This window comes from Aliiglaciecola aliphaticivorans (genome assembly GCF_054782055.1).
Genome location: NZ_BAAGTF010000032.1, coordinates 1 through 57,671 on the forward strand (window position 1 = coordinate 1; position 57,671 = coordinate 57,671).

Consider the following 57,671-nt stretch of genomic DNA (forward strand, 5'->3'; position numbering starts at 1 on the left):
GCCAGCGTTCAATCTGAGCCATGATCAAACTCTTCAATTAAACTTCTTTCGAAATATGAACTTTTTTTGGTAAGCACTCTTATAATGAGTGCCCACACAGATTGTCTTGTTGCAAATTGTTAAAGAACGTTTAGTGTTGTACCCGAAGGTTTTTACACTAGGTCACAGCCCTTTGGCGTTACCTGTAAATCTTGTTTGCTTAGTGAGTCCGTTAGGTCTCTCTCAAGCGGGAGGCGTATTCTACACTTCCGTTATTTGATGTCAACATTTTTATTTAGTTTTTTTGAATTTATTTCAAATCGCTAAATTGTCTCCATCCCGCTCCACACTTGCCTTACGGCGTGCTCTTAACTTCCTTATAAAGGTGATTAAGAAGAGACATTCTTTAAAGTTTGTCCCGAAGCGAGGCGCGCATTCTACAGACCATAATCGGAAGATCAAGCGCTATTTTAAAATAAATTGAAAAATCCGTTTGATTGCTGGTTTTTACGCCAAATATGGCACTTTTGCGGGATAAATAAACAATAAATAAGATGTAAGAAAGAGCCACTTATATTAGTAGCTAGAAAGTATTCGTATGTTGTCCATTACTTTCTACTAGTATGCCTTACTGAATAACCTTATTTAAATGACTTAAAACCAAGGGCTTTCAAATCATGCTTTGTTTTTTAGTTCCTACACTACTTATTATCTAGACAACGCCAAACATTAATATCAAAGATTCAATAAGAATCTAATTTGGAAAGCTCTGTAACTTTCACCTGTGTTTACATTATTTATTGAGCTTTAAGGAAATAAAGCCTTTCGAACAAAGTTATGTAAAAACACCTAAAAGTCGATTTTGAAAAACAATGGTAGTATTGTTTATTAAAGAAGAGCAGTTCATAAAGGTAGCAAAACATGCAAAAACCCATTTCGTCCTTTAAAGGCACAACTCCACAATTCGGAAATAAATGTTATGTAGATAATTCCAGTATCATAGTGGGTGATGTAATTTGTGGAGATGAGGTCAGTATATGGCCATTAGTTGCTGCTAGAGGAGATGTAAATAGTATCCGAATAGGTAACAGAACAAATGTTCAAGATGGTACCGTACTACATGTCACTCGCTCTAGTGTTAATAATCCACAGGGATATCCGTTGATTATTGGTGACGATGTAACTATTGGTCACAAATGCATGCTCCATGGTTGTACATTGGGAAACCGTATATTAGTTGGTATGGGTGCAATTATAATGGATGGCGTAGTAGTTGAAGACGATGTATTTGTAGGAGCCGGTTGTTTAGTCCCACCGAATAAAACCCTTGAAAGCGGTTATTTATATGTTGGCAGTCCAGCAAAGCAAGCACGAAAACTTAATGATTCAGAGTTAGCATTCTTAAAAATATCGGCTGACAACTACTTAGTCACTAAAGACGAATATTTAGCAGAAGTATAAAGGTCTACCTTTAAGTTACTGTTGATTGTAATAGTGTCTATCCAAGCAGCTCAGATTTAGAAAGCACAATATCGCCATTATGATTAAAACGTTCTTGCTCAATTAAAGAACTCAAATGCTCTTCAGCATCAAATTGATGAAGAGCATAAAACCCTTCCGCTTCATCTTGATTCACTTCAGTAATATAACAATTAATTAGCGCCCCGCTATTGATAGCGAGAATTTTGAGCCCTTCATATTGCAGGTCATATTCAAAACCATCAATTATTTGAATAGCCTGATTCATAACATACGTCTTATCTGTTGCATTACAGGTTCGATGTCTGGCATGTAGCCGCGCCACAATTTGAAACTATGGGCAGCCTGACCAATCAGCATACCTAACCCGTCACTGGTATTGGCAACACCTAAGGTTTTAGCTAGTTGTACAAAAACTGTTGGTTCAGAAAGGTAAACCATATCGTAGACCATATTTGCTCTAGATAAGACATACTCAGATATATCGGGGACTTGGCCGCTTAAACTCGCCGAAGTGCAGTTCACGATTAAGTCAAAAGGTTGTGACAAGCTGGCATTTACTTCAGCAAAATCTGCAGCGCAAACCTGATCATTGGCGAACCAATTAGCGAGTTCAGTGGCTTTCTGTTTAGTACGATTTACAATCGTAATATCTTTAACGCCTTGTTCTAATATGGGAAGAATCACTCCCCTTGCCGCGCCACCAGCACCAATCAGTAAAATTCTCGCATTCTCAAAATTGAAATTCTGATGTTTTAAATCTAACACCAAACCTGGTCCGTCAGTAGTTTCGCCTCTAAAGCGGTTTTCATCCAAACGAATAATAGTATTGATAGCACCCGCTTTCACCGCCGCGGGAGAAAGTTCGGTAACCCATTTAACGCCATCCTGTTTAAACGGACTAGTTATATTACAACCCTTGGCATTGGGATCGGCGAAAAATTCATCTAGGTTGGCTGAAAAATTACCTTTTTGACCTAAAATCTTTTGGTAATCAATGGTTTCCTGTCGTTGTTTTGCAAATGTTTGATGAATAAGTGGCGAACGACTTTGCTCTATAGGATTACCAAACACAGCATATTTATCGATATTCAAAATCTATAATTTCCCTTTGTCCTACTCATTTAGCCAATCTCTTGGTTTCAAAAATTCTTCAGTCAGTCGAGCTTCTGGTGTATTTGATTTTGTTTGAAAGTTATATTCCCAGCGCGCTAAAGGAGGCATGGACATCAAAATCGATTCTGTTCTTCCACCAGTTTGCAGACCAAACAACGTCCCTCGGTCATATACCAAATTAAATTCAACATAGCGGCCGCGACGATATAATTGAAATTCTCTTTCACGTTCCGAATAGGAGGTCTCTTTGCGTCGCTCAACGATTGGGATATAGGCATCTAGAAAACCATTACCAATGGATTTCATAAATTCAAACGATTGCTCAAATCCTAACTCGTTAAGATCATCGAAAAACAGACCACCAACCCCTCTAGTTTCATCACGGTGTTTAATATAAAAATATTTGTCACACCAGTCTTTATACTTTTCATACATACCTTCGCCGAATGGCAGGCATGCTTGCTTGGCAACACTATGCCAATGTTGTACATCTTCCATATAAGGATAAAAAGGGGTTAAGTCAAAACCACCACCAAACCACCAAACCGGATCTTCCCCTTCTTTCTCGGCTAAAAAGAATCGAACGTTAGCGTGAGAGGTGGGAACGTACGGATTTTTGGGGTGAATTACTAGGGACACACCCATTGCTTGGAAACTACGACCAACTAATTCAGGTCTGGCTGCAGTAGCGGAATCGGGTAATTGAGTGCCGAACACGTGGGAAAAGTTAACCCCCCCCTGCTCAATGACATGGCCATTGGTTAACACTCGAGTGCGACCACCACCACCCTCTTCACGCTGCCAATTATCCTGTTTAAACTGCTTTTTGCCATCCACCAACTCCAGTGTATGACAAATATCGTCTTGTAATTTTAGTAAAAATTGCTTTACCAAATCTATGTCGGGAGTACTAACTGAGTTCATATTTAACTTGCTCTTACGGTTTCACCGGTTATGCCATTGCGAATTTGACTCGGATTCTTTTGATTACCTAAAGCTCCATCTAAACACAAAAATGTTTTGCCAAATTGCCCGTAAACTTGTTCACTTGTTTTAGCCGGCTGCTCACCATTTAAATTAGCACTTGTTGAGACGATTGCACTGTCGACTAGTTCACACATTTTATTCACCAAAGGATGGTCACTTACCCGAACCGCGACTAAATCTGAACCACCCGTAATAAAATCAGGTGTTCCTGGCTTTTTAGGCAGCAACCAAGTGTTTGGTCCTGGCCAAGAATCATCGACTTCAGAAAGTATCATAGGATCAATTGCAGAAAAGTTTACAAATTTAGCCAGTTGCTGTTTATTACTAGCAATTAAAATCAGACCTTTTTCCATAGGCCTATTTTTTAGCGCCAACAACTTCATTACCGCAGCTTCATTAGTTGGGTCACAACCTAAGCCAAAAACGGCTTCAGTGGGATACGCAAAAATAGCGCCGCCCAAAAATTGTTGATTAAAATAGTGTGGGTTTTGACTTATGTCCATTTGATTAGGAATACTTAAAATTGAGACGTGGAGTGTAATGCAAATGGGGTAATGAAGAAAGTCGTCAGATAGAAATGAAGTTAATTGCTTTCAGCTGCAACCTTAGTACCACATTCTTTTTGCGGACATTGGTAATAAACCTTACCATCCCCTTTCTTTTCTATTAATACCGACCAATGACATTTAGGACAGGCTTTATCTACAGGCTGCGAATTTAAAATATATTTACACTTTGGGTAGCCATCACAGGCATAAAAACTTTTACCATATTTATTCGTACGTTTGATTAGTTTGCCTGTTTTACACGATGGACAGGCGATGTGGATGTCCTTTTGCTGTTTGACAGCTTCGATATGGTGGCAATCGGGATATCCGGTACAACCAATAAATAAACCAAATCGGCCTTTTTTAATCGCTAACGTTAAGCCACATTCAGGACATTCAGATCCATCAATTTGTTTGAGTTCGACGGTACTGTTGTCATGTAAGGGTTTGGCAAAATCACAGGATGGGTACTGACTACACCCTAGAAAAGCGCCGTTTTTACCTCGTTTAATTTGAAGTTTTGCGCCGCAGTCTGGACACACACCAAAGTCTCCATCGAGTGCGTGTTCATGAGCGGCAAAAAGAGTGTGATCGATTTTAGACATAATTGATCATGCCATTTGCTTCTCTTCGCAGTGGCCTATCGCCACAAATTTGACTACCTGAAATTTAATGCAAGGGGCCTTCTGGCTCTTCAAATAAAAGATCTTCCATTTGTGCATAGGCATTTTCTTTACCAGGCACATTAAACAGCACCATGAGCACAACCCACTTCAGATCTTCGAGACAAAATTCTTTAGAATCTATCTCCATCACTCTATCAACAACCATTTCTCTTGTTACTGAGTCTAAAACATTAATTTGCTCTAGAAACATCAAGAAACCACGGCATTGCACATCCAAACGCATTTCTTCTTCTTGCGTATAAATGCGGTTGACTAAAGCTCCACCAGACTTCACAAAATACGGATTAATATCCGTTTCTTGCAAAGCAGCTAACTTTTCTAACCACGACAACGCTTTATAGATTTCATCATGATGAAATCCAGCGCGCACAAGTTCGTCTGTCAATTCATCTTGATCAACACGAATTTCAGTTTCGCTATGAATGAAATTTTCAAACAGATACATGAGGATATCGAACATATTATTTACCCCTCAATTTGATGTAGCCCCCAGATACAGAGGCTACTAAACCACGCAACTCATATTCTAATAATTGCGCCAATACGACTTTAATCGGCATATCGCTACGTTGTACAACGACGTCTAACGCAGTAACGTCATAGTCTACACTATCTAACAATTTGTCGGTTGCCAAGCTTTCAATTGGACTTTTTTTGCTGTTTTTCGAATAATCCTTTAGAACACAAGAATTAAGGTTCTGAAACTCCTCTATAATGTCTTCTATGCTTGATACGAGTTTAGCGCCTTCTTTGATCAATAAATGAGCACCCTCACTGAGCGGGTTATTTATATTACCGGGTATAGCAAAAACGTCACGGTTTTGTTCAATAGCATATTTTGCAGTAATGAGAGAGCCGCTGCGAATAGCAGCTTCGATAACCAATACACCCAGAGATAGCCCACTGACGATACGATTTCTGCGGGGAAAGTTATGGGGCGTAGGTTTAGTATTCGCCCTAAACTCCGACAAAATCAACCCTCGATTCTCAACGATTTCTTCTGCTAGGCGAACATTTCGTTTAGGGTAAAGGTTATCTATCCCACTTCCTAACACTGCCAAAGTATTGCCGCCAACACTCAATGCCCCTTGATGCGCGCAGGTATCAATCCCCATCGCCAAGCCACTGGTTACAGTAAACCCTTGTTGCGCGAGCCCTTGGGCAAAATCAAATCCACAACCTTTGCCATAGTGACTCGGATTGCGGCTTCCCACCATAGCAACCTGATTAGAATCGAGTAGCTTTTTGTTTCCCCAACCAAAAAGTACGAAAGGGGGACGAGGAGTTTCAGCCAACAATTTTGGATAATCAGGGTGATTAGGATGAACAGCAAATCGCCAGGGATCTGCTGCAAGCCAATTGAGCTCTCTATCAATTGCTCGCCAGTCGGGAGAGCTAATAGCCTTTGCTTGTGCAGCATTAAAACCCAATTCAGTGAGTTGAGAGGATGAATACGCCAGCAAAGAATGAGCTGGTAATTTGTAGACGCTCTGAAACTTTTTTAACTTCCCCATACCAAAATGAGGAATCTGGTCCAAAGCCAACCAACAACGTAGTGCTTCTTCGGGATTGTGTGGCCCTGTTAATTGAGTATGCTTTTTTTGTTCACTTTGACGCACTTCCTGTGCCATGAGCTGTCCTTTGAATTATTTTATGGTTTCGCGACTATTGCTCCTTCACGAATAATTTTAGTGGAACGGGTAACCAATGCATAACTTGCTTTTTGGAATACTTTGAACACCACAACCTCCCCGACTTTTATTGCAGGTTGTTGCAACTCATCACTTCCATCAAAAAGGTTATCAACAAAATTACTTTCACCATCGTACTTGGGATTACTGCTTACTTGAATATTAGGCCCTTGAACATACACCCCTAACACCGTCCCTGGTTTTACCTTACGGCGCCCTAAATCAAGAATCACCACATCATATTTACCCAGCAACTTATGCTGTTCTAAACTACTTATTATTTGCCCTTTTTGCCTGGTTGCAGCCTTTAACTTCATACTACCAACTTGCATTCGTGCGCGAGGAAGTAACTTGTCTCCTCGTCGAGCTTCGAAATTTGCATCTTCTACAGTAACTAGATGTTGGCCAGCCACTTCACTTTCTAATGGGGTTGCATCTGCAACATGACGAATTTGAAACCCCAGTAGGTTGCCATATTGGTCACGGAGTTCATTTTGTTTTCTCACCACATTGTATTGTTCAGGGGTATCGGAGTCGGCTTTACTTAACACTAAGTCTCCAGACGCAAATGCCGTATTGCCATCTTGGTTACCTAACAAATATGGAAGCTGTTCGTACTCGTCTTCTTCCATAATAGTACTACTTTCGATATAGGGTTGAATAATCGTCCAAGGCAAAACATTAATTGGATGGACTGATTTTAATTCTTTGAGTCCCTCAGGCGAGAGCTTGATTTGCGGCTTAGGATCATCGCGAACGAGATCCAAAATAGGTTCACCTTGATCGTTATATCTTAGCCTTAGTTCGTCACCAGGATAAATTAAATGCGGATTGTTAATATGTACATTATTGCGCCATAACTCTGGCCACAACCAAGGCTTACTCAAGTACATATTGGAGATGTCCCAAAGAGTATCCCCTTTTTTAACCACATAAACTTGTGGCGCAGTTTGTTTAATATTAATTACGTCTGCAATTGTCGCCAATGGTAAAAACAATAGAATTACCAGAAGTTTACTCAATCTTTTGCCCATACCAACCTCATAATGCAGCGAACCTTGTTGTTAAGTATCGACCTAAACACTGATTTGCTTGATCGAACTTTCATTCTTTTTAGGCTAGAATAGCGCCTTAAATGATTCAATAGTGTATTTTATTGAACCGTATAGTAATTAATACTGACCCTGGGTACAGTTTTACAAAAAATGTACCTTAATTCACCAAAGTATAGTGTAGCTGAAGATCAAGATGGCCATTTTAAATGTATTAAAATTTCCCGACGAAAGGCTCAGAACAGTCGCTAAGCCTGTAGAGAAAGTCGACGGAGAAATTACAAAGTTAGTTGAAGACATGTTCGAAACCATGCGCGAAGAAAATGGTATTGGACTTGCTGCAACCCAGGTAAATGTGCATAAACGTGTTGTTGTTATGGACATTTCTGAAGACCAAAATACGCCTCGCGTATTTATTAATCCAGAAATTATAGAAATGGATGGTGAAGCTATCAGTGAAGAAGGCTGTCTATCTGTTCCTAACAATTACGCAAAAGTAGAACGTGCAGAACATGTTATTGTTAAAGCGCTCGATGCTGAAGGAAAAGAATTCACATTGGAAGCAGACGGCTTATTAGCTATCTGTATACAACATGAACTCGATCACCTAAAAGGCAAGTTATTTGTGGATTACCTGTCTCCCCTCAAGCGCAAACGTATCCGCAGTAAACTAGAGAAAGAAGCGCGCCTCGCCGCCCGAGCATCTTAATGTCTGGAGTGATACATTGAGCAAAAAATTGAATATCGTGTTTGCCGGTACACCGGACTTTGCGGCACAACATCTACAAGCACTGATTGAATCTGAACATAATATTATCGCAGTATACAGTCAACCAGATCGCCCTGCGGGACGGGGTAAAAAGCTACAAGCCAGTGCGGTTAAGCAATTAGCGCTGGAACACGACATTCATGTTGAACAACCGTTATCATTAAAAACCCCTGAAGCGCAGCAGCAATTAGCTGAACTTAATCCTGATATTATGATCGTTGTAGCCTATGGTTTGATACTGCCACAAGTCGTTTTAGATACCCCTCGATTAGGCTGCCTAAATGTTCACGGTTCTTTATTACCCCGTTGGCGCGGTGCAGCCCCTATCCAACGCGCCATTTGGGCGGGTGACGAGCAAACAGGCGTCACTATCATGCAAATGGATAAAGGGTTAGACACAGGGGCAATGTTGCTTAAAAAAGCGATTCCCATAGAAATGACCGATACCAGTGCCAGTTTATACAGTAAATTAGCAGAAATCGGCCCGGATGCATTACTAGAATGCTTAGATAGCATTGAGTCTATTAAACCGGAAATTCAAGACGACACACTTGCAAATTACGCGCAGAAACTAAGTAAACAAGAAGCCCTTATTGATTGGACAATGTCTGCAGAGCAAATCGAACGTAACGTTCGAGCTTTCAATCCTTGGCCGGTAGCTTACTTCGAGCTAACCCCAGAGGGGAACGAACAAACTATTGCAATCAAACTTTGGGAGGCTAGTATTGTTGATACTGGAACCACAAACTCCGAATCGCCAGGGAAAATTATTTCAGTTAGCAAAAAAGGTATTGAAGTAGCCACTGGAGAAAACAATTTATTGCTCACCAAATTACAAATACCCGGTAAAAAACCGATGCTGGTAACAGACTTAATCAATGCAAGAAAAAATTGGTTCGTTACGGGTCAATCCCTTCCGTGAATTCTTCTTCTGATAAACAACGAATGAAAAAAACTAGTAAAACCTTGCGCGCTGATACCGCTAAGGTACTTTATCAAATATTAGAAAATGGTCAGTCTTCACGCGAGTCCCTGCCAAAAATTCAAGAATTATATTCAGATAAAGATAAAGCTTGGTTGCAAGAGATGGTATTTGGCGTATTGCGCCAACTTCCTGTATTACAGAGCTGGTTAAGACAACTATTAGATAAACCCCTTAAAAACAAATACAAAGTAGCTGAACACCTGATTATGTTGGGCTTTTACCAACTGGCGTTCACCCGTGTGTCGACTCACGCGGCAGTTTCTGAAACCGTGGCCGCCGCTCGACAACTTAAAGTAGAGCCACTTAAAGGTTTGATCAACGCATTACTACGTAACTTTATACGACAAGAATTAGCCCAGCAAACTATTAATGATCCACAAGTAAGTTCTGGCTTGCCCAAATGGCTATTCAAACGACTTCAAGTGGCTTATCCCGATCAACTTGAGGAACTCTGTGTATCAATGCAGCAAAAGCCGCCAATTTGGTTGCGGATAAATACCCGACAAACCAATGTCGAATCGTTTAAAAAGCGGTTAGATGAACAAGGGGTTGAATATAGTCAAAGCGAAGAACACCTCGATGGCCTGATTCTCAGCAAAGGGCAAGACATCACTCAGTTGCCCGGTTATCAACAAGGTTTATTTGCAGTTCAAGATGGAGCAGCCCAATTGGCTGCTGGTTATTTAGACACTCAGGAGAATGATTTAGTATTAGATTGTTGTGCAGCGCCTGGTGGTAAAACCTGCCACATTCTGGAACGTCAGCCAAACTTACAGAAGTGTATAGCTCTCGATATTGATGATTCGCGATTGGATAGAGTGCGAGAAAATTTAACTCGATTAAATTTAGATGCAGAATTGGTAGCTGCAGACGCCCTGGATACAAGCAGTTGGTGGGATGGACAATTGTTCGACCGTATTTTACTTGATGCCCCCTGTTCCGCAACCGGAGTAATAAGGCGTCACCCAGATATTAAATGGCTTCGTAAAAACGCGGATATAGAAGCGCTAGTTGATTTACAAAAGCAAATACTCGTAACCATGTGGCAATTATTAAAGCCAGGCGGAACATTAATTTATGCAACCTGCTCGATTTTACCTGAAGAGAATCATCTACAAATTACTGAGTTTTTAAACAACAATGGGGATGCGACTCTTAGCAAATTAAGTGAACATGACAAAATCTCGCCACCGGGCAGGCAAATTCTTCCCGGCGAAAAACAAATGGATGGTTTCTATTATGCGAGGCTGCTAAAGTCCTCTAATGCAACATAAATTGTTTCGAATTTAACACATCATGAAAATTATAATACTAGGCGCGGGTCAAGTAGGAGGCACATTAGCCGAGAACTTGGTTGGTGAGAAGAACGAAATTACCATTATCGATTCAGATTTAGATACTTTGCGGTCGTTACAAGACCGGCTAGATCTGAGAGTGGTACACGGGGTGGGTTCTCATCCAGATATTTTAGAAAAAGCCGGTGCCGAAGACGCTGATATGCTGATTGCTGTGACTAATAGTGATGAAAGTAACATGATGGCCTGTCAGGTTGCCCACTCCTTGTTTAATACACCGACTAAAATCGCTCGAGTACGCTCGGAACAATATATTATTCATCAAGACAAACTGTTTCATCATCAAGATATTCCTGTCGATCACTTAATCGCACCAGAACAGTTAGTTACCAAAGCCATTAAACGCTTAATTGATTATCCAGGCGCATTGCAGGTTGTAGAATTTGCAGATGGAAAAGCCAGCCTAGTGGCAGTAAAAGCCTATTATGGTGGTCTGTTAGTTGGTCATGCGTTGTCAACTTTGCGCGATCATATGCCCAATGTTGAGACACGAGTAGCAGCTATTTATCGACGCGGCAGGCCCATAAGACCCTTAGCTTCAACGGTAATAGAAGCCGATGACGAAGTGTTTTTTATTGCTGCAACTAAACATATTAGAGCGGTGATGAGCGAACTTCAGAAACTCGAATCTAGCTACAAACGAATTATGATTGCAGGTGGTGGCCTGATAGGAGCAGGACTGGCAAAGCGCTTAGAGCACAATCATAACGTCAAGTTAATTGAATATTCTCAAGAACGAGCCAAATACCTATCAGCACATTTAGATAAAACCATCGTTTTTTGTGGCGATGCATCCGACCATGAATTATTAACCGAAGAAAATGTGCGGCAAGTTGACGCTTTCATTGCTGTCACCAATGACGATGAAGCAAACATTATGTCGGCCATGTTAGCCAAACGACTGGGCGCACAAAAAGCAATGGTTCTAATCCAGAGAAGCGCCTATGTTGATTTGGTACAAGGCGGCGAAATTGATATTGCCTTTTCTCCTCAGCAAGCAACGATTTCTGCCCTACTCACTCATATTCGACGTGGCGATATCGTCAATGTTTATTCATTGCGCAGAGGCGCGGCGGAAGCCATAGAAGCCATCGCCCATGGTGACCAGAGTACCTCAAAAGTTATTGGCAAAAATATTAGGGACATAAAGTTACCACCGGGAACAACCATAGGTGCAATAGTGCGTCAGGATGAAGTAATCATTGCCCATAGCACCACATCAATTGAAGCAAATGATCACGTTATTTTATTTTTAGTTGATAAAAAATTCATTTCAGACGTTGAAAAACTATTCCAACCAAGTGCTTTCTTTTTAGGCTAGTTAAACAAAAGTTGTATATTCGCAATAGCGTAAAATATGCTAAATTACGGCACTATTGCAGTTAAACCCGTTGATTAATCTTCAACTTTTTACAGAGACAAAAAATGAAACATATCGCTATTCTACTTACTGTTGCTACATTGACTTTTTCAGCCCAATCCCATGCCGAAGGCTGGTTTGATTCATTAAAAAGCATGTTTGGATTCAGTGAAGAAGCTGAAGAAAATACCCCTACATCAAGTGCGATGGTGGGCAGTTTAATTGAAAACTTAAACGTTGATCCGTCACAAGCTGAAGGTGGCCTGGGCTCGCTGTTCAATTACGTTAAAGGCAATTTAAGCGCAGACAAATTTAACCAACTATCAGAAACCTTGCCAGGCATTAATGAACTCATTAATGCTGCACCTGATGTCAGTGAACTCAAAAGCACTGATGGTTTAGGTTCACTCTTAGACAAAGCATCTGAATACAGTGACTCAGTTAAAGCCATTAACGAAGTGAAAAAACAATTTGAAGCATTGGGCCTTAACCCCGAAATGATTATGCAATATGTAGAACAAGCCAAAAGCTATTTAGACACAGAAGAAGGCAAACAAGCGAAAGATCTGCTTATGCAAGGTTTTCAAGGTTTACTAAACTAAGTATTTTATAAAGACAAACCTCTATAGCACAGGCGCAGCTATCTTAGCTGCGCCAAAATGTTGGAGAAAATAGCACTAACAAAGAAAAGACTTCAAGACGCCCAAACAGCATCGCCACAATTAACAACCATTTCCCAGAATCTGAGACATCGGCGAAAGTACCTGCTACCGTGCCCAAACCAGGACCTAAATTATTAAGTGTTGCCGCCGTCGCTGAAAACGCGGTTAAATTGTCCATACCTGTCGCTATCAAGCCAATCATAATCACCACAAATATCATGGCATATGCCGAAAAGAAGCCCCATACCGCTTCTACAACTCGCTCAGGCATGAGACGATCGCCTAACTTAACTGAGTATACCGCTTTAGGGTGGATAAGCCGCTCTACTTCTCGCTTACCTTGCAAGTAAAGAAGAAATACCCGAATTACCTTTAACCCGCCACCCGTAGAACCCGCGCAGCCACCAATAAAGCTGGCGAAGATTAATAGTATTGGCAGGAAGACTGGCCAACTGGAAAAGTCCGTAGTAACAAACCCAGCCGTGGTGCTAATAGACACGGCTTGAAATATTGCCTGATTAAAAGCAGTTTCTGCGCTGCCAAAAATCTGATGATTTACCAACACTAAAAAGCAAATCAAAATCAATACAAATTGAATAAAAAAGAACGCTTTAAATTCTGGATCGTAAATATAACCTCGTAAGGTTCGTCCACTCGCCGCAGCATAATGCAGCGCAAAATTTAATGCCGCTATCCACAAAAACACGACGCAAATAAGGTTAATTACTGGGCTATTAAAGTGCCCTATGCTAGCGTCATAAGTGGAAAATCCACCAATAGCGATGGTCGAGAATGAATGGCAGACCGCGTCAAACCAATCCATGCCAGCAGCCCAATAAGCAATTGAGCAGGTAACCGTAAGCGTAAGGTAGATATACCATAGGTGTTTTGCTGTATCTGCGATCCGCGGAGTCATTTTAGAATCTTTGACCGGACCCGGGGTTTCGGCACGGTACAACTGCATACCACCTACGCCTAAAATAGGCAGGATAGCAACGGCTAAAACAATAATCCCCATGCCCCCCAACCATTGTAGTTGTTGGCGGTAAAACTGTACCGATTTGGGAAGGTACTCGATACCTTCGATTACAGTTGCCCCCGTAGTGGTGAGAGCCGAGAAGGATTCAAAAAAAGCATCAGTTACCGTCATTCTGGGTTGATCAAGTAACAAAAATGGAAATGCACCAAAGCTTGCTAACACCACCCAAAATAAAACAACTATTAGAAACCCTTCTTTAGCGCGCAAATCATTTCGGTGACGTCTGTTTGGATACCAAATGGCTAAACCGGTAAACAAGATCAAAAAGAAAGCCAGAATGAAGGGTAAACCACTGCCGTCTTCAAATATCAATGAGATTATTGCAGGAAACAACATTGTTGAGCTAAATAATGCAACCAACAACCCCAAAATACGAATGATAGTGCGGTATTGCATCATTGGGAGTTCAGCCTATTTAGTCGTTGCTGTTTCCATGGGGAGTTTAGGTTCATATTAGTTGCATCTCTAACAAGACGGAATCTTGTATCTTTTAAGGTTTTTATTTTATGCAATTATTATCTGCAAAGGCTCAAGGCTCAAATCTAAAGTACTAATTGCAAATAATCTAGGTTTAAAATCTTGTTTTTTCTTAACGTGTAAAATTCGCGGCTTTTTAACCACAATAAAAAATGCTTTTTCGTTAGCCTTTTAACCATGAGGCAAAGGGAATTGCAATCCGTTTAATAAAGTTTTTTCTTCGTGTTAGTTCCATCAATTGCAATTTGGAACTCGTTATGATTAAAGAAGTCGAAAAGTAAGTAAGCACCAACAAACAACCTATAAGTTAAAATTTTTTCGCTTAATGAATACGCTTTCATTTGTATACTATCTAACCTACAGCCCTTTATTTATATGGCTTATGCAAATGGGTATTTTAACCACTGTGTTTTGATTCAAAAATAGTTTAAGCCTGAGCCTTCATTAATATTTTTAATGTGGTACATTACTGCCCTGCTCGATTTTCAGCTAATCAGAATCTGTCGATTTGCCAAGATAAATGGAACTTAGATGAGCAGTTCGGTTTTATAATTCTATTAGTTTTAGAATGGTAGAACTGCTAGACAAAGTTGGGACGACAAGCTAAGTCAAAATCTAGTATAAACGTCTAGTTTAAAATGTTATCCACAAGATAATAAAAAAAATAAGTTAAAGGATATTCTCTCTTCCTAATAACGAAAAGTACAGCCTGTAAGGCTTTGAGAACATTAAAAAGATTTATTTTTGATGCGCGCAATGCTGCCTGAAACTTTTTGTCTACAAAGTTATCCACAACTTTGAAGGTAGATGATTCCCAGTTTATGTGGCATTCTGACGCCTTTTCCAGCTTAATCAATATGGATCTTCTATGGCTTCAGTTCCAAATAATCCCTTTATCCTAGTAGACGGCTCATCCTATCTATTTAGAGCCTTCCACGGTATGCCTCCGTTAACCAATTCTAAGGGGCAGGACACGGGAGCGATTTACGGCGTAGTAAACATGCTTCGTAGTCTAATACAACAGTACTCTCCCACCCACATGGCCGTTATTTTTGATGCTAAAGGCAAAACCTTTAGAGATGATATTTATCCTGAATACAAAGCTAACCGTCCTCCCATGCCCGATGAGCTTAGAAGTCAGATTGCACCTTTACATGCAATCATCAAAGCAATGGGATTACCCTTGATTGTAGAAGATGGGGTCGAAGCCGACGACGTCATAGGGACACTCGCACAACAAGCGACTGAGCAAGGAATTCCTACCTTAATCAGTACCGGCGATAAAGATATGGCGCAACTGGTTAATGAGCATGTCACTTTGATCAATACCATGAATAATCACATAATGGATACACAAGGAGTTATTGAAAAATTTGGTATACCCGCAAATTTAATCATCGACTTCTTAGCCCTTAAGGGAGACAAAGTCGATAATATTCCAGGGGTGCCAGGTGTTGGTGATAAGAGCGCTTTGGGTCTATTACAAGGTATTGGCAGCATTGACGAAATCTATAAAAACCTAGATAAAATTGCCGACCTCGAATTCAGAGGGGCCAAAAAAATGGCCGATAAAATGCGAGAATTCGAAACACAAGCACGATTGTCATACGAACTAGCTACCATTAAGCTTGATGTGAAACTTGAGTTTGGACCAACCGAGCTAAGCCCTACTCCACCCGTTCATGAAGAACTCGTAGAATTGTTCAAAGAGTATGAATTTAAGCGCTGGTTGGCCGAAGCAACTGATGGCCGCAGTATTCTCAGCTCTGCCAGTAAAACGAAAAACAACACCGCAAAAATAGATGAAACTGATATTACTACGCCGCCAAAAGTAACAGAAACAGCCTACATTACAATTCTTACGGAAGCCGAATTAGACGAATGGCTAGTTCGCTTAGAACAGGCGGAATTGTTCGCTTTTGATACCGAAACTACGAGCTTGAACTACATGCAAGCAGAACTGGTTGGCATGTCTTTCTCGATTAAAGAAGGCGAAGCCGCTTATTTACCGTTGGCACATGATTATGCAGATGCGCCCGAGCAACTTGATCGCGCCATGGTGTTAGAAAAATTCAAACCTTTGTTGGAAAGCGAATCCCACAAGAAGGTTGGTCAGCACCTTAAGTATGACAAAAATGTACTGGCAAACTACGATATTGAATTACGCGGTATTCAATTCGACACCATGTTAGAGTCATACGTTCTCAATAGTGTTGCTTCGCGTCACGACATGGACAGCCTATCAAAATACTACCTAGAACATAACACTATTAGTTTCGAGGAAATTGCCGGTAAAGGTGCTAAGCAATTAACCTTTAATCAAATTCCCTTAGAGCAAGCTTCCCCATATGCCGCAGAAGACGCAGATATCACCTTGCGTTTGCACCAAGAATTATGGCCAAAGTTGTGCGAACACGAATCCCTTAAAAACGTATTGCTCAATATTGAAGTACCATTAGCATCGGTGTTATCGAAGATGGAGCAAAGAGGCGTTTTAATAGACAGTCAAACACTTTTACAACAAAGCCAAAATCTTGCATCGCGGATAATCCAACTAGAAAAAGAAGTCCATGAAATGGCTGGCGAAGAGTTTAATCTGGGCTCAACCAAACAATTACAAGAAATTTTATTTAAAAAACTAGACTTACCTGTTTTGAAAAAAACCCCCAAAGGCGCTCCATCAACGGCCGAAGAAGTCTTGCAAGAGCTCGCGTTAAACTACCCCGTTCCAAAATTAATAATGGAATATAGAGGGTTAACAAAACTCAAGAATACCTACACGGATAAACTGCCGAAAATGATAAACCCTAGAACTGGCAGAGTTCATACTAGTTACCATCAAGCAATTGCGGCCACAGGACGATTATCATCCACCGAACCGAATTTACAAAACATTCCAATTAGAACGGAAGAAGGCAGAAAAGTTAGGCAAGCCTTTATTGCAAGGAAAGGCTACAAAGTAGTTGCCGCCGATTATTCTCAAATTGAATTACGAATAATGGCTCACCTTTCAGAAGATAAGGGGCTATTGGAAGCCTTTTCTTCTGGTAAAGATGTGCATAAAGCCACTGCAGCAGAAGTATTTGGTGTCGAATTGGAAAAGGTAACAACTGACCAAAGGCGCAGCGCTAAAGCAATTAATTTCGGGTTAATTTATGGCATGTCGGCATTTGGCTTAGCCAAACAGTTAAATATTCCAAGGCAAGATGCCCAGAAATACATGAACTTGTACTTTGAGCGATACCCTGGCGTACTAAAATATATGGAACAAACTCGTGTCGCCGCAAAAGAAGATGGCTATGTTTCTACTGTATTTGGCCGCCGTTTGTATCTGCCAGACATCAATGCTAGTAACGGTATGAGACGTCAAGGTGCAGAACGGGCAGCAATCAATGCGCCCATGCAAGGCACCGCTGCAGATATCATTAAAATGGCCATGTTAAAGGTAGATGATTGGATAGAAAGCCTGAAAAATGATGATGTTCAAATGATCATGCAAGTTCATGATGAACTGGTTTTTGAAATAAAAGAACAAAAAATTAAAGAATATACCGAATCCATCATTTCTCTAATGGAAAATGCATGCGACCTCTCAGTCCCTTTGATAGTAGAGGCTGGAGAAGGTAAAAACTGGGATGAAGCTCATTAAAAAACTAAATATCCGATACGCTCCCTTGCTATTTTTGTAATAATATTACGAAAAAATTTGATTTTTTCAATTCGATAGCTAGAATGAGCTTTGTAGGGTACAGAGGTTAACTTATTTTAAGTTAGATATACCTTTGCTTTCGACCCCAGCAATTTGCTGGGTTTTTTTTATGCGTTTTTAAAAGAAAAACCGTTCTTTTTTGTCCACACCAACCCGCTAACGTTTTTATATACCCCGTCGGCCGAAGTAAATTCATAAGCCAGACTATTCGTTTATGACGTCGTCAAACTTGGGTCGAGTAGCCGAGTTTTGGCAATGTAAAATCGAATAATATCGAAAAAAATGAATTTTTATTGCTAAGAGATGAACTTTATTGAAATTAGCGACTCTGAATATACGGTTTTTATGTGTTTTCTCTCTATCCTATGCCCCTTCCTGTGAAGGGGCTTTTTTATTTCATAAGGGTAAATTAAAGTTTCTAGGGAATAAAAATCACGCTTAACCTGAAGTAGCGGGGTATTATTCAATAACCTCTTCATTGTCTGTATAGCCTAACCATCTATCTAACTCTCTTTCGACGTTATCCAGCCCTAACCCACTTAATGAAGAAAAAGCATGCACTGTTACATCACCACAAAAAGCCATCGAGGCCTCCCTTGCCATTAGCAGTTGAGCCTTGCGTTTACCCGATTTTAATTTATCCGCTTTGGTTAATAGTGCTAACACCGGCAAGTCTCGCTCTACTGCCCAATAAATTAACTGTTGGTCTAAGTCTTTGAATGGGTGACGGATATCCATTAACACCACTAACCCCTTGAGGCTTTTACGCACTTGTAAATATTCCCCCAGAGATTTTTGCCATTTCAATTTCATTTCCAATGGCACTTTTGCATAACCATAACCAGGCAAATCTACTAATCTTCGCCCCTCTTCGATCTCAAATACGTTGATTAGCTGGGTCCTACCTGGTGTTTTACTCGTTCTGGCGAGGTTTTTTTGACGTGTAAGACGATTCAATGCGCTGGATTTTCCTGCATTCGAGCGACCAGCAAAAGCGATTTCAACTCCCTCATCATTTTCTAGATGACGGATATCTGGAGCGCTGGTAATAAATTTGGCGTGACTGTAATGACTCACTCTAACTCTCTTTTGAAAACTGTAATTAGGGGTGTATTTCAGGCATAGTATACCAGTTAACTGCATTTATTAGGCTAAAACACTGAAATATCCACACAATTATTCGGGAAATGATTTTATCGCGCCGTTAAATGTGTAAAATACTGGTATTCTATTAACCAATGCATAAGATGTTTTGAGAGTCACTATGAAAAGATTGGGTTTGTTGGTGTGTTTGACCGTCGGTTTTTCAGCTTCGGTTTTTGCCAAGGGCGACGCACAAGCGGGTGAAGGGTTAGTTACAAGCAAAGGCTGTATAGCCTGTCATGGTGCCGATGGAAATAGCCCATTGGATATTTATCCATCCATTGCCGGCCAACACGCTGAATATATTGCAAAGCAGCTCAGAGAATTAAAATTAGGTGGAGAGACCGCCGGTGCAGAAGGTCGCTACGACCCTGTAATGAGTTCGCAAGCAGCGCTACTGAATGAGCAAGAAATGTTAGATCTTGCAGCATTTTTAGCAAGTCAGGAAGCAAAGCCAGGAACCACTCCTGAAGATGTGGTAGAAAAAGGCGGTCAACTTTATCGTGGTGGTGACTTAGATCGCGGTATTACAGCATGTATCGCATGTCACGGCCCTAGAGGAAATGGCTTAGGTTTAGCTGGATTTCCAGATATTAGTGGACAAAAAGCGGCTTACTTAAAATCTCAGTTAGAAAAATTCAAAGCTGGGACCCGAGCGAATGACTTAAACGGAATGATGCGAGATATCGCAGCTAAATTGACTGATGAAGATATCGAGACTCTTTCTCAGTACTTAGGTGGCCTCCACTAAATCAATCTGTTAAGCAATGAACAAAGTGAAAAGTGAACCTTTAGACCAAAAGGTTCACTTTTTTTGTTTATTGTATGTAAATAAGTTGTAAAATTAATTTTTTGGTGTATTCTTTTTCACAAATAAAAAGAAGGATAAGCAAATCTTATAAGATTTGTCAGGGAAGTTAGAACAGTTAATAACAATAATAAACGGCTGTTCATTGAGGTTCCATTTTGGAAATTATGGATTAACTATAAAGTGTCAGGAAGACCCAAAACAATATAAAAGCTTCGTGAAAAAAAATAAAAAGTGAAGTGTAAGACAAGGATAGCTATAACGGTTTAGGATGAACACGTAACGGGAGAAGTGTCATACGACACTCTATATCTAAAAGGCAACAGGCTTCTGTTGCCTTTTTTCTTATCTATCAGTTCTTTATGCCTTCACGTCTAGTCTCTTTCTAAGCTCGGTTATCCACTTTTGATGCTACCTTTTCAAGGTCGTATTCATTAATCTCGTTAGTCAATCCAAGTGACTGCATTTATCTGAACATTAAATCTGTATAACTGGGTTTAAAATGCGTTAACATAGCGAATTAATTTAATATGGCAATCAATTATGGCTAGAATAAAGAAATCACGTAAAGTTGGACGCATAGGTGTTCCAAAAGAAAGTTGGGCGCCACGGAAACCGAAAGATCCGAACAACACTAAACCCAAAAAGCATAAAGGCAATCCATCAGGAAGTCGTCATAGTGCGGTGGAGTTAAATAAACAAACTCCTCAGCAGCCTAAACAAAATGATCCAAGAGTTGGCAGTAAAAAACCGATTCCATTGATTGCAGAGCCAAAAGAATTCATATCGAAACCGAATCCAAGCAAGCCGAAATATTTCTCCCCTGCCCAAGAACTAGCAGAGCTGGAAAATAACGACCGTTTAAATGATCTACTCGACCAAATGGATAGCGGTGCAACATTAAGGGCTGAAGACAAAAGTTACGTTGAGAAAAAACTAGCAAGGCATAGAGAATTATGTGAATTGTTAGGTATCAACTTGGAATCTGAAGCCAACCTTGGTCAAGAGGAAAGCAATGAAGACGATCCTTTTGCTCGTTTTGAGTCTATCAATATCGATGAATATAAGTAGGAGATAAGTTTTTGTCGATTTTAGAGTACACGTTAATAGCAGTAGCAATTTTGATCATTAGCGCACTTAGTTTTTATGCAGGCAAATTACTGTTTCAGTTAAAGCGTCAGAACCAGGTACAGCGAAAAGCCAGACAAGAACGCGTGGTCAGAATTATGGAAAGTGTTCACACTATCGCTTGGGCCGTTGAACAACAGCAATGCAACTTATCTGAAGGAGCTATTAGATTGGTTAATTTGTTAGATAGTGTGCCGGTAGAGTCACCTCCGAACTGCAAACGAGATTACCCTAATTTATACAGCCTCTTTCTAGCGGTTAGGGAATTACCAACCCATCAGCAGCGTAAGGATTTACCTGCAGAAGTAAGAGCTCAACAAGACCAAAACAGAGAAGAACAAGAAGCAAAACTTGAGTCCGGCATTCTAAAAGAAATGGTAATGATACGGTCTTTAAGTTTTAACTAGCTCAGTTTAAACGCCTGTAAAGTGGTTGAAATCTACTCTGCCCTCTAGCCTTGGAGGTTTTCAATCAGTCTATCGGGCGGCCTTAAGGAAATGAATGGCACAGCTAATTTAAATACTGTGTATAGCGTTCATGTGGCTTCATGTAATTGGTTTTGAAAATTCAGCCTATAATAACCACACTTGACTGAGCTCAACGAACCACCATTTCGCCGAATCACTCCCCGCATATTGAATCGTCTGGTTACAACATCCAGCAAAAACTGATGGTAAAGCAAATCAGGTTTAGTGCTGAAACATCTCAAGTGGGATGGGTTTTAATTTAATGATAGATAATGGCCAGATTAACGATATTCTGTATTCCACCTTATACCCGTTTATAACAATGACAATCTGTGGTGTGGTCATTAACCAGTCCAACGGCTTGCATAAACGCATAGCAAATCGTTGTACCAACAAAACTAAAACCTTTTTTCTTTAAGGCTTTCGCCATTTGGTCAGACTCTGGAGTTGAAGTGGGCACTTCATTAGGGTTACGCCAATGATTTTTTATCACGCGATGATCCACAAAGCTCCAAATAAAATCCGCGAACTCAATGCCCTCTTCCTGCATTTTCAAGAAAGCATGAGCGTTGTTAATAATAGATTTTATTTTTAAACGATTTCTGACAATACCTTTGTTTAACATTAAACGTTCAACATCTTCATCACCCATCGATACAATTTTAGTCGGTTCAAAATCATGAAACGCAGCCTCGTAGTTTTGTTGTTTTTTAAGGATGGTTATCCAGCTTAACCCTGCTTGCTGCCCATCTAGGCACAATTTAGCGAACAATTCTTTGGGATCGTATACGGGTATGCCCCATACTTTATCGTGGTATTCTTGATAGATGGGGTCTTTCCCCGCCCAACTGCAGCGCTTTAAATCCACTCTCTTTCCTTATTTTTGGTAAAATTCTCGATAACTTGGGTTCAACATGCATGTTTATTACAATATTCGTTGATTTAGCCTACATTCAAAGCAAGACAAAAGGTATACTGGCGGGCATTTTTTTAGTAACCGTTAATGTAGTGATTGTTCATGCAAAAGTTTGACATAAAGACGTTTCAGGGTCTCATCCTTGCTTTACAGGATTTTTGGGCCCGTCAAGGCTGCGTAATTATCCAGCCATTAGACATGGAAGTGGGTGCAGGTACCTTCCACCCTATGACATTTTTAAGGTCTTTAGGACCTGAGCCGATAAGCAGTGCCTATGTGCAACCTTGTCGTCGTCCTACCGATGGCCGTTATGGTGAGAATCCCAATCGCCTGCAGCACTACTATCAGTTCCAGGTTATGCTAAAGCCATCCCCTGATAATATTCAAGAGCTTTATCTAGACTCCCTTAGAGAGTTAGGTTTTGATCCTCTAGTACATGATATTCGCTTTGTGGAAGACAACTGGGAATCCCCTACTTTGGGTGCTTGGGGTCTAGGCTGGGAAATATGGTTAAACGGTATGGAAGTCACGCAGTTTACTTATTTCCAACAAGTTGGTGGACTTGAATGCGCGCCAGTAACAGGTGAAATTACCTATGGTTTAGAGCGTCTAGCCATGTACATCCAAGGCGTAGATAGTATCTACGACCTAGTCTGGACAGATGGCCCTATGGGTAAAGTGACATATGGCGATGTTTTTCATCAAAACGAAGTCGAACAATCTGCCTATAATTTTGAACATGCCGATGTTAAAGCCTTATTTGGAACCTTTGATCAATGCGAAAAGGACAGCCAACGAATGATAGAAGCCGGATTACCCTTACCAGCTTATGAGCAAGTTATGAAAGCATCCCATGCATTCAATATGCTAGATGCACGTCATGCAATTTCCGTAACCGAACGTCAACGTTACATACTGCGCGTGCGCACGCTAGCCAAAGCCGTTGCAGAGACCTATTACCAAAGTCGAGAAAAACTCGGTTTCCCCATGTGTAAAGACGAAGTAACCAAGGGAGATAAAGGTAATGCGTAAAGACAATCTGTTAGTTGAACTTGGTACAGAAGAGCTACCTCCAAAAGCACTAAAAAATCTAGCTCAGGCTTTTTGTGAGAATATTAAATTAGGCCTACAGGCAGCAGATTTAAGTTTTGATGAGATTGAAAGCTTCGCTTCACCAAGACGTTTAGCGGTAAAAGTTATCGCTCTGGCTGAAAAGCAGCTTGATAAAGAAGTCGAAAAGCGCGGACCTGCAGTGAGCGCAGCATTTGATGACCAAGGCAACCCTACAAAGGCTGCCGAAGGTTGGGCGCGCTCAAACGGCATTAGTGTCGACCAGGCACAACGCTTAAAGACTGACAAAGGTGAATGGTTATTGCACGTAGCGAGCGTCGCTGGACAGTCACTGTCTTCATTATTAGAAGATATAGTGGCAACGGCACTGAAAAAATTGCCAATACCTAAAGCCATGCGCTGGGGCGATAAAAAAATCCAGTTTATACGACCTGTACATACCCTGTGTATGCTTTACGGCGATACTCTGGTTGCGGGCTCAGTTTTAGGTTTAGAGTCTGCTAGAACCATTAATGGACACAGATTTCACGGCGAGCCCAGTTTTGAGCTAACTCACGCTGATGACTATCAAAGCCAATTGAAAAATCATTATGTCATCGCCGATTATCAAACGCGCCAGGATATCATCAAACAGCAACTTCAAGAGGCAGCGGCTAAAGAAAGTGGTGTAGTTGAGCTAGAACAAGATTTATTGGATGAGGTAACAGCTTTGGTTGAATGGCCAGTTGTGCTGGTGGCCAATTTTGAAGATGAATTCTTACAAGTACCCAAAGAAGCGTTAATCTACACCATGAAAGGCGACCAAAAGTACTTCCCGATGTTAGACGAAAATGGCCAACTTAAATCGCGATTTTTGTTTGTGAGTAACATTGAAAGTAAAGATCCAGCGCAAGTTATCCACGGCAACGAGAAAGTCATTCGTCCACGTTTATCCGATGCACGCTTTTTCTTTGAAACCGATAAAAAGCGCACTTTGGAAAGCCGCCTAGATAGTTTGGAAACGGTTTTATTCCAAAAACAATTAGGCACCCTAGCAGATAAATCTCGTAGAATTTCGGAATTAGCGGCAAAGATTGCCAAGCATATCGGTGCTGATGAAAGCCAAGCAGCCCGCGCTGGTTTATTATCAAAAACCGATTTGATGACTGAAATGGTTATGGAGTTCCCAGATGTACAAGGTATTATGGGAATGCATTACGCCAATCATGATGGCGAAGATGAAGTGGTAGCAAACGCCCTAAACGAGCAATATATGCCACGTTTTGCTGGTGATGACCTACCCCAATCCAAAGTCAGTTGTGCAGTCGCTCTTGCCGATAAATTAGATACCCTAGTAGGTATTTTCGGAATAGGGCAATTACCTAAAGGTGACAAAGACCCCTTTGCCCTAAGACGTGCCGCCATTGGTATACTTAGAATTGCCGTAGAGCTTAAGCTTCCCATTGATTTGGCTGATCTTGTTGCTGATGCTTACCTATTATTGAAAGAAAAAGTGAGTAACGATGAGTCCCAAGAACAAGTTGTTGATTTTATTTTAGGAAGATTTAGAACCTGGTATCAGGAACAAGGCATTGAAGTTGATGTCATACAAGCAGTACTCTCTAGACGCCCTACTTCACCAGCGGATTTCGATGCTCGCATCAACGGTGTGAAGCAATTTAAGTTGCTGCCTAGTGCCCAAGCATTAGCTGCTGCAAACAAACGCGTAGCGAATATTTTGGATAAGAATAAGGTGTCGGATGAATACAAACTGGATAGCAGTTTGTTAATCGAAGCCGAGGAGAAGCACTTAGCCGATGAAATAGCCCGCATTCAAGAAGAAGTTTCGCCGCTACTTGCAAAGGGTGATTACGAAGCTGTGTTACAGGTTCTATCACAACTAGCAAGCAGTATCGACGCGTTCTTTGATAATGTAATGGTTATGGCAGACGATCAATCCATTAAAAATAATCGTCTAGCACTGCTATTGCAATTACGTCAGTTGTTCTTAAAGTGTGCTGACATATCCTTATTAAGACACGAATAGAACAGTATCGAGGTTTTAAAATAAGTCTATGAAAAATAAAATTGCCTTAATTTTCTTAATCAGTACCTTTGTTTCGGGTTGCTCAACAACCTTTGTTGAGCAAATTATGGAAAAAGACTACCAAAGCTTTTATCTGCGTGGTGTGTTTACATGGTGGGAAGCTGATGAAAATTATCGAATTGAACAGGTAAACGGGAATTTATATAAGGCGACTGTAAAGTTAATTGCAGACGGCCAACCTTATGATTTTAAGTTTGCCGACGAAAATTATACACCAGGCTACGATTGTGGGAGTCCTGCAGGTACAGCAGGTAAAGTATTAACGGTAGGAAAAGCCGCTAAATCTTCTTGTGAAAATCCCGGCGGTAACTTTCAGTTCACACCTAATGAAACAGGTGCCTATGACTTTTTCATCGATTTTACAAATGAACTTGCTCCCGTTGTATACATCGAAAAGGCTTAACCGCTAACAATTATTCAAGCACCACCTCTTTATTAATTTAAAGAGGTGGAAATTCGTTTACCCCATTTCCCAACAATTATCTTTCTATAGCTAAATATTACCTATCCCACCAAGAATTTAATCCAGCAAAAAAAGAATATATATTCTGGTTAACCTTTCATTGCTAAACCTGGATGCTGTCTATTTGAGGATCGTCAAAATAAAAAAGGTACGTGTAAACGCACCTTTGCTACAACAATTCTTTTTTATAATATTTTCTTGAACAGTCTTTTTTTGCCTCTGCGCTGAGCCATCAAACCTAATATTCCCAGTGACAACATACTCAGCATCGCAGGCTCTGAAACGGCTTCCGCGTTTGCTCTAATTAAAAAGTTTCCAGCAAGCCCAAAATTATCTATTTTATCCCACCCTATCCCAGCACTAGGTGCTGAAATCCAGCTTTGGCCATTGAAACTACTTTGATCAAATGCCGCTGGGTAATAGTTAGCTTCGTGGGTGATGGTTACAGAAACAAAAAATGATTCGGAAACATTGGTATCCATAATATCAAACATATTAAAGATATTTGTATTTTGATTACTAACGACTCCTGCAATACTAGTGAGTAAAGACAAATCATCAGGCGTACCATCATTGTTAACGTCGTCATATAAACTAACAGTTACTGCCGTACCATCTTCTATTTGGCCAAATGCGACTTCGACAGAGGTGATCATTTCTCCACCTGAAATAGCATTGAATTGATTCGCCCATTCCATTGTTCCCCCAGAAGTAAGACCCATAGAGTTGTCAGCGATACCATCATCCACAGAATAAATAATCGATGCATTCGTCGATAATGTAAGCAGTGAAAGTAAGAGGCCAGAAAGTAATGCTTTTTTCATTTAAATACCCTTTAATCTTTTTAGTTATTATAGCAATGCAAATAAATAGCAATTATCAAGCCAAAAGCAAAAACACAATAATTTCAAACACTTATAATTCGTTAAAACAAAAGATAGAAAAACTGTAAGTTTATTGGACAGTCTTACGAGTGTTGGTGTGTTGGTGTTTTGGTCATCTTCTATTTGTTTTAGCTCTGTATTTTTTAATTTGGGTTTACTTTTAACAAATAAAACAAGATTTATCAGTTTGTCGTAAGTTTAGTACTGTTGAATATATATTAGTTAGGTGCTGGCTGTGAATGATAATGAAAATGACTGAGGCATATGTAATAGTCTAGATATCTTGAGCACATTTGTTAGGCTTTTTTAAAACCATATTAATTTGATTCAACCTCCCATCGTTTTTTGATATACAGGTTTATGACTTTTTATTTAATTTAGGAGGGAAGCTGTCAAGGTTATTGCCGGGCCATCAATTGAATAGTAGTTATTGCAGTACTGAAATTGTGCGCACAAACATTAATATGCCCTCAATCAGTTACATGTGGTTTCCTCTACAGAAGAGTCTTAGCTTATTTACAACGAGACTAATTACGACATGCTTTATCCCTTTAGTAACCTTTTAATAAGCTCTTCAAGGTCTAATTTTGGCTGTTTCCTCATACAACAAAATAAAAAAAGGTGTTCATTGAGAACACCTTTTTGAAATATACCCTAAGGTTAAATAATCAAAACATGATAGGGCTTCAAGCCGCCCCACACAATTAACCGATTAAACGTCTAGGTTTGCCACTCTTAACGCATTTTCTTCAATGAAGTTACGTCTAGGCTCTACTTGGTCGCCCATTAGTGTAGTAAACAGTAGATCTGCACCAATAGCGTCTTCGATGGTTACCTGTAACATTCTGCGATTATCTGGATCCATTGTAGTTTCCCACAACTGTCCTGGGTTCATCTCACCTAACCCCTTGTATCGCTGAATGTATTGTCCACGTTTTGACTCTGACATTAGCCACTCTAATGCACTGACAAAATCTGACACTGGCTTAGTTTTCTCACCACGCTTGACGTAAGCGCCCTCTTCCATGATGCCGTTAATTGCTGCATTGAGTTCTTTAATTTTTGTATATTCAGTTGAATCTACAAAGTCATGATCAAATTTATATTCAGTATCAATACCGTGTTGGCGTAAAATAATGGATATGTAATGACTGCTGCGTTCAACATCTTCTTTGATTTCAAAACTGTAAGTTGCACCATCTGATTCATCATCAGCTAATGAGGCAATGTAAGTTTTACCAAAGGCTTCAAGCTTAGCCTTGTCATTTAAGTCTGATATTTCTAAAACATCACTGTAAATTAGCTGATTAACAAGAACTTTAGGGTACAACCTACTGATTCTATTAATCATTTTCACAGCAAGATGATACTGATTTACTAAGTTTTCTAAGGCGACTCCGGATATACCAGGAGCGTCAGAATTAACATGAATAGATGCATCAGCGAGTGCTATAGACGTTAGGTAGTTGGTTAGAGCATCATCATCTTTCAGATACTGCTCTTGCTTGCCTTTCTTAGCTTTATAAAGCGGAGGCTGAGCAATATAAATATAACCGCGCTCTAGTATTTCAGGCATTTGACGATAGAAAAATGTCAGTAATAAGGTACGAATGTGACTACCATCAACATCAGCATCTGTCATGATAATGATTTTATGATAACGAAGCTTTTCAGGGTCATATTCATCTCGACCAATCCCACAGCCTAATGCCGTGATTAAGGTAGCGACTTCTTGAGAAGAAAGCATTTTGTCAAAGCGCGCTTTCTCAACGTTAAGTATTTTACCTTTGAGTGGCAATATTGCTTGGTTCTTACGGTTACGACCTTGTTTCGCAGATCCGCCCGCAGAGTCCCCTTCCACTATGTATAGTTCAGAGTTAGCAGGATCTTTTTCCTGACAATCAGCTAATTTACCAGGCAAACCAGCTAAGTCTAGTGCTCCTTTGCGACGGGTCATTTCTCTAGCTTTTCGAGCAGCTTCTCGAGCACGCGCTGCATCAATGATCTTACCAATGATGATTTTACTTTCAGATGGATTCTCTAAAAGGAAATCAGTTAGCGCTTCACCCATTGCCGTTTCAACAGCAGGTTTCACTTCCGAGGAAACCAATTTGTCTTTGGTTTGTGAAGAAAATTTAGGATCAGGTACTTTAACTGAAATTACTGCAGTTAATCCTTCTCTTGCATCATCACCACTTGCGTTGGTTTTTGCCTTCTTGTTTAGACCTTCTTTTTCCATGTAGTTATTTAACGTACGAGTTAAAGCTGCACGGAAACCAGCGAGGTGACTTCCACCATCTCGCTGAGGAATATTATTGGTAAAACAAAATACATTTTCGTTAAAGCTATCATTCCATTGCATCGCAACTTCAACTGATATGCCATCATCCCTTTCAGTGGTGAAATTGAAAATCTTTGAATGCACTGATGTTTTAGCTCTATTTAAGTATTCTACGAAAGCTAAAATACCACCGTCATACTTAAAGTGGTCTTTTTTGCCATCTCTGTCATCACTCAAAACGATGGAAACACCTGAGTTAAGGAAACTTAATTCTCTTAACCGCTTGGCTAAAATATCATAATGATATTCAACATTAGTAAACGTATCTTCACTTGGCCAAAAGCGAATTGTAGTACCTGTGGTTTCAGATTCACCAACTGCCTTCAAAGGTTCTTGTGGCACACCGTGAATATACTCTTGTTCAAAGACTTTCCCTAAACGGCGGATTTTCATCGTTAGTCTTTTAGACAATGCGTTTACAACAGAAATACCAACCCCGTGTAATCCACCGGAAACTTTATAAGAGTTGTCATCAAATTTACCACCGGCATGAAGTACTGTCATAATAACTTCAGCTGCTGAGACACCCTCTTCTTCATGTATTTCTGTAGGAATACCACGACCATCATCCGATACAGAGATAGAACCATCAGTATGAATCTTGACGTTAATTTCCGAACAGTGACCAGCAAGTGCTTCATCGATTGAATTATCAACCACCTCGAATACCATGTGGTGCAAACCTGTACCATCGTCTGTATCACCAATATACATACCAGGACGTTTTCTTACTGCATCTAATCCTTTAAGTACCTTAATACTCGAAGAATCGTAGTTATTCTCTTCTGCCATTTGATTAGTTCTCCTCTCTCATATGGCCATGTTCCACGTGAAACATTTTCTTGTTTTTGTATTTCTCTATAAACAGCAATTGAGACTTTTCAATTGCTGTAATAAAAAGCTGTGTTTCATTTTCTAGTAGTTTATCAATAAAAGATTCTCGCTTAGTCTCATCAAGCTCAGCACCAATATCATCCAGTAGAAATACACATGACTTTTTTGTCTGACCACTTAAGTGCTGTATTTGAGCTAGTTGCAATGCCGCTACTAACATTCGTAATTGTCCACGAGATAACGTTTCTGAAACATCAACACCATTGCACTTCAGTTTTAGATCAGCTTTGTGTGGGCCAACACTCAAGTATCCATTGCGACAATCTCTTTCATATTTTTTGTTAATAGACTCTTCAAATGAAGCGTCCTTTTCCCACCCCCTATGATACGAGATTTCTACCGAAAACTCAGGTAGAAATTGCAATAAATTGCTATTTATATGGGCCAAAATGCTATCTAGATAAGCTTTTCTTAATTCTGTTAGGTGGTTTCCTACCTTTATAATTTGTTTGTCCCAGAATTGCATCTGAGTGCTATATTCGAATCTATTGGTTACGGTGTTTTTTCGTAGAAGCGCGTTCTTCTGTTTGACTAACTTTTGATATTCTTGCGACGTTTGAATAAAAGATGGTTCCACGTGGAACAACCCCCAATCCAAAAAGCGACGTCGTAAAGATGGACTACCAATAATTAAATCTGAACTTTGTGGCGTAAATATCTGAATCGGAACGTGGCTTACTAATTCAGACATTTTATTCGACTTGTTTCCGTTAACGCTAACCAATAACGAATCGTCATTTTTACGTGACATACCAAGTTTTAAGGAATTATTTTCATCGGATACCACACTAAAAATACTGAATTCAATCGAGTTATATTGAATTACATTTTTATGTTTAAGGGTCCGAAAAGAGCGGCCAAAACCTAAGTAGTGGAGAGCCTCTAAGAAAGAAGACTTGCCACTACCGTTTTGACCAAATATAAAATTCAACGAAGGTGAAGGTAAAATATCAACATTTTGAAGATTTCGAAAATGTTGGATCTGGACTTTGTCCAGCTTCATAAAAAGAAGATTCCTTAATGACTATTAAAGTCTCATTGGCATAATGACATAAAGAGCTGAGTCGTCTGCAGCATCCTCAATTAACGCACTACTATTTGAATCAGCTAATGATATTTTAACGTTCTCTGACCCTAATGAATTAAAAACATCGATCAAATAAGCCACATTAAAACCAATTTCTAATTCCCCGTCCCCTTCATAAGAAACATCTACAATTTCTTCCGCTTCTTCTTGCTCAGGATTATTAGCCGTTATCTTTAATTCGTTTTTAGAAAGGTTTAAGCGAACACCTCTAAATTTTTCATTAGATAAAATAGACGCCCGTGAAAACGCATTTTTCAATACATCTTTACTGGCTTCAATTATTTTGTCCCCATCTTTAGGCAGGACTCTTCGATAATCTGGGAAACGACCATCAACTAATTTACTGGTAAAGATAAAATCACTAGAAAAGATACGAATATGATTTGAACCTAATTGTATTTTAACGAGATTATCGTCAGCTTCAATAAGGCGACTGATCTCTAACACACCTTTACGAGGGATGATGACTTGGCGACTAGGTAATGGAGAAGCTGTATACTTCAAACGACATAATGCTAATCTGTGTCCATCAGTGGCAACGGTACGAATAATATCTTCTTCGGTCTCTAGACTCATTCCATTTAGATAATAACGGACGTCTTGCTGTGCCATAGAGAATTGAGTGCTTTCAATTAAATGCTTCAGATTCGCCTGGGAAATCTCAAATTCAGTTTCGCCTTCCCAATCTTCTAAGTTTGGATAATCGCTTGCCGATAGCGTTGATAACGAATAGCGGCTGCGACCGGAGCGAATCAACGCTTTATTACCATCTACTTCAAATTTAATTTCGCTTTCATCACCTAAACCACGGCAAATATCAAAAAGTTTTTTGGCAGGAACAGTAATTTCGCCTTCTTCAAACTCCCCTGTTAAGGTCACGTTTGAAATTAGTTCCACTTCTAAATCCGTACCCGTTAGCCAAAGTGAACTATCACTGACTTTAATCAGTACATTCGATAATATCGGTAAAGTATGACGTCTCTCTACAGCACCAGAGACTAATTGAAGAGGTTGAAGAAAATTTTCCCGACTGATGGTGAATTTCATTTATAAGCTCGTTTTTTATTTTAAGAAGATAATGTGCGAATAAGGTTCTGATAGTCTTCTTTTATATCATGACTTTCATCTCTTAGCTGTACTATTTTTCTGCAGGCATGCAAAACGGTAGTATGGTCTCTACCACCAAAGGCATCTCCAATTTCAGGAAGGCTATGGTTAGTTAATTCTTTTGCTAACGCCATTGCCATTTGCCTTGGCCTAGCAACACTGCGACTACGCCTTTTTGACAAAATGTCTGCAATTTTTATTTTATAGTACTCTGCCACCGTTTTTTGAATATTATCAATAGTAACTAACTTTTCCTGAAGTGCTAACAAATCTCGCAATGCTTCACGAACAAAATCTATTGTAATTGCGCGGCCAGTAAAATTAGCATTTGCAATGACACGATTGAGGGCCCCTTCCAATTCCCTAACATTAGAACGTAAACGTTTAGCAATGAAAAAAGCCACTTCATCAGGTAGATTAATTTTATTTTCTAGCGCTTTACGATTTAGAATTGCCACGCGAGTTTCAAGTTCTGGAGGCTCAATAGCTATAGTTAAACCCCAACCGAAACGAGACTTTAAGCGATCTTCTACCCCATCAATTTCTTTAGGGTAACGGTCAGAGGTTAAGATAATTTGTTGATTACCTTCTAATAAGGCATTAAAGGTATGAAAAAACTCTTCTTGAGAACGTTCTTTATTAGCGAAAAACTGAATATCATCTATCAGTAATGCATCTACAGAACGGTAATAACGTTTAAAAGATTCTATAGCATTGTTTTGTAATGCTTTTACCATATCTTGAACAAATCGCTCAGAATGCATGTACACCACAGTAGCATTTTTCTTTTTAGCTATAATGCCATTACCTACAGCGTGCAATAAGTGTGTTTTACCTAACCCAGTACCACCGTAAATAAATAACGGGTTATAGGCCCCACCCGGATTATCCGCCACCTGAGTCGCTGCCGCTCTGGCTAGTTGGTTTGACTTACCTTCAACAAAATTATCAAACTTGTAAGTGACATTAATATTACTTTTATGCCCTTGACTAGATACAGAGGCTTTTTGGTTAAAGTCTTTACTATCTGGTTTTACAGGTGAGACATTTTTTTCGGTTACAGGAAGTTGCGAAGCATTTTCTCTTGACGTGTTAGTTGCAGTATTAGTAGCAGGTTGATTGTTCCCACTGTGGTTATTGTTAGCTGCAAAATTAGCACCTTGTCTAGCTGTTACTTCCAACAACAAACTAGGCGCTTCTGAGCCACAAAATTCTTCTAACAGTTGGGTAATACGACTGTGGTATTTGTCTCGTACCCAATCGAGTACAAATCGGTTAGGAGCAGACAAAGTAACATAAAGATTATCTTCTGAAACTTTTAGCGGTCTTATCCACATACTAAATTCTTGTGTAGAAAGATCGTGCTGAAGACGATCAAGGCATCTATTCCATAAAGACATTAAAAAAAGTCCGTCACGAGGCCATTACAGCCCGTTAAAAGTTAAAATAACTCGATAATTGAATGCACTCGCCTAAGTGTAAATTGTCCAATTATTGTTCTTGTTTTACCCCTTTTCTGTAGAGGGTTGTGAATTATCTCGCATTCCCCCTACCAAGTGCAATACTGAATTGAACTTAATTTAAAGAACACGCCAAAAAATAACATAACAAATTGTATTTACAGTATATTTTAATTAATTATAAAAACAATTAGCGACTCTGGTTTATATTATTTCAAATTTAAGGTGAATAAAAATAGCCCTAAAAAATCACTATTTAGGAAAACACAATAATGAGTTTGTGGATAACATCAACTAAATAAACATAGTTATCAACAGTTAATAAATTTTCAATAAAAATAAAAGCAATTAATTTAGGGATCTGTGCGATCAATGATTGACAAGCTGCGTAAATATCTCTAGTATTCCGCATCCTTTTTGAGCGCAATGGTTAAACGTCTATTGAAGTTCATTTTATATTAACCTTTATGTATCGGGACTAGGTCATGAAAAGAACATTTCAACCAAGTAACTTAAAGCGTAAGCGTTCACACGGTTTTCGTGCCCGTATGGCGACAAAGAATGGACGTAAAGTCCTTGCTAATCGTCGTGCTAAAGGCCGTGCTCGTTTATCAGCCTAATTTCTCAAAGTGAGTGAAAATTCGTTTTCTCGGGAGCTAAGACTTTTAACTCCCACTCACTTTGAAAAAGTCTTTCAAAAAGCAATTCCCTCAGTTTCACCTCAACTCACTGTGTTAGGCCGTTTTAATCAGCTAGATCATCCTAGGCTGGGTATTACTATATCTAAAAAACGTGTCAAGAAAGCACACGATAGAAATCGTATTAAACGCCTTATCAGAGAAAGTTTCCGCCTGAATCAACACCAATTGCCAAACACTGATATAGTTGTGGTTGGTAAAAGTGGCTTAGACACAATGACGAATCAACAAATCACATTGTTGTTAGGAAAATTATGGAAAAAGCTATCAAAGCGTTGCGCGCAATCCCAATCTGGTTGATACGTCAATATCAGCTATGGATTTCTCCTATGTTGGGACAAAATTGCCGTTTCCACCCAAGTTGTTCTCAATACGGTATAGAAGCGATTTCTAAACATGGGTTTTGGCAAGGAAGTTGGCTAACAATAAAAAGAATCAGTAGATGTCACCCCTTACATCCGGGTGGAATTGACCATGTACCAGAAAATAAGGCGAAAAAGCACGAATGAACTTATCATTTGCCTCATTTGCCTATACTATTTCGCCCTGTAAAAAAACAGATGTAATAAATACGTTCACAAATAGACTAATCTACTTGTGAAAAGCTAAATGCGGTGGTTAGACATCGTAAAATTGAACACGTAGTTTAAAGAGTATTATATGGAATCCCAACGCAGTTTTTTGATAATTGGCCTAGCATTGGTCAGTTTTCTATTATGGCAAGAATGGCAAAAAGACTATGGTCCCCAGCCAGTTCAACCAACGCAGGTAGTTGAACCCACTCCTTTGTCCACTCCAAGTGCTGATTTGCCCCCTTCGACTATTACGGACGATAGCGGCGACGTACCAGAATCAACTATAGTTGAAAGTGCGAATCCAACAACCCCAACTAATTCTGTAGTGCATGTGGTATCGGATACGTTAGATGTATTGATTGATACTCGTGGTGGTGATGTAGTTTCAGCCAATCTTCGTAAGTTCCCTATCACCCAAGGTTCTGATGACTCATATAGCTTGTTACGCCCGGATGCAGTTAACTTGTATATTGCGCAAAGCGGTTTAGTGGGTAGAGATGCAATAGATACTAAAAAAGGGCGTCCAGCTTACGTAGTGAGTCAGCAAGAATACGTAATGGAAAATGCAGAATTGGTGGTGCCATTGAAGTGGACATCTGCTGATGGCGTTGTCGTAACCAAACGATTCATCTTCACTCCAGGTCACCATGAAGTAAAAGTTGAATACGAAGTTGTTAATGGTAGTTCGCAACCAAAACAATACCAGCAGTACGGTCAATTAAAACAGGCCATTGAAGGTGCTGAAAGCAGTATGTTTATGCCAACCTATCGTGGTGGTGCGTTTTCAACCCAAGACGATCGTTATTCAAAGTTCTCCTTTGATGACATGGAAGATGAAAAGCTGAATGAAACAACCGTGGGTGGTTGGGCTGGTATGTTGGAACATTACTTTGTTTCAGCGTGGGTACCTCCCCAAGAAGACACTAACCAGCTATATAGTACAGTGGTTCAAGCCAGATACGCTGCAATTGGCTTCAAAGGCGCACCTGTTGAGGTAGCCCCTGGCGATTCAGTAACGATTACAAGCACTTTATATATGGGTCCTAAAGACCAGGATTCATTGGCTAAAATAGCTCGTGGTTTAGATCTGACAGTGGATTACGGAATACTTTGGTGGATTTCCCAACCACTATTCTCACTATTGCAGTTCATTCAAAGTATTGTGATTAACTGGGGCCTCGCTATCATCATCATTACCATTATTGTAAAAGGGGCAATGTACCCACTTACCAAAAAGCAATATGAGTCAATGGCTAAGATGCGTAACTTAGCACCTAAGATGGCACAACTAAAAGAACGCTTTGGTGATGACAGACAAAAAATGTCTCAAGCCATGATGGAAATGTATAAAAAAGAGAAAGTTAACCCCATGGGTGGCTGTTTCCCTCTACTTCTACAAATGCCTATTTTCTTAGCACTTTATTGGGTACTGCTGGAAAGTGTAGAACTCAGACACGCTGATTTTATATTTTGGATCACTGATTTATCTGTAAAAGACCCTTACTTTGTATTACCCGTACTAACAGGCTTGAGTATGTTTTTGTTGCAAAAACTGCAACCTATGACGATTCAAGATCCTATGCAGCAAAAAATCATGCAATGGATGCCAGTGGCAATGAGTTTATTCTTCTTCATTTTCCCTGCAGGTTTGGTTTTATATTGGCTGATCAGTAACGTAATTACGTTAGTGCAGGCTAAAATTATTTACTCGTCCATGGAAAAGCGTGGATTAAAAGCCAAATAAAAAGTGAATGGCGATAAATAAAAGTGAAAGCCCGCCATTGCGGGCTTTTTTGTCTATGTTTACAGGTTTACAATATACCCAAAATTCCCACAGGAGAAATAAATGCCCTCTTTTGACATTGTTTCAGAAATCGACATGAACGAAGTCCGCAATTCAGTCGACAACGCTAACCGTGAACTAAGTACACGCTTTGATTTTAGAGGGGTTGAAGCCTCAATAGAATTCAAAGATGAATCTGTAGTATTAACCGCTGAAGGCGACTTTCAACTTCAGCAACTAACAGACATGCTGCGTAATGCCTGTTCTAAGCGTAAATTAGACACCAATGCAATGGACCCTCAAGACACAGTACGAAGTGGTAAAACTCACCGTCGTACCGTTAAGTTCAAGCAAGGTATTGAGCAACCCATTGCGAAAAAAATCGTAAAGTTGATTAAAGACAAAAAAATGAAGGTGCAAGCTAGCATTCAAGGCGACCAACTTCGTGTAAATGGTAAAAAACGCGACGATTTGCAAGCCGTGATGGCACTACTTAAAAGTGAAGACTTAGGTCAACCATTGCAATTTAATAACTTCCGCGACTAAGCAGGCAACACGATTTTGGAATTACCAACTGATACTATTGTTGCTCAAGCCACGGCACCAGGTCGTGGCGGTGTGGGTATTGTTAGGGTTTCCGGACCTTTAGCATCAACTGTAGCCTTAGAATTATTAGGCAAAACCTTAAGCCCCAGAAAAGCAGAGTATTTAGCGTTTTTAGATGAAGACAAACAAACCCTAGACCAGGGTATTGCGTTGTTCTTTAACAATCCCCATTCCTTTACGGGTGAAGACGTCTTAGAACTGCAAGGTCATGGCGGTCAAATTATTTTAGATTTGTTGATAAAGCGAATATTAAAAATAGCCAACATACGCATGGCAAGACCGGGGGAATTCAGTGAACGGGCTTTTTTGAATGACAAGCTCGACCTAGCTCAAGCTGAGGCCATAGCAGACTTAATTGATGCAAGTTCAGTCCAAGCGGCGAAAAGCGCTATGCGGTCGTTACAGGGCGAATTTTCAGCACATATCCACCAGCTGGTAGAGAAAGTCATCCACCTAAGAATGTACGTGGAAGCGGCCATAGATTTTCCAGAAGAAGAAATTGATTTTTTGAGTGATGGCAAAGTTGCTAACGATCTGAACGATATCATTACCCAAATGCAGAATGTGAAACAACAAGCCAAACAAGGTAGTTTGTTAAGAGAAGGCATGCAAGTGGTGATTGCAGGTAAGCCCAATGCGGGTAAATCAAGTCTACTCAATGCTTTGGCCGGACGTGATGCAGCCATAGTAACGGATATTGCCGGTACCACTCGAGATGTATTAAAAGAGCACATACATTTAGATGGCATGCCGCTGCATATTATTGATACAGCAGGCCTAAGAGAAAGCGCAGACAAAGTGGAACAAATTGGTATCCAGCGAGCTTGGCAGGAAATTCAAAAGGCCGACAGAGTGTTGTTTATGCTAGATAGCTGCGAAAGTGCCGAAAATGATCCCCATAAAATCTGGCCTGAGTTCATGCAGAAACTGCCGAAAAATATGGGCCTCACACTAGTCAGAAACAAAGTCGACTTATCAGGCGAGTCTGTAGGCTTTGAACAACATGGCGACACCCCTGTCTATCGGCTATCTGCCAGCTTAAACCAAGGTGTTGATGCCTTAGCTGAACATCTAAAACAATGCATGGGATTTGACCAAAGTTCTGAAGGTCAATTCATTGCCAGACGACGACATTTAGATGCCATAGAACGCGCAGCAGAGCACTTAGAGATAGGACAACAACAACTGCATGATCATATCGCTGGTGAAATTTTGGCTGAAGAGTTACGTTTAACCCAGCAAGCACTAAATGAGATTACCGGTGAATTCAGTTCAGATGATTTACTCGGACGTATTTTTTCTTCTTTTTGTATCGGCAAATAAAAGGCAATTAGATGGCAAGTTATGAAATTATTGTTGGCACAATGTTGGGAGCGAGTGAATATGTTGCCGATGCCTTATTAGAGACATTGCAAGCCAACGGACACAGTGCAAACATTCATTTATCTCCAGATATCGAAGATATTCCCTGTACAGGAAATTGGTTGATATGTACCAGCACCCATGGTGCCGGTGAGTTACCCGATAATATCCAAGGATTTGCTAAACAAATTGAAAATAAAGCATTAGATGATGTGGCATTTTTAGTGGTTGGATTAGGCGATAGTAGTTATGACACCTACTGTTACGGGGCTAAAACAATGCAGCAACTGCTGCAAAATAGTGGTGCAAAATTACTCTCTCCGGCGATACATATTGACGTACTCAACCACCCTATCCCTGAAGAGCCAGCGGTAGAATGGTTAACCTCTTACTTGCAACAGATTTAGTTTAAACATTATGAATTCATCGGAACAGGCAGCACTCACCCAAGGGCTTAGCAACGACGCCAGAGTTTTGTATATGCTTGGACTGCGTCCTATTGCTGATGAACAAACAGGTCTTACTGGGCCCCTGAATTACAAACAGTTAATTGCACTTCTAAATGGTAAAAGCAAAGAGTTTACCTTGGGAAGGCAGATTAATGGCCTGATAAAAGAGCTCGTCAAACATCAACTGGTTGAAATTGAGCCTGAAGCTTCACTAGATAAAAGTTTTAATCAACAACGAGTGCGATTACCCCTGCTAAATATTAAACAAGACGACTACCCTAGCCTTCATTTACAATGGAGCAAAATGACAGCAAATTGGAAACCCCATCAAGCTGCATTTGAAGATTTAGCATCGTTAATAGGGATTATAGATAAAGACTACAGCCAGCACGAATTAGGTGAATTTATTGCCTACTGGATGGGTCGACCTGAACTACAATTTAGTCAATATCAATGGACTCAAAAATTTGTTTTTCAGATTAAACAAAGACGAGTTGCCAGTGGTGTTAAGAATGTGCAGAAAGTAGGAAATCAATGGGTCACGCCTAAAGCAGGTGTTGAAGCTGACGATAACGCCAAACAACTGGTTGCTAAGTATAGTAAGAAATAGCACAGTAAAAACAACCATAAAAGAGCAAAATACGTGGACAGTATCAAACAAAAATTAGATCAATTAGCTAAAGCTTTGGGTAAAACCAATGTTCCTGATACCTATACTGACTACAAAGAGGTGCGAGCTCAATATGAACGCTTAGCCAACGAAGACGTCAAAAAAATGCAGCAAGAAGCCAAACTAAGACGTATTCAAGAAATTCATGGACGCTCCGACCTCAACCCCAAATGGAACTTTCAAACCCTTATAGAAGACAGTGATGATGTCATTGAAGCAGTCAGTATTGCCCAGTCATTTATTGCTGCCCATGATGATCCCATTTGGCGATCAAGTGGCTCCCACATGATGATTTTTTATGGGGATTATGGCCGTGGAAAGTCACATATAGCAGGGGCAATCGCCCACCAGCTCATTGACCAATATGAAATTTCAGTACTGTATAGACAGCTTTCAAGCTTATTGGAAATGCGCTTCTTTTCTTATGATTACAACGCAACAGATAACGTTGCTGAACAGTTTAGAGAAATTCAAAAAGAATTATTGGATGTGGATTTATTAATTCTCGATGAAGTCTGTGTTAACGAAACTATGTTAAAAAAGAATACTCAAAGTTGGCTTGGGAATTTGTTACGTCAAAGATTAGTAAATCATAAAAATTGTATATTGATCACCAATCACAATTTAGCCGAATTGGAAAATGCGTTAGGCAAGTATTGTTTTGAATCCATCAAAGAATACGATACCTACAAGGTTAAATTTTCCGGTCCTAGCCGTCGTAGAGAGATTATCCCGCAAGCACCTGAACCCATGAATGTCAGTAGTGGATATCAACCCAATCAGGTGAAATAACGCGCTGTAATAGGCTTTAACAGCTCATCTTGCTAGAAAAAAACACTGACAACCAACAAGAGCCGTTAACCTAACCGTCGGTCATCCGTGGTCATATGGGTTGGTCTTCCATGTTCTTCTTGTTTAGTCGAGACTCAGCACTTTTTCTGCAGTGTATTCATTGGTGATCAACCCGTTTATCATCTTTGATCTAAGGGCGCCCAAGATAGCATCAACTTTATCTTGACCGGCAGCAATACCAATTACCGGTTTATCAGAGCTTACAGCCAACGGTGTACTGGCGACCCTATCATTCACTGCACAATCTAATAACTTACCATTTCGGTCAAACACCCAACTAATGATCTCCCCCACCGCACCTTTTTTCTGTAAATCTTTGAGTTCATCTTTAGTTATAAAACCGTCTAACATCAATGGCGAATTAATACCAAGATTACCAATCCCCACAAAAGTGACATCAGCACTAGCAGCCAAAGCTAAATTACTGGCTATATTGTGCTGGGAGTGTAATTGCTCTTTCTCTTCTTTGCTGCGAGGTAACACTGGTAATGGCATTGGATAATGTTTCGCTTTGATATGCTCCGCCATGCGCACCACAACATCGTAGGGGGACGCTGAACCGTCTAACGCCATATTCCCCAATAAAGCGACTATTTTGTGTTGTTCGCAGTCCAATGATGACAGTTCATCCACACAAGCCCGTAATACGCGCCCCGTTCCCATGGCGAGAACTTTAGGTTGACTGGATTTTAAGAACTTTTCAATTTCATCAGCGCCCGCTTGGGCTAATCCTAAAGTTGAATCCGAATCATCACTAGGCACCACTTCACAACTAATTAATCCGAAGCGATCTTTGAGTTTAACCGCCAAGTCCATGCACTTAGCAATGGGATGATCTAAGCGCACCTTAATTAACCCTTTGCTTACAGATAGTGCCACCATACGTTGGGCAGACTGCCGTGAAACATTCAGTTTTTTAGCTATTTCATCTTGGGTTTTACCAGCAACATAATACAACCAACCCGCTCTTGCTGCTTCATCTAGCTTACGCATTTCAGCATTTGTTAACTTAACCACTTTTACCTCTTCTAACTCGCGATTGGTTTGGTTGAATTAAGTGAAGGAACCAATTCAAATAATTGCTGCCAATCAAAAATTGTTGCTACGTTATTTTCCACATCCACATCGAGTAAGCCTTTATCTTTCAGATGACTAGCACCGGCATACTTTAGCACCTGCATATTTGCCGCTAGCGCGCCTTGAATTCCCGCCTGGGAATCTTCAATCACTAAACAGTTTTCTGGCTCAACCGCAAACTTGGATGCAGCATGTAAGAATATATCGGGAGCAGGCTTACCGTTTTTCACTTCCGAGGACGTCGTTACTCTTTCAGCAAAATAGTCCGTCAAGCCTATGGTATTTAATGCAAATTTTACCCGCTGTGGGCTGCTACTAGTGGCTACACAATTGGTAATATTCAACTGGGATAACATCTCTTTAAGGCCATCAGTAGGAACTAACTCTTCAGCAAACACCTGTAACAAGGCCTCTAAATAATTAGCCCTAAACTGCTCTGTTAACTGCACAGAATAATCAATTAGCACCCTTTCAGTGACAGACTTAAAGCTTTGCCCCAAAAAATAAGAATCGAAGTAACTATCTGAAATACTCACACCAAGATCGTCAAGCATTTCAAGCAACACCCGTTTACTTAAAATTTCACTATCGATCAATACTCCATCGCAATCGAAAATAACCAATTCTATTGAGGAGCGTGAAAGCGACGTGTTGATTTGAGACATGACAGTATTACCATTTAAGAAGATTACGACAAATAATGCTTTAGCGTACTAGAAGTACCGACATCCCATAATAGGTTCAACCAATTAGAAAAATGTTGAACGAAGACATCTTGATCACCAAGTGTCCCAAATATATCATGCATTTGCAAAAATATAGATGGATTATCTTTCGCTAATATTGCCTGATTTATCAATCTTTTAGCTTGTTGATCTTGAAGTGTGATAGAACTTTGAGGATCAGCTGCCTTTGCGCATAAACGACACCACAGAGCAATCACTAAGGCTAGACCTTTGCAATCATTTCCTTGGCTTAAATTGGCCTGGATAATAGGTAAAATAAATTTGGGTAAACGATTGGAGGCATCCTGGCATAATCTTGGTACTGTATCTCGTACTTCTGGATTCGAAAAGCGCGATTCAATTAACGAAAAATACTGATTAAAATTCACACCAGGTACGTCATTTAAAGTTGGAATAATCTCTTCAATAACTAATTTTTTAAGGTAGTTACTGATCAACTTGTTTGCCATCACTTCATGGACAAACGTAATATTTAACAAGGCTGCAGGGTACGCTATTGCCGCATGCCCCCCATTGAGTATGCGTAATTTCATTAACTCAAAGGGCTCAACATCGTCAACAAATTCTACCCCAACCTCTTCCAACGGTGGTCGGCCATTAACAAAGTCATCTTCCATTACCCACTGACGAAAAGGTTCACAAAAAACCGGAGCATTGTCATTAATAGTAAACAAACTAGTTAATTTTTCGCGTTCCAGATTGGATGTGGCAGGGGTAATGCAATCTACCATTGAATTAGGAAAAGAGACATTTTTCTCAATCCAATCTGCCAATTGTTGATCAATTTTATCGGCCATTTGGGAAACAACCCGTTTGGTCACCAGACCATTGTGGGGAATATTGTCGCAGGACATAACCGTAAACGGTGGTATATGATTGTCTCGACGATACTGCAATGCTTTGATAATGATACCAAACACTGTTTTTGGATGACTAAAATTGTTGATGTCTTGTTGAATTTCCGGATGACTAATATTGAAGCCACCGGTTTTGTCATCCATGAAATAACCGCCTTCAGTAATGGTTAACGACACTATGCGTATTTCACTGCTACATAAGGCTTGAATGACACTTTGTTCATCATTTTCAATAAAATCAATCATCGAGCCACAAACTTGTGCGGTTAACCCATCGCTATCTAATTCTACAACGGTTGTTAACCAATCTTGCGGCTCGAGTTTATCACGCATAATTGCATCATAAGATTTAGTTCCAGCTCCTCGAATTGCCCAATCTAGTGCTTCACCTTTGTTGAACAACTGATGTAAATACATAGCTTGATGAGCGCGATGAAAGTTGCCAACACCAATATGCACAATCCCTGCTGACAAGGAATCCCTAGAGTAATTGGGTTTACCTATATTTTTTGGTAGTTCAGCAAGTGTTTGATAACTCAGTTGAATTGCCATAAGAATTTATCCGTTAAAATGCGAGTTTAGCAGTCAATAATGGCCGCTAAACTCGCCAACTATTATTGAGCAACTACAGCATTGTCGCCCCACGATAATGACGCTAAGGTCACACCCTCTTTATCAAAATGCATAATTTTATTTTGTGACGCAGTAAGATTGACCTGATCGCCATATTGTAATGGACACTCTCCATCATCTTTAATGGTTAAAGTACCCACACCATCTACGTGAACATGCAAAAACGTCTCAGAACCAAGGTGTTCTATCACCCCCACTTTTCCTGTCCATAAGCCCTGCTCTTGGGTCACTTTTAAATGTTCTGGACGCACACCTATACTTCGAGTGGGATCGCCATCAACAGGTTTAACATCGATAAAATTCATTTTTGGTGAGCCGATAAACCCAGCGACAAAACGGTTAACTGGGTTTCGATATAACTCCATAGGAGTACCAACTTGTTCGATAACACCACCGTTGAATACGGCTATACGATCAGCCATGGTCATGGCTTCAACCTGATCATGGGTCACATAAATCATGGTTGTTGCTAAACTTTTATGTAACTCAGAAATTTCAAGACGCATGTTGACTCTTAAAGACGCATCTAAATTTGATAGAGGTTCATCAAATAAAAACGCAGAGGGTTGACGAACAATCGCGCGGCCAATTGCCACCCGTTGACGCTGACCCCCAGAGAGTTGACCAGGTTTACGATCTAAATAGTCACCCAGATTAAGAATCTTTGCTGCAGATGCAATTTTTGCTTCAATTTCAGCAGGTGCAACCTTAGCCCGTTTCAACGGGAAAGCTATATTGTTGCGAACCGACATATGCGGATACAAGGCATAAGATTGAAATACCATTGCCAAACCGCGTTTCGCTGGTGGCGTTTTTGTTGCATCATTTCCATCAATTTCAATGTTGCCACTACTGGTATCTTCTAAGCCCGCAATCATTCGCAGTAATGTGGATTTACCACAACCAGAGGGACCCACAAAAACGATAAATTCACCGTCTTTTATTTCTAAGTCCAACGGCTTAATTACATTCACGTCGCCGAAGCTTTTCGTCACTTGTTTTAAAGTAATGCTGCCCATTTCTAAATCTCCTATTTAACCGCGCCGAAACTTAATCCGCGCACTAATTGTTTCTGACTAAACCATCCCAAAATAAGAATGGGGACAATGGCCATCGCTGATGCAGCTGATAACTTGGCGTAAAATAATCCTTCTGGACTAGAGTAGCTTGCGATAAAAGCAGTTAAAGGTGCAGCATTGGCGGCAGTTAAAATGAGCGTCCAAAAGGCCTCATTCCACGCTAAAATCACGTTGAGTAATAATGTTGATGCAATACCAGGCAAGGCGATTGGCAAAAGTACATGGAATATCTCTTCTACAATACCGGCACCATCCATACGAGAAGCTTCGAGGATCTCATGGGGGATTTCTTTGAAGTAGGTATAAAGCATCCACACCATAATAGGTAAATTAATCAACGTCATTACAATCACTAAACCCAACTTAGTGTCTAATAAGGAAAAGTCCCGAAACAACAAATAAATTGGAATTAATACTCCCACCGGGGGTAGCATTTTGGTTGATAACATCCACATCAATAAATTTTTAGTACGTTTATTTTGTACAAAGGCCATTGACCAAGCGGCTGGAATTGCAATTAGCAGTCCCAACAAACTAGAACCAACAGAGATAACAACTGAGTTCCAGAAATGGTCGAAGTACGGAGAACGATTTAAAACATCGGAATAATTCACAAGTGTCCAATCAAACATGAATAAACTTGGACTAGCGGAAATCGCTTCAGCTTCTGTTTTAAAACTCGTAATTAAGGTCCACAAAATGGGGAAAAATATCATTCCACTTATGGTCCACGCTAAAAGGGTATAAATTATTTTTGATTTATTACTGTTTTTGTTAGCCATCACTTAATCCTCCAAGTTCTTGCCGATTAGACGCATAAGGAAGATAGCGACTATATTGGCGATAATTACCGCTACAATACCTCCCGCAGAGCCTCCTCCAACATCAAATTGAAGTAATGATTGGGTATAAATCAAATAGGTAATATTGGTTGACGCATACCCTGGACCACCGCTGGTGGTAACCAGTATTTCCGCAAATATTGATAATAAAAAGATTGTTTCGATTAATATAACTGCGGTGATTGCGCGTGATAAATGGGGTAAAACAATATAATAAAATTTACTAAAGGGCCCTGCACCATCAAGATCAGCGGCTTCTAATTGCTCACGATCTAAAGACTGAATTGCTGTTAGCAAAATTAATGCAGCGAAGGGTAACCATTGCCATGAAACAATAATAATGATTGATAACAATGGAATTTGTGCAAAGAAGTCAACCGGCGCAAAGCCTAACCAATTTGCAAAGTGTGCAAACAATCCGTTGACCGGATTCATAAACATATTTTTCCACACCAAAGCGGAAACCGTAGGCATAACAAAAAACGGTGCCAAAACCATTATGCGTACATAGTTGCGACCCCAAATAGCTTGGTCTAGTAATATGGCTAAACCTATTCCGCCACAGATGGTAATTAATAACACACCACCAACTAACCAAAGGGTATTAAAAAAAGACTCGATAAATGCGGGATCAGTAAGGAAAAATTCGTAGTTGAGAAAACCAACGAAATCATTATTTCCGGGAATGAGAAGATTGTAATCCAAAAAAGAGAAATATAACGTCATGCACAGGGGCACTATCATCCACGCCAACAACAAAATGACTGATGGAAATAGCATTATTCTAGCCAAAGTACGAGATTGTGTTGTTGCCATAACCTAGACCTCTTACAAGCAAAAAATATGGGTAAGCGATTCACACTTACCCGCGTAACTAAATAAACTTACTTTGGATAACGCGCTTTGCGCATAGCACGCTCAACTAAGCGTTGTGCACTTGCTAAAGCTTGTTTTACGGTCATTTGACCAGTAAGCGCTGCCGTAAACTGTTGACCTACTGCCGTACCTATTCCTTGAAATTCAGGAATAGCAACAAACTGCACACCAACATAAGGAACAGGATCTACTGTCGGATTTTTCGGATCAGCAGACTGTATTGAATCCAAGGTAATTTGAGCAAAAGGCGCTTCACTCATATACTGAGGATTGTTGTATAAAGAGGCGCGTGTGCCTGGAGGTACTTTCGCTCATCCTTTTTTGTCAGCCACCAAAGCTGAGTAGTCTTTGGATGTGGCCCAACTGATAAACTTCATAGCCGCGTCAGATTTTTTACTGCTTGAGGGTATAGCTAATGTCCAAGCCCATAACCAATTGCCGCGTTTACCTAGGCCCATATCAGGCGCAAGAGCAAAACCGACCTTATCAGCAACTTCTGAATCAGTTTCATTTGTGACAAATGCACCGGCTACAGTGGCATCTATCCAAATTCCACATTTACCTGTTTGAAATAATGCTAAATTTTCATTGAACCCGTTAGCAGACGATCCCGGAGGACCAAACTCTTGCATCACATCGACATAGTATTGCAGGGTATCGTGCCAGGCTTTGGTATTAAATTGAGGTTTCCAGTTTTCATCAAACCAGCGAGCGCCAAATGAGTTAGACATAGCAGTGATGAGTGCAATGTTTTCTCCCCATCCAGCTTTACCACGTAAACAAAGCCCATACACGCCCCCTTGTTTATCGGTCATTGCTTTTGCTGCTTTGCGAATAAATTCCCAAGTAGGCTTTTTAGGCATGCTAAGACCGGCTTTTTCCATTAGATCAGTTCGATACATCACCATTGAACTTTCACCATAAAAAGGCGCAGCGAACAATTTATCGTCTACCGATAAACCACTTCTTATGGCAGGCAGCAGATCTTCAACATCATAGTCTTCACCAAGGTTATCTAACTCTTTAAGCCAACCCTGCTTTCCCCAAATGGGTACTTCATATGTACCTATGGTCATCACATCATATTGCCCACCGCTTGTGGCAACGTCTGTGGTCACTCGTTGGCGGAGAATATTTTCTTCCAGTGTGACCCACTTCAAGTTGATACCAGGATTTTTACTTTCGAAATCACTACTTAATTCTTTCATAGTGATCATGTCGCCGTTATTAACAGTAGCAATGGTAATAGTTTCAGCACTTACCACTGTGCTAAGTGTCATACAGACAGAAGCTAATATAGATAGTTTTTTTAACATCGGGTATACCCCTTATTTTGAATACTTGTTGCCCCATTTAAGTTAACTAAACGAGGCCCTTCTATTTTTACGTTAATGACTCTTCTTAGGTTAAAGACCTAGAACTTAATTGAAATTTCAGAAGTGAAACCGTCAAAGCCAGTGCCAATTTGACCACCTGAATTTGCGCCTTCATCTTGGTCTACATATTCAACTTTTAACAAAGTTCTATCGTTGAACCAATAACCAGCTGCAACTTGTAAACGTTCAACGGTGTTGTCTGTTTGCTCGATAAGATCTGAGGTATTCTCAGCTTCTGCATAGCGAGCAGCGACATAGAATTTTTAAGGTATAAAATAGTGTTGTGCTTCAAAAGTGTAGTACTTAACCGAAGATTCACCTTTAATTACACTAACTGAATCAAAAGTCGTACCAGAAGGATCTGCTACACCATCGACACCAAAGTAGGTAATGCCTGGCACTGCGTTACCTGCAGAATCAGCAAATGTATAGTCATCTTTCGCTTTACCGAGCATGAAAATTACGCTGGTTTCTGGTGATGGCTGATAGGCCAAGTTTATTTGCATTATTGACTGATCAAGGCCCGGCATTACACCAACATGGGTGTCGCGTTCGCTAGATGGAGAAGCAGAGAAATTGTAGTTTTCACCATCACCGAAGCGATAGTTAGTTGTAGTTAACCCATCCAGGCTAGCAACACCATTTTCAAAACGTAGTTGGTCTCCTTGATTAGCCTGTAGAAAATTCAAACCGGCTTTAAAGCCACCAGCAAACTCTAAGGTACCTTGCAGACGATAGTTAAAACCTCTGTCTTCTTGGAAAGCTTCACCGAAACTAGACGTGGTTATGTGACCCGTTACGTTGTACGCGCGGATCATGCCGCTATCTAAGGTTTTGCTATAACTCAATTGCGCGCCATTTTCTGCAGTAGCGTAATCAGTTATTCCGTTACCAATTAAAGCATTTCCTTGGTTATCAGCACCGTCTTGGAAACCTTTGAATTGAAACGGAGAACCACCAATATTACCTACACGAAGGGTTAGGTTAGAATCTTCACTTGCCATACCGGAAAGTCCGAGAAGTTCAAATTCGATACCCGCATAATCTTGGTGGAAAGAAAAATCTCTGTCGCCGTTATTACCAAAATCATTAGGTTCTTCGGCAATATCTACATCAGCAGCAATATATTCATTAACGTGAAATTTAAACATCAAGTTAACTCTGAGACGGCCAAATCCTGAAGATTGCTCTTCATCAACGGGTCGGAAAGCCCCTTCTTTTGCCTGAATAGCTTGATAGTTTTACATCGCTAAGAAATTTACTTCCGCTAAACCATCCAGAAATTCCGCGGCATTTACCTGAGCAGGAATAGAGGCTGTCATTATTGCTGCAGTGAGCAGGCTCATTTTGCCAAATGTTAAAGTTCGTGATTTAGATTCGAAAAAGCGCTCAGTTCCATTGATATTCGAATTGGTCGAATTAGATTCCTTCGTGTTGGCTAACAAAACTGGTGTTTTATGAATTTTTTTAAACATTGTGAACTCTCTAATTTAGTTACAGATTGGTTTTTAATTATTAAAATTTTTGAATGTTTTTGTTTCCAAATCACATTCGTTTTTCGCCAAAATATATGGGCATTAAAAATAACAAATGAGCCAATGAATACTCTTGGTTATATGCTCACTGTTTGAGCATATTCTTAAATAAGAGTAATTTAGTCAACCTTTAATTAACAATTAATTTTCATTAGTTAATTAATATGGCGATTAAAACCAACAAGAAACCAAATTAAATTATTGTTTTTAAAGTAAATATTATAAATATCGTTATCACGATGTTAATTTAATATTTGTTAAAAGAGTTTAGGTAAAAAAGTAAAAAGTAGGATGATTTTTTATAATTTTGATTAGACCATTTAGCTATAAAGGTTAATAATTTAACCAATAAAGTTTGGTGGGGTTTAATATTGGGAATACCTAGATGAAGATCCATCTGTAGGTTGGGGCTTTAACCCCAATGATTGATAGATTAAAGCTTATATTACAACTTTTTAATGGAAACACTGCCCCCGCTGGTATGCAACTCTAAGGTGGGGCCGCCACCATTTATTTCGCCGCGGATAGATTGTTTTTTAACTCTACCGTCCACATCAAACTCGGAACGCACTCTGCCCCCACTCGTTGAAGCGTCGATATCAATAGCCAATGTATCAAGTAAATATGCAGTAATAGATCCACCAGAAGTTGATAGCTCTGCATCTTTATTCGGTTGCTTAGTCATGGTGACACGAATACTCCCCCCGGAGGTGTGAGCTTCTATTTCACCGTTAATTTCTTTGGTTTTAATTGATCCACCTGAAGTATTTAAAACTACATCACCAGTAATGTTGCCAACATTAATATGGCCACCTGAAGTATGGGCCTCTATATCCCCAATTAGATCATCTATATCAATAGCGCCGCCCGACGTATCTAGCTCCAAATCAAAGTTTTTAGGAAGGGTTATTCTAAATTCAGCCCGTACATCCCTATTCCAACCCCACTTTTTAAGATTGTTCATTTTACCGATTATATGAACACTCTTACCGTTTACATCATGGGTAACTTCGAGTTCATCGGCATCATCACCTTTAATGTCCACCTCCAACAGCACTGTGTCTCTATTATGGGTGTCGACAATTAAACGACCCACATCGGTACGAAGAAATAGTTTGCCACCATTTTCCACATCAATGCTTTCATTAATGTTTCTTGCGGATAGATTAAAGCTCAGCAGTAAAAATAACACTGATAACAGGGTCAGTAATTTAGAATTATTGGTTAACATGGCTTTCTCTTGGTTGTTTTCGTTAAATAGTGAGTCGCAATCTCCAAGCAAAAGGTTTAAACCAAGAATAATTTAATTTGATTAAGTTTTAGGGAGGTCCATGGACTAAAGTCCATGCTACAAATTTAGAATATATCTGTAGGTTGGGGTTTTAACCCCGGTGATTGATAGTTTTAAATCTGATCAACAGCAAAAAAATGCGATCGAACCTCCTAAATTTCCAATAAATCGATCTGATCTAAAATAAAAACCGATCTTTTTTAGGGGTAAATAGGCCAATTTAGGCTGTGTATAACTTTATGTATAAACCCTGTATATCCTGAGGTTATCAACTGGACAGAAAAATAGAAGATCGCCCTTGTGGATAAGATCGCTATTTATCCACATATTATACGCAATTGATCAACTCTTGATCACAGCTTGCGATCGCCAATAACCAACTGATTTAATTACTAAAAAACGCCTTACTAACAGATCATTGCTTGCTTAATAATAATAAAAGTAATCTAAATAGATAAATAGATCATAAAGATTAGTGACGAAGAGATCCCTCGAGATCTAACAAATTATTTAATACACAAACCTTAATATTTCTAACTCTGCATGAATTTTAGGCATTTCAATTAGCTTTAAATAAGTATAAAATACGCGCCCTTTTTTAAACGACGATCGATCTTATGATCTTCGGTGTTTAAAGTTCATACGCGAGTAAGCGAAATTCGAGGCATTTATGTTTTATCAACAAGAATTTGATGTGATTGTAGTCGGTGGAGGCCACGCTGGTACTGAAGCTGCCCTTGCTGCTGCGCGTATGGGAGTGAGAACCTTATTGCTTACTCACAATATTGAAACACTTGGCCAAATGTCATGTAACCCAGCCATAGGCGGGATCGGCAAAGGACATTTGGTAAAAGAGATCGATGCACTTGGTGGTGCAATGGCTTTAGCAACTGACAAAGCCGGTATTCAATTTCGTACATTGAACTCTAGCAAAGGGCCAGCGGTGAGAGCGACCCGTGCTCAAGCAGATCGATCCCTATATCGATTAGCCATTAGAGCCACCCTAGAACACCAAGAAAACCTGACTATTTTCCAACAATCTTGTGATGATCTGATCGTTGAAAATGATCGTGTTAGCGGTGTGATCACGCAAATGGGGTTAAAATTTAAAGCCAAAACAGTTGTCCTAACGGTAGGTACATTTTTAGGTGGAACCATCCATATTGGCATGGAAAATTATAAGGGTGGACGAGCTGGTGATCCCCCTTCGATCGCTTTGGCTGATCGACTAAGGGCGTTACCATTTAGGGTCGATCGCCTTAAAACCGGCACTCCAGCCCGTTTAGACTCTCGTACATTGAACTATGATGCAATGCAAGAACAGCCAGGGGATACACCTCTTCCCGTGGTTTCTTTTATGGGAAAAGTGGAAGATCATCCACGCCAAATTTCTTGTTATATCACCCATACAAATGAAAAAACCCACGATATTATTCGTGGTGGCTTAGACAGATCTCCCATGTATACCGGGGTGATCGAAGGAATTGGACCAAGATATTGTCCATCAATTGAAGATAAAATTAATCGCTTTGCAGATAAAAATTCCCACCAAATTTTTGTTGAACCAGAAGGTTTAAACAGCATTGAGATCTATCCCAATGGGATCTCCACCAGCTTGCCATTTGATGTGCAATTTGATCTGGTGCGATCAATTAAAGGATTTGAAAACGCGCATATTATCCGACCAGGTTATGCCATTGAGTACGACTTTTTTGATCCCCGAGATTTAAAACAATCCTTAGAAACGAAATTTATCCAAGGTTTGTTTTTCGCCGGCCAAATAAACGGTACAACTGGCTATGAAGAAGCCGGTGCACAAGGATTACTCGCTGGAGCTAATGCAGCACTGCAAGTACAAGAAAAAGACTCACTTATTTTGCGCCGAGATGAAGCCTATGCAGGTGTGCTAATTGACGATCTTGCGACTATGGGAACCAAAGAACCCTACAGAATGTTCACTAGTCGTGCCGAATATCGATTATTGTTAAGAGAAGATAATGCCGACGTTCGCTTAACCGCTAAAGGTCGTGAAGTAGGATTGGTTGATGATGTTCGTTGGGCGGCATTTAATCAAAAAATGGAAGCCATAGAACAAGAAAAACAACGTCTTAAAAGTACCTGGATCCATCCAAATCACCCAGCTGTAGACACGTTAAATCCATTGTTGAAAAATCCAGTGAGCCGTGAGCATTCCTTAGAAGATCTGATCCGTCGTCCTGAAATGATTTATCAAAAATTAATGAAAATTGAAGGATTAGGTCCGGCTTTGGAAAATCCACAAGCTGCTGAACAGGTTGAGATACAAATTAAGTATGCCGGTTACATTGAACGTCAAAAAGATGAAATCGCAAAGAGTTTGCGTCATGAAAACACCTTGTTACCAATGGATTTCGATTACAGTACTATTTCTGGTTTATCCAACGAAGTGGTAGCTAAGTTAACCGAGACTCGACCGGAAACTATTGGTAAAGCTACGCGTATATCGGGTATTACTCCAGCGGCAATTTCACTGTTATTAGTCCATCTGAAAAAACAGGGTTTGTTGCGTAAAGATAATAACAGCAACTTACAAAGTGCCTAATGAACGAACTTAAAAGCAGTTTATTGTTAGCGTTTGACCGTGCAGTTCAGGCTTTGCCTATAGAAGTGAGTGAGCAGCAACGGGCAAGCTTAGTCGATTTTGTGCTACTGATGAACAAGTGGAATAAAGCCTATAATTTAACCTCTGTGCGGGAACCACAGCAGATGTTAATCAAACACATTATCGATTCTATTGTGGTAGCCCCCCATCTTGACCGAAGTCACTATATTGATGTGGGTACAGGGCCTGGCTTGCCTGGAATCCCATTGTCAATTATGCATCCTGATAAACATTTTGTGTTATTGGATAGTTTAGGTAAACGTGTTCGCTTTATGAAACAAGCGGCATTTGAATTAGATTTAAAAAATATAGAACCCGTTCAATCCCGTGTAGAGCAGTATTCCAGTGATACTCCACTTGATGGGGTATTGAGTCGAGCATTTGCGTCGATAAAAGATATGTTGCACTGGTGTCAACATCTGGTAGATTCACAAGGTGAGTTTCTTGCGTTGAAAGGTCAATATCCAGAACAAGAAATAGCGCTTCTACCTGAGGGATTTGAAGTGTTAGAATCTATTAAGTTAGATATTCCAGTACTTGAAGGCGAACGTCATCTGATAAAAATCAGAAAAGTTAGTTAGTGCCTACTACTTTAATCAATACCTAAATTTACAGAAAAACGGACGGGAAAGTTGGCTAAGGTCATTGCGATAGCAAATCAAAAAGGCGGCGTTGGGAAAACGACTACAGCAGTTAATGTTGCAGCGTCAATGGCGGCTACTAAACGAAAAGTGCTATTGATCGACTTAGATCCGCAAGGTAATGCAACAATGGGAAGTGGCATCGACAAATATGAAGTTGATTCCACTTGTTATGAACTTCTCATCGAAGATAAACCTGCAACAGAAGTCATCATCAAAGAAACATCTGGTAAATACGATTTAATTGCCGGAAATAGTGATGTAACTGCAGCAGAAATCAAATTGATGGAAGTGTTTGCCAGAGAACTCCGCTTGCGCAATGCATTAGCGCCAGTGCGTGATTATTATGACTATATTTTTATTGATTGCCCTCCCTCGTTAAGTCAATTAACCGTAAATGCCATGGCAGCAGCCGACTCTGTGCTGGTACCTATGCAATGTGAATATTATGCATTGGAAGGCTTAACTGCGTTAATGGACACAATTAAGAAGTTAGCATCAGTGGTAAATCCCGATTTAAAAATTGAGGGCGTGCTTCGAACTATGTATGATCCTCGTAATCGCTTAGCCAATGATGTTTCTGAACAACTTAAACGACATTTTGGCGAACAAGTTTACCGCACGGTTATTCCCCGCAATGTGAGATTGGCAGAAGCGCCCAGTTTTGGCGCGCCAGCCATGTACTACGATAAATCTTCTACGGGAGCGAAAGCCTACTTGGCTTTGGCCGGTGAAATATTGCGCCGTCGTAATAAGATCTTAAAAGAAGCTAGTTAAGAAAAAGGTTAATAGTTGACATGTCGACGAAAAAAAGAGGATTAGGCAGAGGATTGGATGCGCTGTTGGCTACGAGCAGTGCTAAACAAGAAACGGAAGTTTCGGAACGCAGCAGTGAATTGCAAAAACTGCCCATTGAGTTTTTGCAAGCTGGAAAATACCAACCTCGTAAAGATATGTCTCCTGAAGCATTAGATGATTTGGCATCGTCAATTCATTCCCAAGGTATTATTCAACCTATTGTTGTTCGCAAAATTAGTGAAGACAAATACGAAATTATCGCCGGTGAACGTCGTTGGCGCGCATCTCAATTAGCTAAGCTTGATGTGGTTCCCTGTATTATCAAAAATGTGCCCGATGAAGCGGCTGTTGCTATCGCGTTGATAGAAAATATTCAGCGTGAAGACTTAAATGCGATGGAAGAAGCGCAAGCACTTGATCGGCTTATGACCGAATTTGAATTGACCCACCAAGAAGTGGCCGAAGCAGTGGGGAAATCCAGAACCACAGTAACCAACTTGTTACGCCTGAACAATTTAAATGAAGACGTTAAGTTATTATTAGAACACGGTGATATTGAAATGGGTCACGCTCGTGCCTTGCTTGCTTTGCAAGGTGATATGCAGACCGAAGCAGCGCAAACGGTTTCGGGCAAAGGGTTAACCGTTCGCGATACCGAAAGTTTAGTGCGTAAATTCTTAGAGCCACCTAAAGAAAAAGTTGAGCAAAAGGTTGATCCCGATGTTCAGCGTTTGGAAAGTAAGCTATCAGAAAATTTAGGTGCGCCCGTTAGTATTGCCCACAATGCCAAAGGTAAAGGCAAGGTCACCATTAATTTTTCAAGTTTAGACGAATTGGATGGGATTTTAAGTCATATCAAATAACCTAGCTGTAGGTTGGGGCTTCAGCCCCGATGATTTCTAATGTTGGTTTTTCATGGACTAAAGTCCATGCTACAAGGTTGAATAGACTAGCTGTAGGTTGGGGCTTCAGCCCCGATGATTTCTAATGTTGGTTTATTATGGACTAAAGTCCATGCTACGGGATTTGAATAGACTAGCTGTAGGTTGGGGCTTCAGCCCCGATGGTTTCTAATCTTGGTTTTTCATGGACTAAAGTCCATGCTACAGGATTTGAATAAACCAGCTGTAGGTTGGGGCTTCAGCCCCGATGGTTTCTAACGTTGGTTTATTATGGACTAAAGTCCATGCTACAGGATTTGAATAGCCTAGTTGTAGGTTGGGGCTTCAGCCCCGATGAGTTCTGATGTTGGTTTATTATGGACTAAAGTCCATGCTACAGGATTTGAATAAACAAGTTGTAGGTTGGGGCTTCAGCCCCGATAAGTTCTAATGTTGGTTTATTATGGACTAAAGTCCATGCTACGGGATTTGAATAGCCTAGTTGTAGGTTGGGGCTTTAGCCCCGATGGTTTCTAATGTTGGTTTTTCATGGACTAAAGTCAATGCTACAGGGTTGGGTGATAAAACGACCGTTCATCTTTAAAACTACATAAAGTCCCTTAATTTTCCTACCAAAGTGCTATTTTAAAGATAAAAAAGCCGAGTAATATCCCCAGATTAGTGGTTAATTTTGTAGCTAACTATGAATTAATACAAATAACACAACAAAACACGCTTAATGGTTGAATATTTGCGATAAAACAGTATAATTTTGGCGCTTTTTGTTGAGGTTTGAACGCACAGAGGACTAAATTGGCTACTAGCTTAACTACCGAAGGTCGACAGTTGGCTAGAAAAGTACTGGTTTATCAAAGTATTATCGCCATTTTATGTACCATTTTTTTTGTGATTTTTAAAGGCCAAAACAGCGGAATTTCAGCTTTATACGGTGGTATTACCTGTCTAATTCCAGCTTGTGTTTTTGCTTTCTATGCGTTTCGATATGCCGGTGCCACGCAAAATAAGATGGTAGTACGGAGTTTTAACAAAGGCAGTAAAATTAAATTCTTTTTGACCATTATTTTATTCTCTTTAGCATTCAAATGGTCAGAAGTAGAATTTTTGCCGTTATTAGTCACTTATCTGATAACGATGATGGCCCAGTGGCCAATAATCAGTTTTTTACATCGCGTTAAGCGTCCTTCTTAAAGGTCACTGACGAGATGAAATACCAGTATCTTTAACTTTTACAATTTGGATGGAAAAATGGCAGGATCGGGTGGCGAACTAACCATTAGCGGTTATATTCAGCACCATTTGACCAATGCAACTGTCGGAGAAGGGTTTATGACTCTTCATGTCGACACGCTCGCATGGTCTGTGGTTCTTGGGTTGGTGTTTATTTTAAGTTTTCGTGCAGCAGCAAAAAAAGCAACGGTGGGTGTTCCTGGCAAGTGGCAGGCATTGGTCGAGATTATTGTTGAATTTGTTGCTAATACAGTCAAAAGTACCTATCACGGCAAAAGTCCTTTAATAGCGCCATTAGCACTCACTATTTTTGTGTGGGTATTGCTAATGAACCTAATGGATTTAATCCCGGTAGACTTCTTACCTACATTGGCAGCTCTAATTGCTGGCGAGTCTATGGACGTTA

General features: G+C 40.1%; 51 protein-coding genes and 2 pseudogenes (1 of these 53 running past the window's edge). 28 read left to right on the plus strand and 25 right to left on the minus strand.

The window, feature by feature from the left end; translation table 11 throughout:
* The first annotated feature begins 900 nt into the window (after positions 1-900).
* Positions 901-1,440 carry a gamma carbonic anhydrase family protein gene (locus tag ACYVIL_RS16010; protein ID WP_460313434.1) on the plus strand — a complete coding sequence of 180 codons (540 nt, stop codon included), beginning with the start codon at positions 901-903 and terminating at the stop codon, positions 1,438-1,440.
* A 37-nt stretch (positions 1,441-1,477) separates the two neighbouring features.
* On the opposite strand, the gene ACYVIL_RS16015 is transcribed toward ACYVIL_RS16010, so the two are convergent.
* From ACYVIL_RS16015 to ACYVIL_RS16050, 8 genes are all read right to left on the minus strand, one after another.
* Positions 1,478-1,726, minus strand: a complete 249-nt coding sequence (locus ACYVIL_RS16015) for a DUF1488 family protein (RefSeq protein WP_303477069.1) — start codon at positions 1,724-1,726, stop codon at positions 1,478-1,480.
* Complete coding sequence (gene aroE, locus ACYVIL_RS16020; protein WP_460313436.1) at positions 1,723-2,553, minus strand: shikimate dehydrogenase; 831 nt, start codon at positions 2,551-2,553, stop codon at positions 1,723-1,725. The genes ACYVIL_RS16015 and aroE overlap by 4 nt, the downstream gene beginning before the upstream one ends.
* Positions 2,554-2,574: 21 nt before the next feature.
* Positions 2,575-3,498 (minus strand): oxygen-dependent coproporphyrinogen oxidase, encoded by a 924-nt coding sequence (gene hemF / locus ACYVIL_RS16025; protein WP_460313438.1) that lies wholly within the window; start codon positions 3,496-3,498, stop codon positions 2,575-2,577.
* A 2-nt stretch (positions 3,499-3,500) separates the two neighbouring features.
* Entirely contained in the window at positions 3,501-4,064 is a 564-nt protein-coding gene (locus tag ACYVIL_RS16030) for a Sua5/YciO/YrdC/YwlC family protein (protein ID WP_460313440.1), read from the minus strand.
* Between the two features lie 80 nt (positions 4,065-4,144).
* Entirely contained in the window at positions 4,145-4,714 is a 570-nt protein-coding gene (locus tag ACYVIL_RS16035) for a DNA topoisomerase family protein (protein ID WP_303477079.1), read from the minus strand.
* Positions 4,715-4,778: 64 nt separating this feature from the next.
* A complete protein-coding gene (locus ACYVIL_RS16040) occupies positions 4,779-5,255 on the minus strand; it encodes a DUF494 family protein (protein WP_303477080.1) in 477 nt (158 codons plus the stop codon).
* Between the two features lies 1 nt (position 5,256).
* Positions 5,257-6,426 carry a DNA-processing protein DprA gene (gene dprA, locus ACYVIL_RS16045; RefSeq protein WP_303477082.1) on the minus strand — a complete coding sequence of 390 codons (1,170 nt, stop codon included), beginning with the start codon at positions 6,424-6,426 and terminating at the stop codon, positions 5,257-5,259.
* Positions 6,427-6,446: 20 nt separating this feature from the next.
* Positions 6,447-7,508, minus strand: coding sequence for a LysM peptidoglycan-binding domain-containing protein (locus ACYVIL_RS16050; protein WP_303477084.1), 1,062 nt, complete (start codon positions 7,506-7,508; stop codon positions 6,447-6,449).
* A gap of 226 nt (positions 7,509-7,734) precedes the next feature.
* Here ACYVIL_RS16050 and def point away from each other — a divergent pair, with 226 nt between their 5' ends.
* From def to ACYVIL_RS16075, 5 genes are all read left to right on the plus strand, one after another.
* Positions 7,735-8,247 (plus strand): peptide deformylase, encoded by a 513-nt coding sequence (gene def / locus ACYVIL_RS16055; RefSeq protein ID WP_303477087.1) that lies wholly within the window; start codon positions 7,735-7,737, stop codon positions 8,245-8,247.
* A gap of 16 nt (positions 8,248-8,263) precedes the next feature.
* Complete coding sequence (gene fmt / locus ACYVIL_RS16060) at positions 8,264-9,229, plus strand: methionyl-tRNA formyltransferase (protein WP_460313444.1); 966 nt, start codon at positions 8,264-8,266, stop codon at positions 9,227-9,229.
* A gap of 23 nt (positions 9,230-9,252) precedes the next feature.
* Complete coding sequence (gene rsmB / locus ACYVIL_RS16065) at positions 9,253-10,566, plus strand: 16S rRNA (cytosine(967)-C(5))-methyltransferase RsmB (protein WP_460313446.1); 1,314 nt, start codon at positions 9,253-9,255, stop codon at positions 10,564-10,566.
* Between the two features lie 22 nt (positions 10,567-10,588).
* Complete coding sequence (trkA, locus tag ACYVIL_RS16070; protein WP_303477091.1) at positions 10,589-11,968, plus strand: Trk system potassium transporter TrkA; 1,380 nt, start codon at positions 10,589-10,591, stop codon at positions 11,966-11,968.
* A 104-nt stretch (positions 11,969-12,072) separates the two neighbouring features.
* On the plus strand, positions 12,073-12,609 hold the full coding sequence (locus tag ACYVIL_RS16075; protein WP_303477094.1) for a DUF2780 domain-containing protein: 537 nt from the start codon (positions 12,073-12,075) through the stop codon (positions 12,607-12,609).
* A 43-nt stretch (positions 12,610-12,652) separates the two neighbouring features.
* Here the strand turns inward: ACYVIL_RS16075 and ACYVIL_RS16080 are convergent, their stop codons facing one another.
* Positions 12,653-14,104 carry a TrkH family potassium uptake protein gene (locus ACYVIL_RS16080; RefSeq protein ID WP_303477172.1) on the minus strand — a complete coding sequence of 484 codons (1,452 nt, stop codon included), beginning with the start codon at positions 14,102-14,104 and terminating at the stop codon, positions 12,653-12,655.
* A gap of 949 nt (positions 14,105-15,053) precedes the next feature.
* Between ACYVIL_RS16080 and polA the strand changes: the two genes are divergently transcribed.
* Positions 15,054-17,834 carry a DNA polymerase I gene (gene polA, locus ACYVIL_RS16085; RefSeq protein ID WP_460313448.1) on the plus strand — a complete coding sequence of 927 codons (2,781 nt, stop codon included), beginning with the start codon at positions 15,054-15,056 and terminating at the stop codon, positions 17,832-17,834.
* Positions 17,835-18,353: 519 nt separating this feature from the next.
* Here the strand turns inward: polA and yihA are convergent.
* Positions 18,354-18,971, minus strand: coding sequence for a ribosome biogenesis GTP-binding protein YihA/YsxC (yihA, locus tag ACYVIL_RS16090; RefSeq protein ID WP_303477097.1), 618 nt, complete (start codon positions 18,969-18,971; stop codon positions 18,354-18,356).
* Positions 18,972-19,158: 187 nt separating this feature from the next.
* Here yihA and ACYVIL_RS16095 point away from each other — a divergent pair, with 187 nt between their 5' ends.
* From ACYVIL_RS16095 to ACYVIL_RS16105, 3 genes are all read left to right on the plus strand, one after another.
* Positions 19,159-19,788 carry a c-type cytochrome gene (locus ACYVIL_RS16095; RefSeq protein WP_303477099.1) on the plus strand — a complete coding sequence of 210 codons (630 nt, stop codon included), beginning with the start codon at positions 19,159-19,161 and terminating at the stop codon, positions 19,786-19,788.
* Between the two features lie 600 nt (positions 19,789-20,388).
* Positions 20,389-20,916, plus strand: coding sequence for a Der GTPase-activating protein YihI (gene yihI, locus ACYVIL_RS16100; RefSeq protein WP_460313451.1), 528 nt, complete (start codon positions 20,389-20,391; stop codon positions 20,914-20,916).
* Between the two features lie 11 nt (positions 20,917-20,927).
* Entirely contained in the window at positions 20,928-21,380 is a 453-nt protein-coding gene (locus tag ACYVIL_RS16105) for a DUF2489 domain-containing protein (protein WP_460313453.1), read from the plus strand.
* A 364-nt stretch (positions 21,381-21,744) separates the two neighbouring features.
* Here the strand turns inward: ACYVIL_RS16105 and ACYVIL_RS16110 are convergent, their stop codons facing one another.
* Positions 21,745-22,308, minus strand: coding sequence for a DNA-3-methyladenine glycosylase I (locus ACYVIL_RS16110; protein ID WP_460313455.1), 564 nt, complete (start codon positions 22,306-22,308; stop codon positions 21,745-21,747).
* 150 nt (positions 22,309-22,458) lie between these two features.
* Here ACYVIL_RS16110 and glyQ point away from each other — a divergent pair, with 150 nt between their 5' ends.
* Genes glyQ through ACYVIL_RS16125 form a run of 3 tightly spaced genes read left to right on the plus strand, consistent with a single transcriptional unit; the run spans position 22,459 to position 25,916 of the window.
* Positions 22,459-23,388, plus strand: coding sequence for a glycine--tRNA ligase subunit alpha (gene glyQ / locus ACYVIL_RS16115; protein ID WP_303477111.1), 930 nt, complete (start codon positions 22,459-22,461; stop codon positions 23,386-23,388).
* A complete protein-coding gene (glyS, locus tag ACYVIL_RS16120; protein WP_303477113.1) occupies positions 23,381-25,453 on the plus strand; it encodes a glycine--tRNA ligase subunit beta in 2,073 nt (690 codons plus the stop codon). The genes glyQ and glyS overlap by 8 nt, the downstream gene beginning before the upstream one ends.
* 28 nt (positions 25,454-25,481) lie before the next feature.
* A complete protein-coding gene (locus ACYVIL_RS16125; RefSeq protein WP_460313458.1) occupies positions 25,482-25,916 on the plus strand; it encodes an early set domain-containing protein in 435 nt (144 codons plus the stop codon).
* 245 nt (positions 25,917-26,161) lie between these two features.
* Here ACYVIL_RS16125 and ACYVIL_RS16130 read toward each other — a convergent pair whose 3' ends face one another.
* The 5 genes from ACYVIL_RS16130 to dnaA form a co-directional block, all read right to left on the minus strand.
* On the minus strand, positions 26,162-26,800 hold the full coding sequence (locus ACYVIL_RS16130) for a hypothetical protein (RefSeq protein ID WP_460313460.1): 639 nt from the start codon (positions 26,798-26,800) through the stop codon (positions 26,162-26,164).
* A gap of 772 nt (positions 26,801-27,572) precedes the next feature.
* A complete protein-coding gene (gyrB, locus tag ACYVIL_RS16135; RefSeq protein ID WP_303477120.1) occupies positions 27,573-29,993 on the minus strand; it encodes a DNA topoisomerase (ATP-hydrolyzing) subunit B in 2,421 nt (806 codons plus the stop codon).
* Positions 29,994-29,997: 4 nt separating this feature from the next.
* A complete protein-coding gene (gene recF / locus ACYVIL_RS16140; RefSeq protein WP_460313462.1) occupies positions 29,998-31,098 on the minus strand; it encodes a DNA replication/repair protein RecF in 1,101 nt (366 codons plus the stop codon).
* Positions 31,099-31,122: 24 nt separating this feature from the next.
* A complete protein-coding gene (gene dnaN, locus ACYVIL_RS16145) occupies positions 31,123-32,229 on the minus strand; it encodes a DNA polymerase III subunit beta (protein ID WP_303477123.1) in 1,107 nt (368 codons plus the stop codon).
* A gap of 20 nt (positions 32,230-32,249) precedes the next feature.
* Positions 32,250-33,689, minus strand: coding sequence for a chromosomal replication initiator protein DnaA (gene dnaA / locus ACYVIL_RS16150; RefSeq protein WP_303477126.1), 1,440 nt, complete (start codon positions 33,687-33,689; stop codon positions 32,250-32,252).
* Positions 33,690-34,234: 545 nt separating this feature from the next.
* On the opposite strand from dnaA, the gene rpmH reads away from it, so the two are divergent.
* The 9 genes from rpmH to ACYVIL_RS16195 all read left to right on the plus strand — a co-directional run bounded on the left by rpmH (position 34,235) and on the right by ACYVIL_RS16195 (position 40,684).
* Positions 34,235-34,369, plus strand: a complete 135-nt coding sequence (gene rpmH, locus ACYVIL_RS16155; RefSeq protein ID WP_008842504.1) for a 50S ribosomal protein L34 — start codon at positions 34,235-34,237, stop codon at positions 34,367-34,369.
* 9 nt (positions 34,370-34,378) lie between these two features.
* On the plus strand, positions 34,379-34,747 hold the full coding sequence (gene rnpA, locus ACYVIL_RS16160) for a ribonuclease P protein component (protein WP_303477132.1): 369 nt from the start codon (positions 34,379-34,381) through the stop codon (positions 34,745-34,747).
* Positions 34,702-34,956, plus strand: coding sequence for a membrane protein insertion efficiency factor YidD (yidD, locus tag ACYVIL_RS16165; protein ID WP_303477135.1), 255 nt, complete (start codon positions 34,702-34,704; stop codon positions 34,954-34,956). Before rnpA ends, yidD begins: the two co-directional genes overlap by 46 nt.
* 151 nt (positions 34,957-35,107) lie before the next feature.
* Positions 35,108-36,766, plus strand: a complete 1,659-nt coding sequence (gene yidC / locus ACYVIL_RS16170) for a membrane protein insertase YidC (RefSeq protein WP_460313466.1) — start codon at positions 35,108-35,110, stop codon at positions 36,764-36,766.
* A 102-nt stretch (positions 36,767-36,868) separates the two neighbouring features.
* Positions 36,869-37,351, plus strand: a complete 483-nt coding sequence (locus ACYVIL_RS16175; protein WP_303477139.1) for a YajQ family cyclic di-GMP-binding protein — start codon at positions 36,869-36,871, stop codon at positions 37,349-37,351.
* Positions 37,352-37,366: 15 nt separating this feature from the next.
* On the plus strand, positions 37,367-38,734 hold the full coding sequence (gene mnmE, locus ACYVIL_RS16180) for a tRNA uridine-5-carboxymethylaminomethyl(34) synthesis GTPase MnmE (protein ID WP_303477140.1): 1,368 nt from the start codon (positions 37,367-37,369) through the stop codon (positions 38,732-38,734).
* Between the two features lie 11 nt (positions 38,735-38,745).
* Positions 38,746-39,180, plus strand: a complete 435-nt coding sequence (mioC, locus tag ACYVIL_RS16185; RefSeq protein ID WP_460313471.1) for an FMN-binding protein MioC — start codon at positions 38,746-38,748, stop codon at positions 39,178-39,180.
* A 10-nt stretch (positions 39,181-39,190) separates the two neighbouring features.
* A complete protein-coding gene (locus tag ACYVIL_RS16190; RefSeq protein ID WP_303477146.1) occupies positions 39,191-39,832 on the plus strand; it encodes a DnaT-like ssDNA-binding domain-containing protein in 642 nt (213 codons plus the stop codon).
* Positions 39,833-39,865: 33 nt separating this feature from the next.
* Entirely contained in the window at positions 39,866-40,684 is an 819-nt protein-coding gene (locus tag ACYVIL_RS16195; RefSeq protein ID WP_303477150.1) for an ATP-binding protein, read from the plus strand.
* Between the two features lie 123 nt (positions 40,685-40,807).
* Here the strand turns inward: ACYVIL_RS16195 and ACYVIL_RS16200 are convergent, their stop codons facing one another.
* The 9 genes and pseudogenes from ACYVIL_RS16200 to ACYVIL_RS16240 form a co-directional block, all read right to left on the minus strand.
* A complete protein-coding gene (locus tag ACYVIL_RS16200; RefSeq protein ID WP_303477151.1) occupies positions 40,808-41,761 on the minus strand; it encodes a sugar-binding transcriptional regulator in 954 nt (317 codons plus the stop codon).
* An 11-nt stretch (positions 41,762-41,772) separates the two neighbouring features.
* Positions 41,773-42,486, minus strand: a complete 714-nt coding sequence (locus tag ACYVIL_RS16205; RefSeq protein ID WP_460313474.1) for an HAD family hydrolase — start codon at positions 42,484-42,486, stop codon at positions 41,773-41,775.
* Between the two features lie 23 nt (positions 42,487-42,509).
* Positions 42,510-43,976 carry a mannitol dehydrogenase family protein gene (locus ACYVIL_RS16210; RefSeq protein WP_460313476.1) on the minus strand — a complete coding sequence of 489 codons (1,467 nt, stop codon included), beginning with the start codon at positions 43,974-43,976 and terminating at the stop codon, positions 42,510-42,512.
* 62 nt (positions 43,977-44,038) lie between these two features.
* The gene (locus ACYVIL_RS16215; protein WP_303477157.1) at positions 44,039-45,076 is read right to left on the minus strand and encodes an ABC transporter ATP-binding protein; all 1,038 of its coding nucleotides are present in this window, start codon (positions 45,074-45,076) and stop codon (positions 44,039-44,041) included.
* An 11-nt stretch (positions 45,077-45,087) separates the two neighbouring features.
* Positions 45,088-45,918 (minus strand): carbohydrate ABC transporter permease, encoded by an 831-nt coding sequence (locus ACYVIL_RS16220; protein ID WP_303477161.1) that lies wholly within the window; start codon positions 45,916-45,918, stop codon positions 45,088-45,090.
* A 3-nt stretch (positions 45,919-45,921) separates the two neighbouring features.
* Positions 45,922-46,794: a carbohydrate ABC transporter permease gene (locus tag ACYVIL_RS16225; protein WP_303477164.1), complete on the minus strand. Its 873-nt coding sequence runs from the start codon at positions 46,792-46,794 to the stop codon at positions 45,922-45,924.
* 68 nt (positions 46,795-46,862) lie between these two features.
* Positions 46,863-48,170: pseudogene (locus tag ACYVIL_RS16230) on the minus strand (ABC transporter substrate-binding protein).
* 98 nt (positions 48,171-48,268) lie between these two features.
* Positions 48,269-49,576 (minus strand): annotated as a pseudogene (locus tag ACYVIL_RS16235) (hypothetical protein).
* 634 nt (positions 49,577-50,210) lie between these two features.
* Positions 50,211-50,996: a DUF4097 family beta strand repeat-containing protein gene (locus ACYVIL_RS16240; protein WP_460313479.1), complete on the minus strand. Its 786-nt coding sequence runs from the start codon at positions 50,994-50,996 to the stop codon at positions 50,211-50,213.
* Between the two features lie 730 nt (positions 50,997-51,726).
* On the opposite strand from ACYVIL_RS16240, the gene mnmG reads away from it, so the two are divergent.
* The 6 genes from mnmG to atpB all read left to right on the plus strand — a co-directional run.
* A complete protein-coding gene (mnmG, locus tag ACYVIL_RS16245) occupies positions 51,727-53,637 on the plus strand; it encodes a tRNA uridine-5-carboxymethylaminomethyl(34) synthesis enzyme MnmG (RefSeq protein WP_460313481.1) in 1,911 nt (636 codons plus the stop codon).
* Positions 53,637-54,278: a 16S rRNA (guanine(527)-N(7))-methyltransferase RsmG gene (gene rsmG / locus ACYVIL_RS16250; protein WP_460313483.1), complete on the plus strand. Its 642-nt coding sequence runs from the start codon at positions 53,637-53,639 to the stop codon at positions 54,276-54,278. Before mnmG ends, rsmG begins: the two co-directional genes overlap by 1 nt.
* A 51-nt stretch (positions 54,279-54,329) precedes the next feature.
* Positions 54,330-55,115 (plus strand): ParA family protein, encoded by a 786-nt coding sequence (locus ACYVIL_RS16255; protein ID WP_303477613.1) that lies wholly within the window; start codon positions 54,330-54,332, stop codon positions 55,113-55,115.
* Positions 55,116-55,135: 20 nt separating this feature from the next.
* Positions 55,136-55,999 carry a ParB/RepB/Spo0J family partition protein gene (locus ACYVIL_RS16260; RefSeq protein WP_303477616.1) on the plus strand — a complete coding sequence of 288 codons (864 nt, stop codon included), beginning with the start codon at positions 55,136-55,138 and terminating at the stop codon, positions 55,997-55,999.
* Between the two features lie 831 nt (positions 56,000-56,830).
* On the plus strand, positions 56,831-57,226 hold the full coding sequence (locus ACYVIL_RS16265) for an ATP synthase subunit I (protein ID WP_303477617.1): 396 nt from the start codon (positions 56,831-56,833) through the stop codon (positions 57,224-57,226).
* A 57-nt stretch (positions 57,227-57,283) separates the two neighbouring features.
* Positions 57,284-57,671, plus strand: partial view of a F0F1 ATP synthase subunit A gene (gene atpB / locus ACYVIL_RS16270; protein WP_303477620.1) — the 5' portion only. 425 nt of this gene lie beyond the right edge of the window; 388 of the gene's 813 nt are visible here — the first part of the coding sequence; its start codon is at positions 57,284-57,286; its stop codon lies off the right edge, out of view.

Coding starts and splice junctions, on each gene's coding strand:
- ACYVIL_RS16010 (WP_460313434.1), top strand. CDS start 901: ATGCAAAAACCCATTTCGTCCTTTAAAGGCACAACTCCACAATTCGGA.
- ACYVIL_RS16015 (WP_303477069.1), bottom strand. CDS start 1,726: ATGAATCAGGCTATTCAAATAATTGATGGTTTTGAATATGACCTGCAA.
- hemF (WP_460313438.1), bottom strand. CDS start 3,498: ATGAACTCAGTTAGTACTCCCGACATAGATTTGGTAAAGCAATTTTTA.
- ACYVIL_RS16030 (WP_460313440.1), bottom strand. CDS start 4,064: ATGGACATAAGTCAAAACCCACACTATTTTAATCAACAATTTTTGGGC.
- ACYVIL_RS16035 (WP_303477079.1), bottom strand. CDS start 4,714: ATGTCTAAAATCGATCACACTCTTTTTGCCGCTCATGAACACGCACTC.
- ACYVIL_RS16040 (WP_303477080.1), bottom strand. CDS start 5,255: ATGTTCGATATCCTCATGTATCTGTTTGAAAATTTCATTCATAGCGAA.
- dprA (WP_303477082.1), bottom strand. CDS start 6,426: ATGGCACAGGAAGTGCGTCAAAGTGAACAAAAAAAGCATACTCAATTA.
- def (WP_303477087.1), top strand. CDS start 7,735: ATGGCCATTTTAAATGTATTAAAATTTCCCGACGAAAGGCTCAGAACA.
- rsmB (WP_460313446.1), top strand. CDS start 9,253: ATGAAAAAAACTAGTAAAACCTTGCGCGCTGATACCGCTAAGGTACTT.
- trkA (WP_303477091.1), top strand. CDS start 10,589: ATGAAAATTATAATACTAGGCGCGGGTCAAGTAGGAGGCACATTAGCC.
- ACYVIL_RS16075 (WP_303477094.1), top strand. CDS start 12,073: ATGAAACATATCGCTATTCTACTTACTGTTGCTACATTGACTTTTTCA.
- ACYVIL_RS16080 (WP_303477172.1), bottom strand. CDS start 14,104: ATGCAATACCGCACTATCATTCGTATTTTGGGGTTGTTGGTTGCATTA.
- polA (WP_460313448.1), top strand. CDS start 15,054: ATGGCTTCAGTTCCAAATAATCCCTTTATCCTAGTAGACGGCTCATCC.
- ACYVIL_RS16095 (WP_303477099.1), top strand. CDS start 19,159: ATGAAAAGATTGGGTTTGTTGGTGTGTTTGACCGTCGGTTTTTCAGCT.
- yihI (WP_460313451.1), top strand. CDS start 20,389: ATGGCTAGAATAAAGAAATCACGTAAAGTTGGACGCATAGGTGTTCCA.
- glyQ (WP_303477111.1), top strand. CDS start 22,459: ATGCAAAAGTTTGACATAAAGACGTTTCAGGGTCTCATCCTTGCTTTA.
- glyS (WP_303477113.1), top strand. CDS start 23,381: ATGCGTAAAGACAATCTGTTAGTTGAACTTGGTACAGAAGAGCTACCT.
- ACYVIL_RS16125 (WP_460313458.1), top strand. CDS start 25,482: ATGAAAAATAAAATTGCCTTAATTTTCTTAATCAGTACCTTTGTTTCG.
- ACYVIL_RS16130 (WP_460313460.1), bottom strand. CDS start 26,800: ATGAAAAAAGCATTACTTTCTGGCCTCTTACTTTCACTGCTTACATTA.
- gyrB (WP_303477120.1), bottom strand. CDS start 29,993: ATGGCAGAAGAGAATAACTACGATTCTTCGAGTATTAAGGTACTTAAA.
- recF (WP_460313462.1), bottom strand. CDS start 31,098: ATGAAGCTGGACAAAGTCCAGATCCAACATTTTCGAAATCTTCAAAAT.
- dnaN (WP_303477123.1), bottom strand. CDS start 32,229: ATGAAATTCACCATCAGTCGGGAAAATTTTCTTCAACCTCTTCAATTA.
- dnaA (WP_303477126.1), bottom strand. CDS start 33,689: ATGTCTTTATGGAATAGATGCCTTGATCGTCTTCAGCACGATCTTTCT.
- rpmH (WP_008842504.1), top strand. CDS start 34,235: ATGAAAAGAACATTTCAACCAAGTAACTTAAAGCGTAAGCGTTCACAC.
- yidD (WP_303477135.1), top strand. CDS start 34,702: ATGGAAAAAGCTATCAAAGCGTTGCGCGCAATCCCAATCTGGTTGATA.
- yidC (WP_460313466.1), top strand. CDS start 35,108: ATGGAATCCCAACGCAGTTTTTTGATAATTGGCCTAGCATTGGTCAGT.
- ACYVIL_RS16175 (WP_303477139.1), top strand. CDS start 36,869: ATGCCCTCTTTTGACATTGTTTCAGAAATCGACATGAACGAAGTCCGC.
- mioC (WP_460313471.1), top strand. CDS start 38,746: ATGGCAAGTTATGAAATTATTGTTGGCACAATGTTGGGAGCGAGTGAA.
- ACYVIL_RS16190 (WP_303477146.1), top strand. CDS start 39,191: ATGAATTCATCGGAACAGGCAGCACTCACCCAAGGGCTTAGCAACGAC.
- ACYVIL_RS16205 (WP_460313474.1), bottom strand. CDS start 42,486: ATGTCTCAAATCAACACGTCGCTTTCACGCTCCTCAATAGAATTGGTT.
- ACYVIL_RS16210 (WP_460313476.1), bottom strand. CDS start 43,976: ATGGCAATTCAACTGAGTTATCAAACACTTGCTGAACTACCAAAAAAT.
- ACYVIL_RS16215 (WP_303477157.1), bottom strand. CDS start 45,076: ATGGGCAGCATTACTTTAAAACAAGTGACGAAAAGCTTCGGCGACGTG.
- ACYVIL_RS16220 (WP_303477161.1), bottom strand. CDS start 45,918: ATGGCTAACAAAAACAGTAATAAATCAAAAATAATTTATACCCTTTTA.
- ACYVIL_RS16225 (WP_303477164.1), bottom strand. CDS start 46,794: ATGGCAACAACACAATCTCGTACTTTGGCTAGAATAATGCTATTTCCA.
- ACYVIL_RS16240 (WP_460313479.1), bottom strand. CDS start 50,996: ATGTTAACCAATAATTCTAAATTACTGACCCTGTTATCAGTGTTATTT.
- mnmG (WP_460313481.1), top strand. CDS start 51,727: ATGTTTTATCAACAAGAATTTGATGTGATTGTAGTCGGTGGAGGCCAC.
- rsmG (WP_460313483.1), top strand. CDS start 53,637: ATGAACGAACTTAAAAGCAGTTTATTGTTAGCGTTTGACCGTGCAGTT.
- ACYVIL_RS16260 (WP_303477616.1), top strand. CDS start 55,136: ATGTCGACGAAAAAAAGAGGATTAGGCAGAGGATTGGATGCGCTGTTG.